Source organism: Pseudoflavonifractor sp. HCP28S3_F10, from assembly GCF_052065415.1.
Lineage (GTDB): Bacteria > Bacillota > Clostridia > Oscillospirales > Oscillospiraceae > Pseudoflavonifractor_A.
This window is the reverse complement of record NZ_JBQHUB010000023.1, coordinates 1-42,011: the sequence shown is the minus strand read 5'-3', so window position 1 is coordinate 42,011 and position 42,011 is coordinate 1. Positions and strand designations below refer to the sequence as shown.

Annotated in this window: 36 protein-coding genes and 2 pseudogenes; 17 read left to right on the top strand and 21 right to left on the bottom strand. The window is 59.3% G+C overall.

The window, feature by feature from the left end; all coding sequences use genetic code 11:
- Positions 1 to 177: 177 nt before the first annotated feature.
- Positions 178 to 1,623, bottom strand: a complete 1,446-nt coding sequence (locus tag ACTNBZ_RS10285) for an AAA family ATPase (protein ID WP_441209650.1) — start codon at positions 1,621 to 1,623, stop codon at positions 178 to 180.
- Between the two features lie 205 nt (positions 1,624 to 1,828).
- Here ACTNBZ_RS10285 and ACTNBZ_RS10280 point away from each other — a divergent pair, with 205 nt between their 5' ends.
- Complete coding sequence (locus ACTNBZ_RS10280) at positions 1,829 to 2,188, top strand: nucleotidyltransferase domain-containing protein (protein WP_441209648.1); 360 nt, start codon at positions 1,829 to 1,831, stop codon at positions 2,186 to 2,188.
- 626 nt (positions 2,189 to 2,814) lie between these two features.
- On the opposite strand, the gene ACTNBZ_RS10275 is transcribed toward ACTNBZ_RS10280, so the two are convergent.
- The 11 genes from ACTNBZ_RS10275 to ACTNBZ_RS10225 form a co-directional block, all read right to left on the bottom strand.
- Positions 2,815 to 3,537, bottom strand: a complete 723-nt coding sequence (locus tag ACTNBZ_RS10275; RefSeq protein WP_441209647.1) for an L-2-amino-thiazoline-4-carboxylic acid hydrolase — start codon at positions 3,535 to 3,537, stop codon at positions 2,815 to 2,817.
- Positions 3,534 to 4,583: a BMP family protein gene (locus tag ACTNBZ_RS10270; protein WP_441209645.1), complete on the bottom strand. Its 1,050-nt coding sequence runs from the start codon at positions 4,581 to 4,583 to the stop codon at positions 3,534 to 3,536. The genes ACTNBZ_RS10275 and ACTNBZ_RS10270 overlap by 4 nt, the downstream gene beginning before the upstream one ends.
- Positions 4,584 to 4,658: 75 nt before the next feature.
- Entirely contained in the window at positions 4,659 to 6,350 is a 1,692-nt protein-coding gene (locus ACTNBZ_RS10265; RefSeq protein WP_441209643.1) for an FAD-binding protein, read from the bottom strand.
- 12 nt (positions 6,351 to 6,362) lie between these two features.
- Complete coding sequence (locus ACTNBZ_RS10260; RefSeq protein WP_441209641.1) at positions 6,363 to 6,701, bottom strand: 2Fe-2S iron-sulfur cluster-binding protein; 339 nt, start codon at positions 6,699 to 6,701, stop codon at positions 6,363 to 6,365.
- Complete coding sequence (locus tag ACTNBZ_RS10255; RefSeq protein WP_441209639.1) at positions 6,701 to 7,924, bottom strand: amidohydrolase; 1,224 nt, start codon at positions 7,922 to 7,924, stop codon at positions 6,701 to 6,703. Before ACTNBZ_RS10255 ends, ACTNBZ_RS10260 begins: the two co-directional genes overlap by 1 nt.
- 54 nt (positions 7,925 to 7,978) lie before the next feature.
- Positions 7,979 to 8,908 (bottom strand): ABC transporter permease, encoded by a 930-nt coding sequence (locus ACTNBZ_RS10250; protein WP_441209637.1) that lies wholly within the window; start codon positions 8,906 to 8,908, stop codon positions 7,979 to 7,981.
- Complete coding sequence (locus ACTNBZ_RS10245) at positions 8,902 to 9,966, bottom strand: ABC transporter permease (RefSeq protein ID WP_441209635.1); 1,065 nt, start codon at positions 9,964 to 9,966, stop codon at positions 8,902 to 8,904. Before ACTNBZ_RS10245 ends, ACTNBZ_RS10250 begins: the two co-directional genes overlap by 7 nt.
- A complete protein-coding gene (locus tag ACTNBZ_RS10240; protein WP_441209633.1) occupies positions 9,963 to 11,507 on the bottom strand; it encodes an ABC transporter ATP-binding protein in 1,545 nt (514 codons plus the stop codon). Before ACTNBZ_RS10240 ends, ACTNBZ_RS10245 begins: the two co-directional genes overlap by 4 nt.
- Positions 11,508 to 11,597: 90 nt before the next feature.
- Positions 11,598 to 12,335: a GntR family transcriptional regulator gene (locus tag ACTNBZ_RS10235; RefSeq protein WP_441209631.1), complete on the bottom strand. Its 738-nt coding sequence runs from the start codon at positions 12,333 to 12,335 to the stop codon at positions 11,598 to 11,600.
- A 782-nt stretch (positions 12,336 to 13,117) separates the two neighbouring features.
- Positions 13,118 to 13,681 (bottom strand): hypothetical protein, encoded by a 564-nt coding sequence (locus ACTNBZ_RS10230; protein WP_441209629.1) that lies wholly within the window; start codon positions 13,679 to 13,681, stop codon positions 13,118 to 13,120.
- Positions 13,672 to 14,085, bottom strand: coding sequence for a hypothetical protein (locus ACTNBZ_RS10225; RefSeq protein WP_441209627.1), 414 nt, complete (start codon positions 14,083 to 14,085; stop codon positions 13,672 to 13,674). Before ACTNBZ_RS10225 ends, ACTNBZ_RS10230 begins: the two co-directional genes overlap by 10 nt.
- Before the next feature lie 51 nt (positions 14,086 to 14,136).
- Between ACTNBZ_RS10225 and ACTNBZ_RS10220 the strand changes: the two genes are divergently transcribed.
- The 4 genes from ACTNBZ_RS10220 (at position 14,137) to ACTNBZ_RS10205 (ending at position 18,245) form a co-directional block, all read left to right on the top strand.
- A complete protein-coding gene (locus ACTNBZ_RS10220; protein WP_441209625.1) occupies positions 14,137 to 15,012 on the top strand; it encodes a transposase in 876 nt (291 codons plus the stop codon).
- A gap of 156 nt (positions 15,013 to 15,168) precedes the next feature.
- Positions 15,169 to 15,561, top strand: a complete 393-nt coding sequence (locus ACTNBZ_RS10215) for a transposase (RefSeq protein WP_441209623.1) — start codon at positions 15,169 to 15,171, stop codon at positions 15,559 to 15,561.
- The gene (locus tag ACTNBZ_RS10210) at positions 15,446 to 15,802 is read left to right on the top strand and encodes an IS30 family transposase (protein ID WP_441209621.1); all 357 of its coding nucleotides are present in this window, start codon (positions 15,446 to 15,448) and stop codon (positions 15,800 to 15,802) included. The genes ACTNBZ_RS10215 and ACTNBZ_RS10210 overlap by 116 nt, the downstream gene beginning before the upstream one ends.
- A 1,747-nt stretch (positions 15,803 to 17,549) precedes the next feature.
- Positions 17,550 to 18,245, top strand: a complete 696-nt coding sequence (locus tag ACTNBZ_RS10205) for a helix-turn-helix domain-containing protein (protein WP_441209619.1) — start codon at positions 17,550 to 17,552, stop codon at positions 18,243 to 18,245.
- Between the two features lie 86 nt (positions 18,246 to 18,331).
- Here the strand turns inward: ACTNBZ_RS10205 and ACTNBZ_RS10200 are convergent, their stop codons facing one another.
- Positions 18,332 to 19,330, bottom strand: a complete 999-nt coding sequence (locus tag ACTNBZ_RS10200) for a HAMP domain-containing sensor histidine kinase (protein WP_441209617.1) — start codon at positions 19,328 to 19,330, stop codon at positions 18,332 to 18,334.
- Positions 19,331 to 19,374: 44 nt separating this feature from the next.
- Between ACTNBZ_RS10200 and ACTNBZ_RS10195 the strand changes: the two are divergent.
- The 3 genes and pseudogenes from ACTNBZ_RS10195 to hydA all read left to right on the top strand — a co-directional run bounded on the left by ACTNBZ_RS10195 (position 19,375) and on the right by hydA (position 24,201).
- A pseudogene (locus ACTNBZ_RS10195) lies at positions 19,375 to 21,953 on the top strand (efflux RND transporter permease subunit).
- Between the two features lie 14 nt (positions 21,954 to 21,967).
- Positions 21,968 to 22,795 carry a beta-eliminating lyase-related protein gene (locus ACTNBZ_RS10190; protein WP_441209615.1) on the top strand — a complete coding sequence of 276 codons (828 nt, stop codon included), beginning with the start codon at positions 21,968 to 21,970 and terminating at the stop codon, positions 22,793 to 22,795.
- 14 nt (positions 22,796 to 22,809) lie between these two features.
- Positions 22,810 to 24,201 (top strand): dihydropyrimidinase, encoded by a 1,392-nt coding sequence (hydA, locus tag ACTNBZ_RS10185; protein WP_441209613.1) that lies wholly within the window; start codon positions 22,810 to 22,812, stop codon positions 24,199 to 24,201.
- Positions 24,202 to 24,351: 150 nt separating this feature from the next.
- Here the strand turns inward: hydA and ACTNBZ_RS10180 are convergent, their stop codons facing one another.
- From ACTNBZ_RS10180 to ACTNBZ_RS10165, 4 genes are all read right to left on the bottom strand, one after another.
- Positions 24,352 to 24,792: an Hsp20/alpha crystallin family protein gene (locus tag ACTNBZ_RS10180; protein ID WP_441209611.1), complete on the bottom strand. Its 441-nt coding sequence runs from the start codon at positions 24,790 to 24,792 to the stop codon at positions 24,352 to 24,354.
- 276 nt (positions 24,793 to 25,068) lie between these two features.
- Positions 25,069 to 25,398, bottom strand: a complete 330-nt coding sequence (locus ACTNBZ_RS10175) for a VOC family protein (RefSeq protein WP_441209609.1) — start codon at positions 25,396 to 25,398, stop codon at positions 25,069 to 25,071.
- Positions 25,399 to 25,527: 129 nt separating this feature from the next.
- Complete coding sequence (locus ACTNBZ_RS10170) at positions 25,528 to 26,811, bottom strand: Nramp family divalent metal transporter (RefSeq protein ID WP_441209607.1); 1,284 nt, start codon at positions 26,809 to 26,811, stop codon at positions 25,528 to 25,530.
- A 116-nt stretch (positions 26,812 to 26,927) separates the two neighbouring features.
- Positions 26,928 to 27,899: a dihydrodipicolinate synthase family protein gene (locus ACTNBZ_RS10165; protein WP_441209606.1), complete on the bottom strand. Its 972-nt coding sequence runs from the start codon at positions 27,897 to 27,899 to the stop codon at positions 26,928 to 26,930.
- Between the two features lie 390 nt (positions 27,900 to 28,289).
- On the opposite strand from ACTNBZ_RS10165, the gene ACTNBZ_RS10160 reads away from it, so the two are divergent.
- The 6 genes from ACTNBZ_RS10160 (at position 28,290) to ACTNBZ_RS10135 (ending at position 34,690) form a co-directional block, all read left to right on the top strand.
- On the top strand, positions 28,290 to 29,288 hold the full coding sequence (locus ACTNBZ_RS10160) for a LacI family DNA-binding transcriptional regulator (RefSeq protein ID WP_441209604.1): 999 nt from the start codon (positions 28,290 to 28,292) through the stop codon (positions 29,286 to 29,288).
- A 202-nt stretch (positions 29,289 to 29,490) separates the two neighbouring features.
- Positions 29,491 to 29,757 carry a 30S ribosomal protein S15 gene (rpsO, locus tag ACTNBZ_RS10155; RefSeq protein WP_441209602.1) on the top strand — a complete coding sequence of 89 codons (267 nt, stop codon included), beginning with the start codon at positions 29,491 to 29,493 and terminating at the stop codon, positions 29,755 to 29,757.
- A 189-nt stretch (positions 29,758 to 29,946) separates the two neighbouring features.
- The gene (locus ACTNBZ_RS10150; protein ID WP_441209600.1) at positions 29,947 to 32,097 is read left to right on the top strand and encodes a polyribonucleotide nucleotidyltransferase; all 2,151 of its coding nucleotides are present in this window, start codon (positions 29,947 to 29,949) and stop codon (positions 32,095 to 32,097) included.
- Positions 32,098 to 32,407: 310 nt separating this feature from the next.
- Positions 32,408 to 32,569 carry a helix-turn-helix domain-containing protein gene (locus ACTNBZ_RS10145; RefSeq protein ID WP_441209654.1) on the top strand — a complete coding sequence of 54 codons (162 nt, stop codon included), beginning with the start codon at positions 32,408 to 32,410 and terminating at the stop codon, positions 32,567 to 32,569.
- A 416-nt stretch (positions 32,570 to 32,985) separates the two neighbouring features.
- On the top strand, positions 32,986 to 34,197 hold the full coding sequence (locus tag ACTNBZ_RS10140; protein WP_441209599.1) for an NADP-dependent isocitrate dehydrogenase: 1,212 nt from the start codon (positions 32,986 to 32,988) through the stop codon (positions 34,195 to 34,197).
- Positions 34,198 to 34,231: 34 nt separating this feature from the next.
- Complete coding sequence (locus ACTNBZ_RS10135) at positions 34,232 to 34,690, top strand: DIP1984 family protein (RefSeq protein ID WP_441209597.1); 459 nt, start codon at positions 34,232 to 34,234, stop codon at positions 34,688 to 34,690.
- 230 nt (positions 34,691 to 34,920) lie between these two features.
- On the opposite strand, the gene ACTNBZ_RS10130 is transcribed toward ACTNBZ_RS10135, so the two are convergent.
- On the bottom strand, positions 34,921 to 35,664 hold the full coding sequence (locus tag ACTNBZ_RS10130) for a ferritin family protein (protein ID WP_441209595.1): 744 nt from the start codon (positions 35,662 to 35,664) through the stop codon (positions 34,921 to 34,923).
- A gap of 208 nt (positions 35,665 to 35,872) precedes the next feature.
- Here ACTNBZ_RS10130 and ACTNBZ_RS10125 point away from each other — a divergent pair, with 208 nt between their 5' ends.
- From ACTNBZ_RS10125 to ACTNBZ_RS10115, 3 genes are read left to right on the top strand one after another with little or no spacing between them, the layout of a single operon-like run.
- Positions 35,873 to 36,610: an ABC transporter ATP-binding protein gene (locus tag ACTNBZ_RS10125; RefSeq protein ID WP_441209593.1), complete on the top strand. Its 738-nt coding sequence runs from the start codon at positions 35,873 to 35,875 to the stop codon at positions 36,608 to 36,610.
- A 4-nt stretch (positions 36,611 to 36,614) separates the two neighbouring features.
- Positions 36,615 to 37,535 (top strand): SufB/SufD family protein, encoded by a 921-nt coding sequence (locus tag ACTNBZ_RS10120; RefSeq protein ID WP_441209652.1) that lies wholly within the window; start codon positions 36,615 to 36,617, stop codon positions 37,533 to 37,535.
- The gene (locus ACTNBZ_RS10115) at positions 37,519 to 37,968 is read left to right on the top strand and encodes a PaaI family thioesterase (protein WP_441209591.1); all 450 of its coding nucleotides are present in this window, start codon (positions 37,519 to 37,521) and stop codon (positions 37,966 to 37,968) included. Before ACTNBZ_RS10120 ends, ACTNBZ_RS10115 begins: the two co-directional genes overlap by 17 nt.
- 52 nt (positions 37,969 to 38,020) lie before the next feature.
- On the opposite strand, the gene ACTNBZ_RS10110 is transcribed toward ACTNBZ_RS10115, so the two are convergent.
- The 3 genes and pseudogenes from ACTNBZ_RS10110 to ACTNBZ_RS10100 all read right to left on the bottom strand — a co-directional run.
- The gene (locus ACTNBZ_RS10110; protein ID WP_441209589.1) at positions 38,021 to 38,431 is read right to left on the bottom strand and encodes a hypothetical protein; all 411 of its coding nucleotides are present in this window, start codon (positions 38,429 to 38,431) and stop codon (positions 38,021 to 38,023) included.
- A gap of 132 nt (positions 38,432 to 38,563) precedes the next feature.
- On the bottom strand, positions 38,564 to 41,560 hold the full coding sequence (gene ygfK, locus ACTNBZ_RS10105) for a putative selenate reductase subunit YgfK (RefSeq protein WP_441209587.1): 2,997 nt from the start codon (positions 41,558 to 41,560) through the stop codon (positions 38,564 to 38,566).
- Between the two features lie 262 nt (positions 41,561 to 41,822).
- Positions 41,823 to 42,011 (bottom strand): annotated as a pseudogene (locus ACTNBZ_RS10100) (hypothetical protein); the annotation flags it as partial.

The following is a 42,011-nucleotide window of genomic DNA, read 5'->3' as shown; positions in this document are numbered from 1 at the left end:
TATAAAGGCTCTGATTTAGCCGGACTCCTTCACCGTGACGGTGGACTTGTTTATCCGTGAAGATGGACCGGAAACTCCGTGCAAGTGGACTTTATAACCCGAAATTTACAGTTCAAAACCGTAGAAAGGCTGGTTTCATCTGTTGGCCCCTCTACGATAAAGAGCATAACCTTCTTTTTAGCCATTGGACACCTCCGAGGATGCGTCCCCCGACAAAGAAAGGCTCTCCATACGCTTGCCGACTACTCTCATTGCGTGCGCGATTTCGGACACATTGGTTTCTTCGTAGAGAGATGCATCATCATCGCTTCCAAGGATGACTTCACGTAGGTACATGGAGCGCAGATTATTTGTTGCCCGCACGCTTTTGATGCGAGTATATCGAGCGCTTGGGTTCGTCGTTGTAAAGACGATAGAATTGCTTTCCAATGTTTCCAGCGGATAGAGATTATGCGAGGTGAAAATCAACTGCCCCTTGCCGGATTTTTGCATGATTCGCAGCAATTCTCCCAGCAGATACTCGTAGATACCGGAGTCCAGCTCGTCAATCGCGAGTGTGATGGACGGGCTATTATATGCAGCAATCAACAAATGCAGAACGGAGATGATTTTTTTAATGCCCTCAGATTCATATTTTAAAGGTAGGAGATGCAGTTTACCATTGGCGCAGGAAAGCTCCCTTGCCAACTGGATTTTTGTGCCTTGCTCGCCATTTTCCATCAACTCCGTACCGAGTTCCACAAGTGACAGTTGTGCACCGGGAACAATTTCGCAGAGAACAGTGCTGATAGTTGCTATGACCTGTTGTATGATTTCCAAAAAGCGGTTTGGGATTGTAACTGGCTGATCAATCGGCAGTGCAAACGTACCGCCAGCCGTTTCTGTCCTGAAATTAACAGGAATTGCTGCATCCAGCGAGATCAGCCCGTTATTTCGGTTCAAGATGACAAAGAATGATGTGTTTGCAAAGTTGGACAGTTCGAACAGCGGTTCAACTTTATCGTCATGTTCCTGCGCTACATCATGAAGCATTTTCAGGAACTCTGGGGAGAAAAGAAAGGACCGATGCTCCTTTTGGCACAGTAATTTTATAACACGAAGCTCGTTCATTTTTGCATTTTGCTTCGAACCGAATAACGATTCCAGCCTAACTTGTGGTGAGAACACAGCGTCCTCTGACTGGTGCGTACACTCGAAGATTGGTTTCATCCAAGCTGTTTTTGCTGAATCAGTTCTGGTTGTGGCGCACTTGACGGTTTCATCAATGGCATCTTTACTCAAAACAGCAGAATAGATGAGACGCCGCTTATATACTACATTGCCCTCATTCAGCTTGAGGATGCTGAACTCAAATTGCAGTTCGGCTTTCTCTTGTCCGTAGGAAATGCAGTCTGACAGTTCTGCCCCGACCTTTTGCCCGGACAGCAGCGTTTTCAGGATTTCCAGTGCATCAATAAATGTTGTTTTGCCGGAGCCGTTCTGACCATAAATGCCGAGGACATCAGCTTTCGGCGCAAAAATATCCTCGCTATAATTGCATGGAAAACGAATTTCGCCGGATTCAACATTTCTAAAATTCCGAATGCCTGCCCGTTGGATTCGGATAACAGGAGTTTCATTCACAGATACCACCTCAGTACTCAGTATAACCGCCTTTTCAGAAAATAGCAATACAAAACAATAAAATCGAATAAATAATTCGATTATTGAAAATTCAATGGGCAATATATAAAATTCAAACCAGCAAGCCGGGCTTTGTAGCAGATTTGCATTCCAGCGCACTTTGGGGTATACTGCAAATAAGAAGTTCAGAAGGGGAGGTGTCAATATGTGTACGCGCAATCAGGCGTTTGAGATTTTGAAGATCGTCTATCACGCCTGTGATCCAATTCTAGGGCACAGCATCCACGATGCAATTTTGTACGGATCCTATGCCCGCGGCGATTTTACCGCGGAGTCGGATATTGACATTCTTCTGACCGCAGATTTGACGCAGGAACAGATCGCGTCGCAGCGGCGTGCGGTTTCTGGAGTAGCAAGCACACTCAGCCTTGACCACGACATCACGGTTTCTGTCCACGTTGTGCCACTGGCACAGTTCCGGCGGTATGCGGATTTCCTGCCGTTCTATCAGAACGTGCTGAAGGAGGGGATTCGCTATGCTGGACGTGGGGTGATTTTCGTCTGACCCAAACCGTGACCCAGACTGGGCAAAAACGCGATGGACGCAATAGAAAGAATCCCGAAAATACAGAACTTTTTCATCTAAAATATGTGCATATTATAATTAAAATACAGAAAAATATGAACGGATATCTCTTGCATGGTATGGGGTGGACCTTTTGTAAGGTCCTTATTCTGCAGTCTGACCATATTTCCAAATTTTAAAAAAATACAAGGAGGGCACAAGAATAATTATTCTTGTGCCCTCCCTTTGTAATCGTACCGCTATTTCCTGGTGTTGGGAAGAGTCTGTACTCTTGCCTGTAACCAGTGATATAGTACCAAGAGTTACGATAAAATTTTAGAAGTACATTGACCCTTACCATGGCGGGATCACCTGACACACCCTAACACGAAATAAACTTTTCTTTAGCGAAAAGCGAGTGATCGCAATACTTACAGAGATTAGGTGTCAGTTGATAAGCCTTGCCTGGCAGAATTTGAGTCCCTTCGGGCGTATAAAAAAGAGGCTAAAATCGTGAGGAATCACGGTTTTAGCCTCTTTGACGCGATCCGAAATTAGGACAAATCAATTTTTGCACTCAGCGCGGGACAATTAGTCTTTGCTGGCGATCAGTTTAAGCCGCCTCCTCAATAATCACCGATGGACTCAAAATTCATATCGGTGAGAGAGAGGAACGCACAGGGATTCTTGTGCTGAGTGTGTTGGGCAAAGCAGGTGCAGGAGCGCTCTAAAATCTGATCGGCTAGCTCCCCTCCCACAAGTTCCTGAAGCGTATCGGAAAACACCCGGTAGACATGGGCCAGATGATAGTCCCAGGGCAGCCGCGCGCGCCGATCCAAATCCAGTCCCTCCGCCGAGACGCCCTCGGTTTGGGCGGCCCCCCGGAACCAGATGTCACAGTGGGGCGCGCCGTCGGTGAGATTGGCCTTTGAGTCGATGACCACCGACTCATCAAAGCCCCGGCCCAGGGCGGGGTCGATGTTGCGGCAGTAGACGGAGGTGTACCGGGAGAGGCCGTACCGCTCCCAGGTCTCCGCCCAGGGGCACTTGAAGGCGCAGTCCTGCATATCGCCCTGGTCATTCCAGCCCTTTGTGCTGCAAAACTGGCCGGGCCGGAGCTGATACTCCCGGTAGAGCAGATAGGTCGCCATGCAGATGGGCAGACCGTCCTTTTCCGCTCTCAGCCGCATGCGCTTTCCACGCTGGGTGCCGTAGCGGATTACCGCCTCCTTCAGGAGGGGGGCCGCCGACTCGCCCAGGGTGTCGCAGACGGTTTTCGCGATAACGCCAAAGAGCAGCGCGTGATCTTCCGCGGTATAGGCGGGCGATTCCTCACAGATATGGCTCATCGGGCGGCCAGTTCTTCTTCCGTCCGGCAGACCACGATAGAGCCATCCGTGATCCCCTGCTTCGCCGCTTCGTAGGCCTGGGTCACATCATCGGAGAACTCCATGTACGGGCTGAGCACGCAGGCGATGGCGCCGTCAGCGACGCCCATGGAGTAGGAGCCGCTCTCAAAGGTGCCGTTCATAACGTCCTTGAGGACCGCGGTGACGCCAGGAGAGTAGTCGTTGGGCTGCGCGGCCACCATGAGCTCCGGGAAATCGTCAAAGCGGCTGGAGTTGGCGGAGATCATCATTACCTTGCCCAGATTCTCCATGCCGGCGGCGTAGCAGCCCTCGCCAGCCTTGTTCGCGTTGACCAGAATGATGTCCACGCCGTTGTTGATAAGGGCCAGCGTGCTCTCCTTGGCCTTGCTGACGTCGGTGCCGGAGCCCACAAAGGTCAGAACAACTTCAACAGAGGGGTCGGTGTCCTGGGCGCCCTGCTGGAAGCCGATCATGGATTCCTTGATGTTGGGCAGCTCCTGGGGACCCATATAGGCGACCTTACCGGTGGTGGTGGTCTTGGCGGCAATGACGCCGGCCAGATAGGCGCCCTCATAGGCCCGGTTGGACATGGCGGTGATGTTTTCGGTATTGATGCGGCCGCTGGTCACCAAATAGTGGGTGTCGGGATACTGGCCGGCGACCCGCTCACAGGCGTCCTGGTAGTCGTTGCTGTGGGCGAAAATCAGGTCATAGCCCCGGGCGGAGTAGTCCTCCACGGCCTCCAGAACATCGGCCGGGGAGTTGGTCTCCACATAGCTGAACTCCGCGCCGCAGGTCTCGGCGGCGGCCTTGGCGGCATTGTAGCCCATGGTTCCCCAGGCGCCGTCATTGATCGAGCCGGGGATCAGCGCCGCGATTTTGTAGACCTTGTCCCCGTCACCGCCGCTGGGGGCGCTGGAGCCGGCAGGGGCGCCTCCGCCCGTTGAGCCGCAGGCGGCCAGGCCAGAGATCAGGAGCGCCGCGCCAAGCAGTACAGACAGTCTTTTTTTCCATGTCGCCTTCATAGTAGTCTCTCCTTTTCATAGTAATGCAGAATGATTTCTGTAGTGGCTGAAGAGCGTGCTGGTATGCCGCGAGCGTTAGTCCTCCTCCTTTTCCATACAGATTGGGCAGGTGGAAAAGACAGGCTTTCCCTCCTGCTGCTGCACACAGGTATGCTTCAGCCAGTTCTCATCGTCCCGTGCGGGATACTCTTCCCGGAAATGGTGCCCGCGCGATTCGGTGCGGGTCATGGCGCTGCCGGCCACAAGCCGGGCGGTCTCGATGAGAGAGCGCAGCTCCAGAAGATCCATCAGCGGCTGCTGGAAGCCGGCGCCGGTCCGGATCCGGTAGCCGTCCAGCTCGGCCTCCATGCGGTCCAGCTCCTCCATGAACGCGGCCAGCTTTTCCCCGGAGCGGACCACACCGAGGGCGTCCTGGGCCAGATGCTGCAGGTGGGATTTGAGCTGCCAGGGGTTGGAGGGCTTCCGGCCGTCATCGAAGAGGGTGAGGACCCGCTCCGACTCCCGCTGCAGAGAGGCGGGATCCAGCGGGACGCCCCGGTGACCGGCGGCCCAGGCGTGGGCGGAGCAGCCGGCGAGGTATCCGAACACCTGGGTGCCGCCCAGGGCGCTGCCGCTGAGGCGGTTGGCGCCCTCATAGTTGCCGGCGGCCTCCGGCGTGCAGAACAGACCGTCCACATTGGTCCGGCAGGCGGCGTCAATCCGGACACCGCCCAGCTGATAGTGGGCGCCCGGCGCGACCTCGATTTTGTCGTTGACCGGATCGAGCCCCTGCTTGCGCAGGTAGCCGTACTGCTGGTTGTCCAGGTACTGGGCCACAAATTCCTTTCCCTTGGGAGAGTCGCCCACATACCAGAACAACCCGCCGTGAGGACCGCCGCGGCCCTCCATAATGGCCTGGTTCATCAGCCGCATAGCCGCGTCCCGCACCGGGATGGGATTTTTGGGGAGGACGGCGGCACCGCTGCTGTCCAGAATATCTCCGTCCAGGCGGTCAGTGGCGAGGAACTCGTAGTGGACAAAGGCGCCCCGGGCCGCTGGCGGCCAGACAATCACAGAGGGGTAGAAGAGAATCATCTCCATGTCCACGAACCGGGCCCCCGCCCGGTAGGCCAGGGCCAGACCGTCGCCGGTGGAGTCCGCCGGGCAGTCGGTGACGGCCCAGAGCTGCTGGCAGCCGCCGGTGGCGATGATGACGGCGGGGGCCTCCAGAAGGGTGAGCTCCCCGGTCTTCAGATTCCACCCCAGGGCGCCGCCGATACCGCCGTCCCGGGAGGCAATCAGCCCGGTGACCAGAAAATCGTCCAGCACCGAAATGTTGGGGTGCTTCAGACAGCTGTTCTTCAGCGGGCCCAGCATACCGATGCCGCCGCCGTGAAAGCCGATGTTTCTGGGGTAGGTGTGGCCGGGGAAACGGCTGAGGATGTACGCGCCCTGATCATCCTTCCGGAAGCGGACGCCATAGCGCTCCATGTCGTGAACCCGCTGGCAGGAGTCCCGGGCCAGGGCCCAGGCCAGGTTCCTGTCGGCCAGCTGGTAGCCGTAGGCGATGGTGTCCTGGTAGTACTGCTCCGGGCTGTCCTCCGGGTGGAAGGGCGCCTGGGTGCCGCCGCCGGCGGTGAGTGTAATTCCCGAACGGCCGGCGGGCCCTTTGTTAGTAATCAAGACAGAGGAGCCCGCCTCGGCCGCGGCCAGGGCGGCCCGGGTTCCGGAGGCCCCCATTCCGATTACGAGTACGTCGGCTGAACGGGTTGTGCTGATTGCCTGCATTGCGCTGCCTCCTTATTCGTCAGATGTGAGGGGCTGATTAAAGTCAACCACCAGATCCTGCAGAATCTTGTACCTGCTGTGAGGGCGGAGATATACGGTCTCACCCGGATTGACCAGTACGGTGCAGCCCTTCACATCCTGGCCGTTCACATTCATAAAGCAGGAGCCGCAGGTTCCGTGAAAGCACATGGAGGTTCGGCAGGCCAGGGTGGGATCCTTCTGGTGGAGCTGCGCGACCAGACTCATGACAGAAATGGGGTGGGCGCTGTCTATTCTGTAGGGCTGCAGGGAACGGGTTCGGCTGCGGTAGACATAGGCGGTAATGGTGTGGGCGTTTTCCGGAGTGTGCATCAGGCTTTCCCTCCTAACAGGTTGAGAATGGTACGGGCCACCGCTCTGGCGGGCAGCACATAAGCAGAGACCGGGGAGGCGACGGCAAAGTCGGCGCTGTGCAGGTTTCCGGTAAAACCGCTGACAGAGAAGTGGAGTGTGGGGACAATCTGGGATACATTGCCGAGATCGGTGCAGTAGACGCCGTGGGGGCTGCGGACGGCGGGGACGCCGAGCGCTTCCGCAGCGGCCTCCAGGTGGGCGGCCAGCTCCTCATCCCCCCGGAAGGGCTCATAGCCCATAGAGGCCTCCACCTCGGCATAACCGCCCACCATGGCCGCCGCGTGCCGGGCGATCTCCTGCGTGCGGTCAGACAGATGATCCAGCATTTCGTGGGTTTTGGCCCGGAGCTGGACAGACAGCTCGGCCTTTTCGGGTACGGTGCTCAGGCTGACGCCGCCGTCGGTAAGGATGTAGGACATACGGATGCCCTCTCCGTCGGGGAAGGTCTCCCGCATGGCCTGCAGGCCGTTGATGCACAGCATGGCGGCGTTCAGGGCGTTGATGCCGTCGTAGGGACACTCGGCGGTGTGGGCGGCCTTGCCGCGGAAGGTGCATTGGATGCTGACAAAGCCGTTGCAGGAGGTCTGGATGTAAAACTGATCGGGGACAGGGGGGCCCTCCGTGTAGGCGTGGGTGGAGATAACCGCGTCAATCCCCTGAAAATAGGACTGGCGGATGAGCTCTTTTTTGCCGCTGGGGTAGACAATGCCCTGCTCGGCCCGGAGCTTGTTCACAAATTCCTGGGGCAGCATCTCCTCCGCGGGGACGGCCATAAAGACCAGCTCTCCCGGCAGCTGAGCCCGGATTTCCGGGGTGGAAAAGGCGTCTGCCGCCGCCAGCAGCATGGTCCCCTGCATGTGGTGTCCACATACATGGGCCATACCGGTCTTGCTGTCGGCCAGCGGATGCTGCGGGCAGTAGACCGCGTCCAGCTCGGCCAGCACGGCGACGGTGGGACCGGGGCGGCCACCTTTTAACCTGCCGATGCAGCCGGAGATGGGCAGCGGCTCCAGAGAGGTGAGATGCATCTGCTCCAGTGTCTTCATGACAAACGCGGTGGATTGGCGCTCACAGAAGCCCTGCTCCGGTAAGCATTGCAGGGTGGTTCCCCACTGGATATAACGCTCTCCCCGGGCCTGCAGAAGGGCGTCGACGGATTCTTTTACCGCAGTGATAGGCATAGGCCATGTTCACTCCTTTGTGACAGAATGGCGTGCGGAGTATGGGGGAGCGGGTTATTTCTTGGCAAAGTATTTTCCGTGTCCCTCGGGGGCGTTTCCACGGCCGGAAAGACACATGACCACAAGGGTAAAGACGTAGGGAAGCATCAGCAGGAACTGATTGGGCACTTCCACGCCCATTGCCTGCAGGCTGAGCTGTAGGGCGTCGGCAAAGCCGTAGAGCAGGCAGCCCAGCATGGCGCCCACCGGGGTGTATTTCCCCAGAATGATGATGGCGAAGGCGGCGTAACCCTTCTCAGCCGACATCTTTTCCACAAAGACGTTGGAAGAGGCGATAGACAGGTAGGCGCCTGCCAGGCCTGCGATGGCGCCGGTGAGCAGTGCGGCGATGTGCCGGTACCGGCGGACGGGAAGGCCGGCGGTGTCGGCGGCGTTGGCATTCTCACCGACGGAGCGCCACTCCAGACCGATCATGGTCCGCTTGAAAAAGAAGAACTGGGCGGCGACAAGGAGGAAGGCCAGATAGACCAGGAGATTTTGCTGAAACAGGATGGGGCCGAGGAAGGGGATATCCGACAAAAACGGGATGCGGAGATCGGGCAGCGCCGTAATGCTGACCACATCGGTGCTCACGCCGAAGAGGGCCCGGTTAAAGAAGCTGGAAAAGCCTGTGGCGAAGAGAACCAGCGCGGTTGCGACCAGGGCGGCCCGCGCGCCGATACCCACCACCAGATAGCTGTAGATCGCGCAGATTACAACTCCGGCCGCCATGGCGAGCAGCATTCCCAGCAGCAGGCTCCCGCTGAAAAAAGCGCCTACAAAGCCGGCAAACGCGCCCATCAGTAAAACCGCCTCCAGTTCGATGCTGCTGACGCCGGCCATGTCAGAGAAAAGGCCTCCCACGGCCGCCAGAATGAACGGGGCGGCCAGCCGGATGGTAGACTGCAGAATAGAGCCGATATTACTGCCGATGAGTTCTAGCATTTGCTGCCCCTCCTTTTCAGATACTTGGAGAACTGAGGCTGTAAAGCGGTGTACGTTACGACAAACAACAGCACAAGGGCCTGAAGCAACGAGGACAGGGAGGACGGAACGCCGATGGTGCGGGCCATCTGATTGCAGCCCGTGTTCAGCGCGCCGAACAGAAGGGAGCTGAGAATGATGGCGAGGGGGTTCAGTCCGGCCAGAAGGGCCACGGCAATGGCGTTGTACCCATAGCCGGGGGAGATGCTCACATAGAGTTTCCAGCTCAGACCCAGGACCTCGATTCCGCCGGCCAGACCGGCGATGGCGCCGCTGATGGCCAGGGTGGAGACGCAGATGAATTTGGGATTGACGCCGGCGTACTCCGCCGCAAGGGCGCTCTGTCCGGCCATTTTAATTTTGAAGCCGTAGGTCGTCTTTTCCAGCATTATGTAGGCCAGGACGGCCACCGCCAGGGCGATCAGAATTCCGGCGTGCAGCTTGGTGTTGCCCCAGATATAGGGCAGCCGGGCGGATACCGCAATCTCCTGCGACTCTGAGTAGACCTTGTTGGGCTCCTGAATGGGGCCGTTTACCAGATAGCCCACCAGCAATACCATGATGGAGGAGATCATAACCGAGGTGACCACCTCGGACGCGCCCCGCTTGGCTTTCAGATAGCCGGGGATCGCGCCGCAGACGCCGCCGAAAAGGGTGGCGGCGGACAGCAGCAAGGGGATCATAATCCAGGAGGGGAGACCGGACTCGTGGAGGACGCCTTCCAGAAGGGTGGCGCCCAGCGCTCCAGCAAAGAACTGGCCCTCCGCGCCGATATTAAAGGACGAGCCTTTAAAGGCGATGGCGACGCCGACGCCGATCAGCATCAGCGGAGTGGCCTTCATCAGCATCTGGGAGACGGCCCGCTGGGAACCGAATGTGCCCTCCAGAATGGCGGCGCCAGCCTGCAGGACGTCATAGCCGGCCAGAGCCAGGAAGAGGGAGCTGACAAGGAAAGCGGACACAAGGGCGAGAATGGGAACCATTACCGCTGGGAGTATGCGTTTTACTGCAGCTTTCATGATCTGACTCCCCTCACAGGTGACAGGGCGCTGAAATCTCTTGATACACCGGTCATCATGGCGCCCAGATCATCCTGGGTGACCTGATCGGCATAGACACAGCCTGTCATTTCACCATTGAACATTACAACAATCCGATCGCTCAGAGCCATAATCTCATCCAATTCGGCCGATACCAGCAGGATGCCCTTCCCCTTTTCCCGCTCCTTCAGAATACACTGGTGAATATACTCTGTAGCGCCGATATCGACGCCGCGGGTCGGCTTGACAGCCACCAGAAGCTCGGGGTCGAGGAAGATCTCCCTGGCCACAACCACCTTCTGCTGGTTGCCGCCGGACAGGGAGGCGGCCTTTGCCCGCTCATTGGGGGTGCTGATCTGGTAATCCCGAATCAGCTCCCGGGCAAAGGCGGAGGCCTGCTTCTGGTTCAGGAAGCCCCGCCTGGAAAAGGGGGGACGGGCATGGTTGACCAGAATGCTGTTGCCCACCAGATCCATGGAGAGGATCAGGCCTCTGGCGTGGCGGTCTTCGGGGATATGGGAGAGCTTGTGCTCCCGGATCTGACGGGGAGACTGGTTGGTGATTTCCTCTTCGTTGAGGTACACATGTCCGGACTGGGCCTTCCGAAGACCTGTAATGGCCTCGACCAGTTCGTTCTGACCGTTGCCGTCCACGCCGGCGATGCCCAGCACCTCGTGGTTATAGACCTGGAAGGAAACATCCCGGAGCTGTTTGCCGTGCTCTCCCCGGACGCAGAGGTTCTCCAGCTTCAAAACGGGATACCGCTTGAGCGTCTCATCCGGCTGATCCTTGACCATGGGGCACAAGGCCCGGCCGATCATCATGCGGATGAGCTCTTCCTTTGTGGTCTCCGCTGTTTTACGCGCCCCCACGACCTGGCCCTGGCGAAGCACGAGCACCCGATCGCTGATCTCCATCACTTCGTCCAGCTTATGGCTGATAAAGATGACCGACTTTCCCTGGGCGGTGAGCTTGCGGATGGTCTGGAAAAGCTCCCGAATCTCCATAGGAGTCAACACCGCAGTAGGTTCGTCCAAAACCAGCGTCTGTGCGCCCTTGAAGAGAGCTTTCATGATCTCGACCCGCTGCTGAAGGCCGATAGGCAGATCGCCCACCAAGGTGTCCGGATCCATGGAGAAGCCATAATCGTCAAAGACCTGCTTGATGCGCGCGCTCTGCTCTTTGGCGTCAAACAGCTCGGTGGCTTTCTCCCGCAGGCCGAGCATCATGTTCTGTGTCACAGTAAAGTGATTTACCAGCATAAAGTGCTGATGGACCATGCCAATTCCGAGGCGGATCGCTTCCTTTGGGGATGTAATCTTTACCGGCCTGCCGTCCACTTCAATGGAGCCGCTGTCCATGGTCTCCAGGCCGTAGATCATTCGCATCATGGTTGTCTTTCCGGCACCATTTTCCCCCAAAATGGCTAGGACTTCCCCGTCCTCAAGGCGAAAGCTGATATCCTTGTTGGCCTGAACCATGCCAAAGCGTTTTGAGACATTCTTTATCTCTAAACTCATTGCACCTTCCTCCTTAGACTCAAGACTCATGAGGTCTTTACGTTTCGGACAACTGAGACTGCGACGGTGGTTGCAATCGGACGGGCTTTATCAGGGGCGGCTGAGAATCCTCACGCGCATGAACTCGGGATTGATCTTATCGGAGCTGTAAGCCAGAGGCTTATTCTGCAGGGAGTAAGACACTCCGTTTTGGAACATAAAGGCACTGTTTAAAGGAATGCCAAGCTGCTGGGCGTCAACAGCATTGGAGACAGCGGGAATGAACTCAGAATCGCCGTAAGCAATTTCTTCCTGGATACAAAGCCGGATAATATCAAAGACGTTAAACAGGCTCTCCGACTCCTTCGGAAAGGTGTGAAACAGTTTCAGGGGCAGCCAGTTCTGGCCATAGACCGCCGGCCTTTCATTTACATAGATCGTTCTGCTGTAGAAGAATGTAAGATCATCCTTTTCGAGCTGGAGCTTTACGCGGACCTCTTCCGGTGGGAGCCGTGTTTCACAGTGGGGGACGCCTACAGTAGGCGCATATCCTTGAGCCTGCAGGATGGATAAGTATCCCGGCATACGGCCCAGATACTGGTCGCGCTCCAAAAGCATGGTTTTATGATAGTAATTGCCGGAACCATGCCGTTTGGTTACAATGCCTTCCTCCCGCAGCAGAAGGAGAGCCTCCCGGACCACGGCAACGCTGACGCCGAACTGTTTGGCCAGTTCGCTTTCGGGGGGGAGTTTATTGTTTGCCCCATCTGAATTCTGAATCAGTTCTATGAGCGCCTGCTTTACCTGCTCGCTTAAAACCGTGTGCGAAAGCGACTTTTCTCTGCTCATTTCTTCCCTCCATAGCAGACTTCTATTGAGTCATAAACGAAGATCTCATTCAATGACTTATAAATTGATAAAGTCATTGAATCTCTTTTTTGAAGATTATATCTTATGAAACCCGAAAAAGCAAGTGTTTTTTGCAAAATATTTAAAAGGGAATGGAGAAAGAGGGTTAGAATTAACGTTTTTGACGAAACAAAAGAGCCTCAAGCCCAAAAAGATACGGCAGCCACCGGGTAATCTTCAATGCCCATACCGCTGTGCCGTAGCCTCTGCCGCTTTGCTCTCCGGGACGGTCTTTCACTCTTAAAGTTCCCCTGGCTGGAAATCGGCCCCAGTATTTTGCGGAATACGGCCAACTTCAGCCTTACCTCCCCGACTACTCAGGAGAGCCAGCAGATTCACCATGGGATCGCAGGCTCTAATCTCCAGCTCACCCATAGCTTGGTAATCAAAGTCACTGGGATTAATGTGCAGCTGCCGGAGGGTACGACAAAATTACGACAGCAGCCCATCTATAACTACCTCTGGATTATCGAATTTAAAACAGAGCAGGCCTTGAAAATACTGGGTTTTCAAGGCTGACTTTGGTCTGCGAGTGCGTTTCACACGCAGGAGGTCACTGGTTCGAGTCCAGTAGTCTCCACCAAGAAAACCATCTGGGCTGCAAGGACCGGAGGGTTTTTCTTTTTTGACTGAGCGGCATAAAAAAGAAACATACGACAAAAATACGACACGACACAGATACAGCGGAGGAACGCCATGCTCCTCCGCTGAATTTTTATCGGTCAGGTGCCGGTGAGGACATTTTTAAGCGTGTCCACGGTGGTGTGATCGTAGACCGGTGCAAGCATTTGCGTGCCGCTGTGCCCCAGCAGCTTCCCTACCATGTAAGGCGATATACCCTGGGCGAGCCACAGAGTGGTCCGGGTGTAACGAAGCTCACGGGGGCAACTTGGGGATGTCGGGATACTTGGCCGCCATGTCTTCCATGAAAGCATCGTAGATGCGGTGACCCCAGTTGTGAGGTCGGTAGGGCAATCCTTCCAGGCTGTGGAAAATGTACTCAGTTTTAACGACCGTACCTTTAGCGACGCTGCACCTGGAGGTATGGTGATCTCCTTGGGCTTTTCCCGCAGACGATGGCGAAGATCTCCGTCCACAATAAGAATAGACCGTCGACGGTATTTGTTTTTCAGACCCTGGATGTCGAGAATCCAGGCCTGATCATCCGGATTGCGGTATGCCGTGAGACCCTGGCGGATATGCAGGACTCCGGTGTCGGCATCAAAGTCCTCCCAGCGAAGGCCCAGCAGCTCACTGCTGCTGATTCCAAGCTCCATCAGCAGCATAATTGCCAGACCGTTGGATGTGTTTTGGCAAAGGCATACACGGTGTCATATTCCGCCTGGGGATAGGCCCGCTTCACGGTCTTCGGTGCATACTTTTTTGCGGCGTTGTTGATATACCTTTGAATGTGGATGGGGAGGATGGTGTCCAGCAGCATAGAGCCAAACACAGGGATCTGGTGCAGCTTGGTGGGAGCCAGATAGGTACCATTGTAGGTATTACTCTTCACATAGGGCTTTTTGTAGAGCTCCAGACACTGGATAGCCCAATCCTGGAATAGAACAAGGGGACGTTCGGGGGTACCGCCGCAGAGCTGCTCCAATTCGTATTTGGCTTTGTATTTCTCGGCCTTTCGTGTGGCATCTGCTTTGCTTTTGGTACTGTAGAATGATGGACCTGTTGACAAAGTAGCCTATAAACCCTTTCTATGGTAAAATAACTATAGGGATGTGGCGTGATGGGACGTCAAAGCAGACAAATGGCAATGATTTTCGTGGATATAGAGTCACTGATTCCAGAAAACCACCTGCTGCGAAAAATAGACCAACTGGTATCCTTTGACTTCATCTATAAACTTCTTGCACCATACTATCCGGCGACTGGCCGCCCATCTGTGGATCCCGTCAGTATGTTCAAAATGCTCTTGATCGGATACCTGTATGGTATTAAATCAGAGCGACGGCTGGTAGAGGAAGTTCGGCTCAACATCGCCTACCGATGGTTCTGTGGATTCGAACTGGATGACGCCATCCCGGATCACTCCACATTCAGCAAAACCAGGACACGCAAATGGCAGCAGAGCAACTTTTTTCAGAAAGCCTTTTATGAAATCGTGAAACAGTGCATAGCTGGCGGCCTTATAGATGGAAAGGCCATGGCTGCGGACGGAAGCTACATTCCAGCCAATGTATCAAGAGAAAGCTGGATCGATGTAGAAATAGAAATTGAGCAAAGTATGCAAAGCTATCTCGATTCCTTGGATGAAGAGCTTTCCAACCAGCCGGGGTTCAAAAAGCCGCCAACAAGAATTGCAAAGAAGCGTCGCACCACCAGCCAGACAGATCCAGACAGCGGCTATATCAATCACGGCAGCAAACGCGGCATTGGGTATCTGACGGAAGCTGCTGTGGACTGCAAACAGGGTATTTTAACAGGTGTTGATGTATATCCTGCCAACGAGAAAGAAAGTATTCTGGTCTTGCGGCATTTGGAACGGCAAATAGATCTTGGTGTCCCAATGAAACGACTTGCTCTGGATCGTGGATATAAGACTGGTGCTGTCCACCGGGGGCTGGAGCTTCTAGGCATTACTGGATACATCCCCGCGATCTAATTCTCCAATGCACCTGAGAAATATGGATTCTCCTACAACCCACAGACGGACGCGTTCATCTGTCCGGAAGGAGTCTCTCTTACATACCACAGGCTAAATTGTAATCAATCGACCGGCAAATATCTGCGGTGCTATTAAGTCGAAGGCGACGCTTGTATGCACTGTTCCAAACGGCCGAACTGTTTTGACAAGGCTGGAGTTCGGCGCAGGGTGCTGGCCAGCAGCTGCTATCCAGCATTTTTCAGAGGACATCAGCGCGTGGGAACTCCTGAATTCCTACCCATGATGCGGCTGCGTAAAATCTGGGCAGAGGGCAGGTTCTCCGTCTTGAAACGGGAACACTGCATTTCAAAAATTCGAAAAAGGGGCATTCTTGCAGCAACGGAAGAATGTCTCCTTGCTGCCATGGCCCTAAACCTTAAGAGAATGGTAAATGCCATCTTTTTCCATCTCCAACTCCAATATTCTGCCAGAAAACCTGTGGGTTTCGGCAGAATTTTTGCTTTTGTCAACAGGTCCAGCCAAGTTCGCAAACTGGCGCAGAATTGAGGAGAGACTACACTGTGACGTGTATTTTGCCGATCCATATCGTGCATGGCAAAAAGGCACAAACGAGAATCTGAACGGCATGCTTCGGGAGTTTTATCCAAAGGGAAGAAATCTTTCTCGCGCAGCTCCTGCTGCACTAAAGCGAAACCTGGCGTTGATCAACGCCAGGCCTCACAAAGTTTTAAACTTTCATTCTGCTCAGGAACTGTGGGACTTTGAACTCAATTCCTGTTGCACTTAGTTTGACTATTCACTGATGGCGCTAAACTGGGGATCCGTATAACCCGGAGGCCGTAAGTTCAAATCTTATTCCCGCAACGGACCTGTTGCAGAATAGAAAAATATTGCGGCGGGTGCTTTGCATCCAAATGTTTTGGTCAATCATCAATCGTGCGGAAAAACTTCTAAGGCCAGAAAACTTCCAACAAATCTTCCAACAAACTCCCTAAAATACCTCAAACCGAGCGGGTATGAGGTAACACAAAAAGGGAAGCGCCCACCTTGCAAAGCCTTGCAGGACAGGCACTTCCCGGTACAATATAGTATGAATGGGTATTCCGCAAAACTGCCGAGGGCTTTTTGGTAAGGATGAGGTCCCCAGTTCAAATCTGGGTAGCAGCTCCAGTCAACCCCTTGAGCCGCGAGGCTTGAGGGGTTTATTATTTTTCGGCAGATGTGATGGAAAAGCGGCTTTTCCGTCACTTTTTTCATCCCGGAGAATTGCACGCAGTCCCAGGTGAGGCCCAGGATTTTCCCGATCCGCATGGAACGGCCCAGGGCCAGGAGCTTTGGGCGATGCGCAGGGTGGCCTCCTTATAGGTGGGATAGCGCTCATAACTGTTTGGGATAACCGGGACAGCAGTAATGGATCTCATATTGCTGCCCCTTTTTTCTTGGCTTCCTATGTACTCTTTTCACGGGCCCAGAGCCGCGCGACCTCCTTTCCTCCGCTGTGAACGGAAGTACCCATTTACAGTGGGGAGTTCGGTAGCTGCCCTAGCGGTTGTACCGGGCCAGCTTGTCGAGCTGATCGACGAGGGCGTTGCAGACCCTCGGGTTGAGTGTATGATTTGCCATATAAGAATCTTCTTTCAACGTGGAAGCGTTCAGACGGCATAGTATGCTCACTGGAAAAACCGTCTGTTTCCGGAAAATTTCCGCCGGCACCACGCTTCCGGGAGGTTTTGCGTTTCTGCGAAGCCTTGGGATCAGAGGGCTTTTGAAACGTTGCCCTCGGCCCATCGAATATCTGTCTCTCTTTGGAATCGTCCGGTCAGTATAGATGCAGTATGGGGTGGCGAGACACCCTGTTCCATGGGCGGCTGCGGACACTAGCGCTGAACCCGGCTGCAACTGCTGTTGCGCATGTTCTTTGACCTCACGGAGAAGGTCGGTACGGGGAAAACAACAGTCTGTGCCGGGGAGGCCGTCCAGCTCTTGGCAAGGGAGCTGGGGGCGCGGAGGGACCTCCCGTCCTGCCGGGGAGGGGAGGGGCCGGGTGTCGGGACCGGCCTGGTGGAGCAGCGCTCTATGCTGGGGGAGACAGGTCCCAGGCCGTTACGCTATGCGCTGAACGAGGTTTTCATTTTTGGGTATAAAAAGGCCCGAGGGCGATACGATCCGCTCTCAGGCCATTTTTCATGTGTTCGGCGGGGATGTTATCCCTAAACCGAGGATTCTCCGATTTTTGAGGTATTTGCAGTTCGGGGCACTATGACAAGGCTCGCCGCCGATGACGAAGGTGCGGCGGATCTTCTCGCCTCGCTCTGGCTGTCGGTCTGGTAGTGAAGAAGCATCTGCCGCTCCAGCTTCAGGAACAGCACGTTCTGCCGACCCTGGGACAGGATATTGATCTCCCGGCGGCGGGTCTATCCAAAGGGGAGCGTCAACGCCTAGGGAGCCATGCCCCTGCCCATCGACATCGAGTGCCAGGAGGATATGGCCATCCCCCTGTGGGACGGGGCGGCCCGTTCAACACGAATTCCCATGTGACCAAGACCGGCTTCTCCAAAAATCGGGTGTCCGGCTGGCAGGGCTTTGAGGCCCCCGGCCCCGCCTACTGGTGTCAGTATGGCTACGCCATCTGCAAGGTTGACGTCCGTGGGATCGCCCATTCCGACGGCGATATGGTATTCATGGGCCGTCAGGAGGGCATGGACGTCTATGAAACCATTGTCAACCGGGGTCTGGTACAGAAATACCGTCTCAGCAACCCTATCGCGCTGGGGCGCTTGGCGGAGTTTTTGATGGATAACACCGGCAACCCGACCTCCGCCAACAACATCAGCGACCCAAAACATTTCAGAGAGAGTATGGGCCACTCTTGCAGATCAACGACCCTCAGCACCCAGCACCAGAATAATTCAAATGCGATCCAAAGGGCGCGGGTCAGTAAAGGTTTGACACAAAAAAACCTCGCGGGCCTCTGCGGCTGCCCGGATGATACCGTCCGGGCCCGGGAAAGCGGGGCACGGACGGCATCCGTTGAAACCCTTAGTATCCTGCCTGAATGCCTGGAGGCCCCCTGGTTCACCGGCGTGTACCTGCGGGAGCAGACCGCTGCGCCATCAGGATTCATAAGCAACCCCCGAGATCTTATAGCAGTCCCGCACTGCGATCAGCACATCGTTGCCGCCCTTATTTTCCGGGGTGTGGCACTGATCCCCTGTCTGTCAACTTTTTGATAAAACCGCTCGCCCTGTCACCTTGCGCTTCTACGATAGGCAGCGTATCGGATCCTGGTTTTTTCACGCGCTTTTGGGCGGGGAGATCAGGGGCAGGAGGGACCTTTCTCAGCCCCCTCGGGAAGACGCACGGTGAACGTGCTGCCCTGGTCCGCCACGCTGTGGACTTCAATGCTGCCGCCGCACAATTCCACAATGCGATGGACAATAGCGAGCCCCAGGCCCAGCCCCTGGCCTTTTTTTCCGGCGGGCCCCTGGTAGTATTTGTCGAACACGTGCCTCTGGGTCTCTTCGTCCATGCCGATGCCGGTGTCCGACACCCGGACGGCGATCTCCCCGGCCGAGACGGTCAGGGTTACCGTGATCTCACCCCCTTCGGGGGTGTACTTGATGGCGTTGTTCAGCAGAGTGAGCCACACATGGCGCATGACCTCCTGGTTGCCCACGAAGGAGGCCTCCTCCAGCTCGGCGGAGAAGGCGATATGTTTTCTCTCCCACTGGCCGGACAGGAGGATGGCACACTGCTTGATCTGCTCGTCCAGGGCGTAGGGGGCCTGGTCCGGGATGACCTGCTGGGCCTCCAGGTGGGTGAGGAGGAGGGCACTGTCGGCCAGGCTGGCCAGCCGGGTGGACTCGTTCAGGATAATCTGGGTGTACTGCCGCCGGTCCTCCTCAGTGAGGTCCGGCTCCTGCAAAAGTTCGGCGAAGCCTTGGACGGCGGTGATAGGTGTCTTGAACTCGTGGGAGGAATTGTTGATAAAATCCTCCCGGAGGGTCTGGATGCTCTGGAGTTCCTTCCCCATCTTGTTGAAGTCCTCGTACGTGGAGGACATAGGGCCGGCCTTGGACGGGTCCAGACGGACGGAGAAATCCCCGTCGGCTATCGCCTCCAGGCCCCGGGTAAGGCGGGATAGATTCTGGTTGAGCCGATAGTTGACGGCGCCCGCCGCCACTCCCACCACCCCGGCGGTGACAAGGAACGTCAGGATAAAGAGGGGCTTCTCCAGGGCCAGATCGCTGCCCATCTTGAGGTAGATGAGCTGCACAATGGTGATGGTGATAACGGCGGAGAGGGCGATCAGCACCGTGCCCACCACCAGCGACCGTACCAGGCTTCGTTTCCTCTATCATGAAACTGAGCACCAACAGCATGTCCATGTCCACCATGATGCTCACCGTCTCCGCACCCGGGGACTTCGACATCAGCAACTACCTGGACGAGGACGTGGTGCCCGCGCTGGAGTCCCTCTCGGGCGTGGCCCAGGTGTCGGTGACCGGCAGCCAGGAGGACTACATCCGCATCGTGGTGGATGAGGCCGCCATGAAGCAGTACGGCCTCAGCATCTCCGGTCTGGGCTCGGCCATCGCCGGCGCCGACTTCGATATGCCGGTGGGCAGTGTCTCCCAGGGCAGCCAAGATGTCTCCCTGGGCGTCTACGGCAGCGTCACCACCGAGCTGGAGAGCCTGCGCTCCCTGCCCATCCAGACCCCCTACGGACATACCGTGAAGATGTCCGATGTGTGTACCTTCCTGGACTTTTACCAAGAGGACGCCGGCAGCATCACCCGGTATAACGGCCAGGGGACCGTGATGCTCAGCGTCACCAAGCAGGACAGCGCCGCCACCATGGATGTCTGCAGCCGCGTCCTGTCCACCCTGGAAGAGTACAGCGTGGACGGGGTGAGCTTTACCACCATCTACAGCGAGGGCGAGAACGTCCGGGATACCATGGGCAACGTGCTTCAGACCCTCATCATCGGCGTCATCTGCACCATGGTGGTCATCTTCCTCTTCTTCGGCAACGTCCGGGCCAGCCTGATCGTGGGCATGAGCATGCCTCTGTCCATCCTGCTGGCCATGATCTGCATGAGTTACGCCGGGTTCAACCTGGATCTGATGACGGGCGCCGGCCTTATCATCGCCATAGGCATGATTGTGGATAACTCCATCGTGGTCATGGAGGCCTGTATGCGCTACCGCTCCGAGGGACTCACTCCCAAGGAGGCCGCCGTCCAGGGCACTCCACCATGATCATGTCCATCCTGGGCGGCACGCTGACCACCGTGGTGGTCTATGTGCCCCTGGCCATGCTGAAGGGCCTCATCGGACAGCTGGCCGGCCCCCTGTGCTGGACCATCATGTTCTGCCTCATCTGCTCCTTCCTCTCCGCCGTGGTGGTGGTCCCCCTGGCCTATATGTGGCTCAAGCCCGTGGCCAGGGAGGACATTCCCATCAACCGGTTCATGCGCCGCCTGCAAAAGGGCTACCGCAGCGTCATGCCCAAGCTGCTGCGCCACCCCGGCCGGGTGGTGATGGTGGGCGTGCTCTGCTTCGCCCTGGCCATCGGGATGCTGACCCAAATGGACATCATCATGATGCCCAACAACTACGATGGCAGCATCTCTATCTCGGTCTCCTTCCGCTCGGGCACCAAGCTGGAGGTCATGGATGAAAATATCCAGGAGATCGAGCAGGCTCTTTTGGAGGATGAGAAGTTTGAGAAGGTCATCACCCAGATTTCCAACGGCAGCAGCTTGAGCCTGTCCGGTTCGGGCAGCTCGGCCTCCTTTACCGCCTACGCCGTGGAGAACTGTGACCGCACCAGCGAGAGCGCGGTGGAGGAGTATGTCACCCGCTTCGGAACCACCCCCGGCATGGAAATCTCAGTGAGCCCCACCAGCGGCTCGGGCGCTAGCATCAGCACCTCTATGAGCGGCAACAGCAAGGAGATCGAAGTCCAGGGCGACGACCTGGACGACCTGAAAGTGGCCGCCAGCCAAATCGAGGAGGTCATGCGCCAGACCCCCGGCGTCATCGACGTGGCGAACGACTTCTCTCAGAGCCGGGTCAAGGGCAAGATCGTCATCAACTCTCAGAAGGCCATCGCCGCCGGCTCCTCCGAGCAGGCTATCGCCGGGCAGGTCTACTACGCCCTCAACGGCATGACCGCCACCGAGCTGGAGTATGGCGACAGCGAGTACGATGTGATCATCGAGTACCCCGAGGGCAAGTATGACACCATCACCGATCTGCTGGACTTCCCCCTGATGACCTCCTCGGGCCGTCAGCTCTCCCTGCGTGACCTGGCCGATGTGGAGTATGTCACCACCCTGCCCTCCATCCTGCGGGAGGACGGGCACTATATCGCCTCCGTCACCGCCACCACCACCAGCACGGGCTCCAAGAGCGCCGGGGACGCCATCGATGCCGCCGTAGCCCAGCTGGAGCTGCCCGAGGGCGTCTCCCTGGCCACCGGCGTCATGGACGAGAGCACCCAGGAGACCACCGACGACCTCATCGGGGCAATCGCAACCGCCATTTTCCTGGTGTTCCTGGTCATGGCCATCCAGTTCGGCGCCCCGCGTCTGTCCATCATGGTGATGATGTGTATCCCTCTGAGCCTCATTGGCTCTTTCGGGTTCCTGTTCCTCCTGGGCCGCGACCTCTCTATGATTGGCCTGATGGGCGTGCTGATGCTGGTAGGTATTTCGGTGAACAACGGCATTTACCTCATCGACGCCATTGACCAGCTGCGGCAGACCATGCCGCTGAAGGACGCCCTGGTGCAGGCGGGCGCCACCCGTCTGCGGCCCATCCTGATGACCACCCTGACCACCATCGCCTCCATGGTGCCCATGATCTTCTCCAGCGACAGAGGCATGAGCATGACCAAGGATATGGCTTCCGCAGCGCCAGCTTTCCAGTGAGCCGGAAGCTGTGCATGCCGGCGGTGGAGGCGGAGATCGAGAAGTGGAATCCCTCCATCGTCATCGGCGTGGGCCTGGCTGACAACCGCGCCATGGCCTGTATGGAGCGGGTGGCGCTCAATGTGGCCGACTTCCCCATCCCCGACAATGAGGATTACATGGCCCTCAATGAGACGCTGGACGAAGAGGGACCCGCGGCCTATTTCAGCACGCTGCCCATCCGTGCCTGTGTCAAGGCCCTGCGCGAGTCGGGGATCCCCTCCAGAGTGTCCAACACGGCGGGCAACTTCGCCCACCGGCACAGCCTGCCCGTCTACATGGACGGCGCCCGGGTGCTCAACGCCGCCGTGGCCCTGGATATGGACCCCGCGGTCCTCTGTGAGAAGGTGGACGTGGTCTCCCTGTGCCTGAGCAAGGGCCTGGCCTGCCCCATCGGCTCCATCCTGATGGGCCCCAAAGACGTGATCGCCAGGGCCCGGGTCATGCGGCAGATGCTGGGCGGCGGCTGGCGCCAGGGCGGCGTCGTGGCGGCGGCCGGCATCGTGGGACTGAACAACTACAAGCGCCTGGCCGAGGACCATGCTCACGCCCAGGCTCTGGCCGCCGGCCTGAAGGAGCTGGGCCTGGGCATCGACATGGCCCAGGTGCAGACCAACGTGGTGCGCATCGACACCGCGCCTGTGGGGCTGACAGCCAAACAGTTTGTGGAGAAGCTGGACGGCTTCGGCGTCAAGGCCAAGCCCGTGGGCCCCGCCTACGTGCGCATGATCTGCCACAATGACCTGAAGGACGAGATGATCCCTGTGGTGCTCAAGGCCGTTCAGGACTGCCTGAACGCGTAAAAGAGGTGAGCGCTGTGTTTGACTGCATCATCAAAAACGGAACGGTAGTCACCAGCGAGGGGACCTGCCCTTACGATGTGGCGGTCTCGGGCGAAAAGATCGCCGCGGTGGGCCTGCGCGGCACTTTGGGCGAGGCCAGACAAACCGTGGACGCCGCCGGCAAGCTGGTGATGCCGGGAATGATCGACCCCCATGTCCATATCCACCATCCCTTCCAGGGCAAATACGCCGGGGACGACTTCTATACCGCCACCCGTTCGGCGGCCTTCGGCGGCGTGACCACCGTGTGCGACTTCGGCATCCAGTGGGACAAGGAGCGCTGCATCCGGGATACCTGCGCCGCGCGCAAGGAGCAGTTTTCTGAGGGCGCGGTGACCGACTACGCCATCCACGCCTGCCCCACCCGGGTGGACGGGGAGACCCTGGAGCAGCTGGAGGAGATGATCGGAGACGACACTCCCTCCGTCAAGCTGTACATGACCTATTCCCGCCAGAACCGGATGGCCAGCGACGCTGCTTTGCTGGAGGCGCTGGCCATCACCGCCCGGAAGGGGGGCATTGTGGGCGTCCACGCGGAGAACGACGCCATGTGCTGCTATTTTTCCGACCGTTTCAAGGCGGAGGGCCGCACCTCCCCCGCGGACTTCCCCCGCTGCAAGTACAATTTGGTGGAGGCCGAGGCCGTCAACCGGGCCATCTATCTGGCCAAGGCCACCGGCGGCAATCTCTACATCTTCCACCTGTCCTGCAAGGAGAGCCTGGAGCTGCTGCGCAAGGCCAGGGCGGAGGGCGTCCACGTCTGCGCCGAGACCTGCATCCACTACCTGACCATGACCGATGAGAAGTACAGCCGCCCCGACGGCGCCAACTTCATCTGCAGCCCCCCGCTGCGCTCCGCCGAGGACCAGGAGGCCCTGTGGGAGGGCGTCCGGGAGGGGCTCATCAGTGTGGTCAGCTCGGACCACTGCGGCTTCACCCTGGCCAACAAGGCTGTGGGAGAGAACGACTTTACCCGCACCCCCAACGGCCTGCCCGGCATGGAGACCCGGCTGGCGGCCATGTATACATACGGTGTACGCAGCGGCCGCATCAGCCTGCCCAGACTGGTGGAGCTGCTCTCCGCCAACCCGGCCAGGATTTTTGGCATGTGGCCCCGGAAGGGCGCCATAGCCGCGGGCAGCGACGCCGACCTGGTCATCTTCGATCCGGAGGCCTCCTGTGTGGTATCTCCCGAGACCCTGCACAGCCCGGTGGACTGGAATCCCTACGGCGGCGAGCGGCTGTACGGCCGCGCGGACCAGGTGCTGCGGCGGGGCGAGCTCATCGTGGACGGCGGGGAATTCCTGGCCCGGCCCGGCTCCGGCCGCCTGGCGGAGCGCCGCGCCGCGGATATGATCCGCTTATAAGTTGTATCTTGTGTAAAAAGAAACGGACCCCGGCCGCCGTTTGGCGGCCGGGGTCCGTTCGCTGCCCGGGCTGTTTTGAAAGGCGGCCATGGCCCCGGCGCGGCACCCCGTTATGGACGGGAGATCCCGCCGGGCGCCGTCGTTGTGCCGTTACTCAATGGCGATCGCAGAGGATCTGGGCAGCTCCTTCCTGTCCTGCTTGGGGAGGGAAATACGCAGGATGCCGTCCTCAAACCGGGCGGACACGTCCTTGGGCTCCACGCCCTCACCCACGTAAAAGCTGCGGCTGCAGGCACCGGTATACCGCTCCTGACGGATGTATTTGCCCTCTTCGGTCTTTTCATCCTTGCTGAGACCCTTGGCGGCGCTGATGGACAGATAACCGTCCTTCAGGTCCAGCGTGATCTCATCCTTCTTGAAGCCGGGCAGATCCACGTCCAGCTCATAGCTGTCCCCAGTCTCACGGACGTCGGTCTTCATCAGATTCTTGCCCCGTTTACCATAAAGGGGATCCCGGCCAGCCAGGGACGGGAAAAAGCCGTTATCAAAGAAATCGTCGAACAGGTTTTCACCAAAAATACTGGGCATCATAAGTCATTCCTCCAATCAGATTCCGAATCAAAATGCCCTGTGCGGGGAGCTTTTTGGCCCCTCTCATTTGGAACGATCATGTTATACTCCAATGGATTAGCACTGTCAATAGGAGAGTGCTAATGTTAACATAAGAACTACAATTCGTTCACAGAATATGCGATTTTGTGCCGGAGGAGCCTGCTGGATGCCCCGGCGGGCGGGCAATGACGGAAAAAAGCAGACGTCCGCATCAGCGGACGTCTGCTTCTGCCTGACAGGGAGCAGAGGCACGCCCTAGGCAAGCTCCATCAGCTCCAGGGGGAACCCGTTGGGCAGGACGAACCAGTTGGCGCCGTTGGGCAGAGGGGTGCAGCCCCGGGCGAGTGCGGCCTTTACCGTGTCCTCCACGTCCTCCACGGCAATGGAGACGTGGTCGCAGGGGCCGGCCTGTCCGCTGCCGGCGGCGCACTCGTTGAGCTGGATGCCCTGATGGAACCATACCTTCCGGTGGGGTGCCTTTCCCGCGGTCTTGCGGACCTCCATGCCGAACACCGTCTCAAAAAAGGAGACATACCAGTCCAGCGGGTCCGCGTTCAGAGCGGCGTGGTGGATCTGAGCACGCATAAACACAAGTCCTTTCCGAATCAAAGATAAAGGAAGCTCCGCCCACCGTTCCCCGGGATACGATGGGCGGAGCGTTTCAGCGCGTCAGACAGCCCCGGCTGGAGCCGTCCGGTCAAGAGAAGGGGAGCATTAAAAACCCAGGGAGGCGATGAGCTTGGGAATGGAAGTGCGCAGGGCGGTGAAGGTCATGATGAGCACGAATACGTAGCTCACAGTCATGCACACCCGCAGGGCGGTGGGCTTCTTGTAGCCCTCGTTGATGTCCTTGCGCCACAGGAGCAGCAGGATGAACAATCCGCCCACAGGAGTGGCGATGGAGGTGGCCACATTGGCCATCAGGATGAGCTGGGTGGGGGAGCCGCCGTAGCTGTAGCACACGATCATGGAGAAGATCAGGCAGATCAGGCAGCCGTAGCGGATGAATTTGGTCTCCAGACCCACGTCCCGGTCAAAGCCGGCGCCCAGCAGCACCATGCCGCGCTGAGTGTTGGCCAGCAGGGAGGAGAAGCCCGCGCCCACCAGGGCCAGGCCCATGATGTACTTGGCGGCGGGACCCATGATGGGCACCAGCATCTCAGCCAGCTGGGCGGGCGCCTTGATGGCCAGTCCCTGGGGATGGAGCACGATGGCGCCCACCAGAATGATGGCGCCCGAGATGAGCACCACACTGATGACGTGGACCAGAGCATCGGTAAACATGACGCCGTTGAACAGGTCCTCTTTCTTCCACTTCTTCTCCTTGCCCAGGTAGGTGGCGTAGATGCCGGAGGTAACAGCGGCGTTGGTGGAGATGAAGGCCAGAGCGGTGGCCAGGCTGCCCTCAGGCACCCGGAAGCCCACCATGCCTTTGCCCAGCCCGCCCCAGTCGGGGCCGCCCACACCCACAAGGGTGGCATAGAAGGACACGATCATCACCAGAATACACAGCGTGATGATGCGTTCCACCTTGGAATAGACATTCTTGGCAAAATAGCAGTACAGGACGATGGCGATCATGATGACCGAACCCAGTTTCCAGTTGATGCCGAAGATCAGGTTCATGCCGGCGCCGGTGCCCGAGATGTTGCCCATGGTAAAGAACAGGCAGGCCAGGAACACAGCCACGCCCACCACGCCGGAGGCGATGGGGCCGTAGTACTTCTTGATGGCGTGGATGGTGGGCAGCCCGGTGACGATGGCCAGCCGGTTGGTGGTCATCATAAAGGTAATGCCCATGAAGATGATGGGGATGATGAGCCAGATCAGGGCGTAGCCGTAGTTGGCGCCCAGCATGGCGGAGGTGGTGACGGCGCCGGGGCCGATGACGATGCCGGTGGCGATGAGGCCGGGGCCGATGCGCTTGACAAGATCCTTCAGGGGAAGCCGCTTGACATCCGAACCGAAGAGGGCCTCCTGGCTGTTTTTGTCGCTCATGAGTGTCTCCTTTCCCCGCACTCTGCGGTGGGGTGTTTATCAGGGAGTGTGAGCCGGTTTAAAAAAGGGGGCGCTGCGCTGGCGCAGCGCCCCCTGAAAGAGCGTCGGGCAGTTGCTTACTTGAACTGCTCCATGTCCACCTTGGGCAGCTGGCTGCGCTCCAGGCCCAGGGCCACCCAGGCCTTCTCCTCCTGGTTCAGGGGCAGGACGGGCTTGCGCATCAGGGCGTTGGAGAAGATGCCGCGCTGATACAGGGCCTCCTTCAGGCGGGCGTGGGCCTCACCGGAGGGCTGGCCGCCGCCGTAGATGGCCTGGGAGATGTGGTAGATCCGGTCGGACCAGTCCTGAGCTTCCTTCAGGGTGTGCTTGTCGGGGTTGGCAAAGACCTCGCGGGCGGGGCAGATCAGCTCGGGCACGCAGCCGGCAAAGCCGATGAGAGCGCCGTCCATGCCGGGGAACCAGCTCACGCACAGAGTCTCGTCATGGCAGGTGATGAGGGAGATGTCGGGGCACTCCTGCCGCAGCAGGCGCACGTCGTGCTCGTAGATGGAGGTGACGCGGGTGCCCATCTTGATGCACTTGACATGGTCGATCTCCTTGCACATCTTGATCAGAGTCTCCACGGGGTAGAAGGCCTTGGAGGTGGCGGGATACAGATGGATGATGATGTCGATGTCGGCGCCCTCAGCCACGTCCTTCACGTACTGGAAGGGGGCGTCGGGGTTCATGCCGAAGCGCAGCCACATGTGGGGGGGCATCAGCAGGATGCCGTCAGCGCCGGCCTCCTTGGCCTCGGCGGCCATCTCGATGGACTCCTGGGTGTTCTCGCAGTTGACGCCGGAGATGATGGTCATCACATCGCCGCACTCCTCGGCGCAGATCTGGGTCACGCGCTTGCGCTCGGCACGGGTCAGGCCGGTGATCTCGCCGGTGTGGCCGTTGCACACCAGACCCTCGATCCCCTTGCCGTAGAAGCTCTTGATCCAGCGCAGATAGGTGCGGAACTCGGCCTCGTTGATGGAGTAGTCGTCGTTCAGGGGGACGGAAACAGCGGGGAAGATGGTCTTGAAATTCTTAACCTTAGCCATAATTAAAACTCCTTTACAGGTGAATGTTTGAGAGGGTGATCATGTCCGCGTCCGGGCGCCGCCGGGGCATCGCGCGCCTGCCTTCCGGGTGGCCTTTCTGCAATCGTTTGTTTGCTGTGACTATGTTATACCACAGGAAAAAACACCGGTCAACCAAATTGGAGGACCCTGCAATGTTTTGCATATGGCCTGCAATGTATTGCATAAAGCGGTAAAATGTGCAATGGAGCACCTTAAAAACTGTGCATAATAACGAAATAAAGGCGCGGGTATATATAGAAAAACACAGTTGTCCTCCTGTAGAGGAAGTGCTATAATATTGGAAAACAAACGTTTGCACAGCCACTGGCGGCATATGGAAACAAACGATTGCAGAGAGGAGCGGGGATTATGGCTACTTTAAAGGATGTGGCACGGCTGGCCTGCGTGGATGTGAGCACCGTGTCCCGGGCGCTGAACAACACCTCCTATGTCCATCCGGATACCAAGGCGCGGGTCTATGCCGCAGCCAAGGAACTGGGATATCACCCCAACGTGATGGCTCAGGCCCTGCGGCAGGGAAAACGGCACACCATCGGCGTGGTGGTGCCGCGGCTCCATCTGGCTATCTTTTCGGAGATCCTCCAGGGGATAGAGGAGGAGGCCCGGAACCTGGGCTATGCCATGCTTATCTGCGTGACCGAGGACGACCCGAAGGTGGAGAAGGAGTGCCTCAACCGCCTGCGCAACGGGTTCGTGGACGGGATCATCATTGCGGCCACCGGCAAAAACGGACGGCTCCTGCGGGATATCCAGGCCGGGGGGATCGCGGTGGTACAGCTCATCCGGCGCCAGGAGCCGCGGATGAGCAGCATCGTGGCCGATTACGAGGCCCTGGGCTATGACGGGGTGAAGTACCTGTATAACAAGGGCTGCCGGGAGATGGGCATCATCACCGGAGGGCTCCACCTGGGGTCCTACAAGGGCCGCTACGACGGCTACCGCAGGGCCATCCGGGAGCTGGGACTGGAGGAGAACGTCAGCCAGTGCGATGTCTGGCCGGCGAACAGCTTTGAGTACGGCTACGAGTGCGCCAGAGCGCTGCTGGACGACAACGGCGCCCTGGACGGCATCATCGTGTCGGTGGACATCCAGGGCCTGGGGGCCATCCGGGCCCTGAGCGAGCGGGGGATCCGCATCCCGGAGCAGGTGCGGGTCATCTGCCTGACCGGCCACTCGGTGGGGGCTATGCTGGAGACCTCCATGACCTCCCTGGAGCTGCCCGCCCATGAGATGGGCATCAAGGCGGCCCGGATGGTGATCGAGGAGATCGAGGCCCCGTCCGGCCAAAAGCCGGCGCCCCAGCACCTGACTCTGGCCGCCACCCTTGCCGAACGGGAGAGTACCTGAGGGGGGAAGAGAAAAAGTCCCGAAAAAGGCCGGTTGGACGTGATTTTTTCCTTTACAGCCTGGATAAACTATGATATAGTAAAACAGCACGTGAGTGCACAGCCCGTGACCTGGTTCAGGGAGATCCGCCCGCCTCCGCGCGGGGTTTCACCCGCCCTCTACTCAGTCACCGGGCAGATATGAATGAAAGGTGGAGTTTTCCATGATCCGTAAGGACGAAAAGACGGCCGTTATCGAGGCCAACCGCACCCATGAGACCGACACCGGTTCTCCCGAGGTCCAGATCGCGATCCTCACCGCCCGTATCAACGAGCTGACCGAGCACCTGCGTGTGCACATCCACGACAACCACAGCCGCCGCGGCCTGTACAAGATGATCGGCCGCCGCCGCAAGCTGCTGGACTACCTGGCCAAGAAGGACATCGAGCGTTACCGCGCCATCATCGCCAAGCTGGGCATCCGCAAGTAATATTGTTGAATAGGGTGGTGTGGGTTTCCGCACCACCCTTTCTTCCGATCTGACAAAGTACCATCAACGCATACCGGAGTCAGAATGCTTTTTTAGCAGTTGAATGCATGCCCGGCGGCCGGGCCGGACCTGGATTCAAGTGCTAAAAAGCGGCCGGGCTCCGGGTGACGACAAAAAGGAGGACAAAACATGTCAACCGTCATCAAGCACAGAGAGTTCCCCGGCTACAAGACCTATTCCATGGACCTGGCGGGCCGCCCCCTGGTCATCGAGATCGGCAAGGTGGCCGAGCTGGCCAACGCCGCCTGTATGGTGAAGTACGGCGAGACCACCGTCATGGTGGCCGTCACCGCCTCCGCCCGTCCCCGGGACGGCGTGGATTTCTTCCCCCTGAGCGTGGACTTTGAGGAGAAGCTGTACGCCGTGGGCCGCATCCCCGGCTCCTTCATGCGCCGCGAGGGCCGTCCCTCCCTGCCCGCCGTGCTGGCCAGCCGCCTCATCGACCGGCCCATCCGTCCCCTGTTCCCCTACGACTTCCGCAACGATGTGTGCGTGACCTGCACCGTCATGAGCGTGGATTACGACTGCTCCCCCGAGGTGGCCGCCATGATCGGCACCTCCGTGTGCCTCTCCTATTCCGACATTCCCTGGGCCGGCCCCATCGGCTGCCTGGAGGTGGGCTACTGCGACGGCCAGATCGTCTTTAACCCCAACCAGGAGCAGCGCAAGACCAGCCAGATGGACGTGACTGTGGCCGCCACTGAGGGCAAGGTGGTCATGATCGAGGCCGGCGCCAAGGAGATTCCCGACGAGATCATGTACGAGGGCATCGTCTCCGCCCATGAGGAGATCAAGAAGCAGGTGGCCCTCATCAATCAGATCGTGGCCGAGATCGGCAAGCCCAAGATGGAGTACGAGCACGCCGACTTCGACCAGGAGCTCTTCGACAAGATCGTGGAGGCCACCATGGACGAGGCCAAGGCGGCCATGGATACCGACGACAAGAACGTCCGCGAGACCCGCTGGAACGCCCTTATTGACCACTGGCATGAGCTCTTCCTGGCCGACTATCCCGAGATGGACAAGTACCTGGAGGAGATCACCTACAAGTTCCAGAAGAAGATCGTCAAGGCCTGGCTGCTGGAGGGCCACCGTGTGGATGGCCGCGCCAAGAACGAGATCCGTCCCCTTGCCGCCGAGGTGGGTGTGCTGCCCCGGGTCCACGGCTCCGGCCTCTTCACCCGCGGCCAGACCCAGGTCCTGTCCGTGGCTACCCTGAACACCCTCTCCGCCGCCCAGAAGCTGGATACCATCTGGGAGGAGACCGAGAAGCGGTATATGCACCACTACAACTTCCCCTCCTACTCCGTGGGCGAGGCCCGGGGCTCCCGGTCCACCAACCGCCGGGAGTACGGCCACGGCGCTCTGGCCGAGCGGGCCCTGGAGCCCGTGATCCCCAGCGTGGAGGAGTTCCCCTATGCCATCCGCGTGGTGTCTGAGGTCCTCTCTTCCAACGGCTCCACCTCCCAGGGCTCCATCTGCGGCTCCACCCTGGCGCTGATGGACGCCGGCGTGCCCATCAAGGCCCCGGTGGCCGGCATCTCCTGCGGCCTGATCCAGGATGATGACGGCGGCTTCACCACCTTCATCGACATCCAGGGCGTGGAGGACTTCCACGGCGAGATGGACTTCAAGGTGGCCGGCACCAAGAAGGGCATCACCGCCATCCAGATGGACCTGAAGAACGACGGCCTGTCCCACGCCATCATCAAGGAGGCGCTGGAGATCACCCGTGACGCCCGCTTTGCCATCCTGGACGAGATCATGCTGCCCTGCATCGCCGAGCCCCGGCCCGAGGTGGCTCCCACCGCCCCCAAGATGGTGAAGATGAAGATCGACGTGGACAAGATCCGCGAGGTCATCGGCTCCGGCGGCAAGGTCATCCAGAAGATCTGTGCCGACACCGGCGCCAAGATCGACATCGAGGACGACGGCACCATCTATATCGCCGGCGAGAACGCCGAGAGCTGCGACGCCGCCAAGAAGATCATCGAGACCATCGTCTTTGTGCCCGAGGTGGGCCAGCTGTACTACGGCAAGGTGGTCCGCATCCTGCAGTTCGGCGCCTTCGTGGAGCTGGCTCCCGGCAAGGACGGCATGGTCCACATCTCCAAGCTGGCCGACCGCCGGGTGGAGAAGGTGGAGGATGTGGTCAACATCGGCGACATGATCTGGGTCAAGGTCACCGACATCGACGAGAAGGGCCGCGTGAACCTCTCCTACAAGGATGCCCTCAAGGAGATCAAGGCCAAGAAGGCCGCCGGCGAGAGCGTGAAGTAATCCACCACGCCGGTTTACAATGTGGAAAACGTCCCGCCCCGGATATCCGGGGCGGGACGTTTGGCGTATAGCGGCCGCAGTGCAGCGAGGCAGGTTCGGAAAAGTGGCCTCCATCGGATAGCGGGACAGGGTCCCCTGTAAAAATGCCTGAGCGAATTCCATTCAAAGCACCTCTAAAGAATGGTTTAGAACAAAACGTTCAAAAATATAGATAGAACAATTTGTTCTATCTATAATGGTCATGGTGAGTTGAATTGAAATATGAGCGTATACGGGCCTTAAGAGAAGATCATGATCTGACACAGAAAAACTGGGAGAGGTCCTCAGCATTCACCAGCGGACCTATGCCTACTATGAAAGCGGGCAGCGCATGGTGCCGCCGGAGGTGCTGTGCGGACTGGCGGACTTTTACGGCGTGAGCGTGGATTACCTGCTGGGACGCACCCGGCGGACGCAGCCCTATCCGGATTGAGCAGATCTGCATGAAAAATGTGGGTCTGCTTTTTGATTTTGCCGCTTTTCCACTGTAACAGAGTAAATCTGAAGATTGCAAAACAGGCCGGCTCCCATTATAATAATGTCTACTGAATAAACCACTTTGCGGTTTATTCGCGCGGCGGCGGCCGCGCAATTCCATAAAAACGGCTCAAAGGAGCCGTTTTTATGAAATTCAGCCATTGTTACAATGCGTATTTCCACTGGAGCACCGCGGCGCTCCAGTGGAAGGTGCAAGGTTTTTGGACAATTTAGTCCAAAAACCTTGCACTTGAACAAAGCTAATGAGCCTTGAAAGCCTTGGCTTTCAAGGCTTGCGGCTTTGTTCAGTACGCATTATAATAGACAGGAAACGAACAAGACGGCGGGAGACCGCCTTTGGAGGTGCTTTCCATGGCAAAGATCGAAATGAGAACTCCCCTGGTGGAGATGGACGGCGACGAGATGACCCGCATCCTGTGGAAGGATATCAAGGACATCCTGCTCACCCCCTACGTTGACCTCAAGACCGAGTACTATGACCTGGGCCTGCCCGAGCGGGACCGGACCGGCGACCAGGTGACGGTGGACGCCGCCGAGGCCACCAGGAAGTACGGCGTGGCGGTGAAATGCGCCACCATCACCCCCAACGCTCAGCGGATGGAGGAGTACAAGCTCCATGAGATGTGGAAGTCCCCCAACGGCACCATCCGGGCTATCCTGGACGGCACGGTGTTCCGCGCTCCCATCATGGTGAAGGGCATCTCCCCGGTGGTGAAGAACTGGAAAAAACCCATCACCATCGCCCGTCACGCCTACGGCGACGTGTACAAGGCCACCGAGTACCGGGTCCCCGGCCCCGGCCGGGCCGAGCTGGTGTTCCATGGCGAGGACGGCGCCGAGCTGTGCCAGACCATCTATGACTTTGAGTGCGCCGGCGTGCTCCAGGGCCAGTACAACAAGGACAGCTCCATCTACTCCTTCGCCCGCTCCTGCTTCCAGTATGCGCTGGATACCCGGCAGGATCTGTGGTTCTCCACCAAGGACACCATCTCCAAAAAGTACGACCACACCTTCAAGGACATCTTCCAGGACGTGTATGACAACGAGTACAGGGAGCGGTTCGAGGCCATCGGCCTGACCTATTTCTACACCCTCATCGACGATGCGGTGGCCCGGGTCATCCGGTCGGAGGGCGGCTACATCTGGGCCTGCAAGAACTACGACGGCGACGTGATGAGCGACATGGTCTCCACTGCCTTCGGCTCTCTGGCTATGATGACCTCCGTGCTGGTCTCCCCCGACGGAAAGTACGAGTACGAGGCCGCTCACGGCACCGTCACCCGCCACTACTACAAGTACCTCAAGGGCGAGAGCACTTCCACCAACCCGGTGGCCACCATCTTCGCCTGGAGCGGCGCACTGCGCAAGCGGGGCGAGCTGGACTGCCTGGCCGACCTGCGGAACTTTGCCGACAAGCTGGAGGCGGCCACCATCGCCGTCATCGAGGGCGGCACCATGACCAAGGACCTGGCCGGCCTGTGGGAGGGGGAGACTCCCGCCAACGCCGTGGACAGCCGGGAGTTCCTGAAGGCCATCGCCGCCGAGCTGGACAAGCGGCTGTAACGGCCCGGCGGACCGGACAGAGAGGAGGCAGACAATGAAGCTGGCAGAGGCACTGCTGCTGCGCACGGAGCAGCAGCAGAAACTGGAGCTGCTGGAGGGGCGCATCCGCGCCAACCTGAAGGTGCAGGAGGGGGACACGCCCCATGAGGACCCGGAGGCTCTGCTCCGGGAGGCCATGGAGGTCAACGAGTCCCTCTGTGCCCTGGTGCAGCGGATCAACCGGACCAATCACATCCTGCAGCTGGAGGACGGGACTACCCTGGCGGACGCCCTGGCCCGGCGGGAGATGCTGCGCAAAAAGCGGCTGCTGCTCTCCAACCTGGCCGGAGAGGCCCAGCAGCGGGATTACCGCCTGACCCACAGCGAGGTGAAGATGCGCCTGACGCTGGATCTGGCGGCCCTTCAAAAAGAGATCGACGCCCTTTCCAGGCAGTTCCGGGAGCTGGATACCAGGATCCAGGGAGTGAACTGGACCTGCGACCTGGCGGAATAAAACAGCCAGAAGGTAGCTCCGGCGGCGGGAGCGGACGCGCCCCTTTTTATGGAGGGCGGAGGGCAGCCCGGCAGTTCGAACCTGCGATGACAGAGAAAGCCCGAGACCCTTACATGTGACCGCTGACCCATGACAAATCACTACCATGCGTCGGCCTGCGCCGGAGCGAGGGCGGGAATGGGGAATATCTGAACGGAAAAGGCGCAGCCCGGATAGGGCTGCGCCTTTTGTCACATCTCCTCCAGCAGCTCCCGCAGAAGCTGGGCATGGCGGGCCTCGTCGGCGGCCAGCTCGGTGTAGAGGGCGGTCAGAGCGGGGTCGGAGCTCTCAGTGGCGGCGGCCAGATAGGCGGCCGCGCCCTGCTGCTCTCCGGCAAAGCGCTGCCGCAGGGCGGCGGGCCATGCGCCCTGGGGGGGCGCCGTCATATGCTCCACCGGCCAGTACCGTATCCCGGAAATGAGAAAATAGGCGGCGGAGAGCCGTTTTCCGTGGCGGCGTTCGTCGGCTGCGATGGAGGCCAGAACGCGGTTGCCGCCGGCGGGGCAGCGGCGTGAGAGGGCCATGTAAGTACGCCAGTCGGAGAGCTCGTGGTCGATGAATTCCTGAAGCGCACTGCCGTACATGGCGGAGGAGCGGCCCAGGCAGGGCACGTCGTGCTCGTCTGGACGGACCGGGGAGACATGGCGGGGCGCCGGCGCGGGAGAAAAAGCCCGCGGCGGTTCGGGCAGGGGACAGGAGAGGGGCGTCGGGACCTCTTCAGCCGGGACGGGCAGCATTTCTTCAGCGGGCTCTGCTCCGGCCGCAGGTTCCGCCGGAGCGGAGCCCGGCGCCTCCTGCTGCTGTCCGGTGGGGAGCGGCTCTACCATAATAGGACAGTCGGGCCGGTCCTGGGGCATGACCCGGCGCCAGACCTGGGAAAAAACCTCCGGATCCACATTGCCGGAGCCGGAAGGAGCGGATGGCATCTGCGTCATAAGGGTACCTCCTGATTTCATCAGACTTCAGTTCATCCTATGCGCATAGAAGAAAAATGCCCCGAAAGTATCCTGTTTTCCCGGAATGGGCGGGAATACTTGTACAAACCATAAAACAGTGATATAATATTTGCCAACTGTATGAACGGGGCGTCTCCGCCGCGGCGGGAGCTCCGGGAAATCAACGCACACGAAGGAGCATCAGCATATGCTGGAGATCAAAGGCCTGAAATACCAGGTGCCGGACGAGTCCGGGGATGAGCTTGGTATTCTCAACGACGTATCCCTCAAGGTCGAGGACAATAAACTGGTGGTCATCACAGGCCCCAACGGCGGCGGCAAGACCACTCTGGCCAAGGCCATCATGGGTCTGGTCACCCCCACCGCCGGTTCCATCCTGTGGAACGGGCAGGATATCACGGGAATGAACATCACCGAGCGGGCCCGGCTGGGCATCAGCTACGGCTTTCAGCAGCCGCCCCGGTTCAAGGGCCTGCGGGTGAAGGACCTGCTCTGCCTGGCCTCCGGTCGGGAGAAGCTGGAGACCGAGGAGGCCTGCCAATATCTGACCAAGGTGGGCCTGTGTGCCTACGACTATATCGACCGGGAGGTAGATGCCTCCCTCTCCGGCGGCGAGGTCAAGCGCATCGAGATCGCCACCATTCTGGCCCGGAAGAGCGGCCTGATGATCTTTGACGAGCCGGAGGCCGGCATCGACCTGTGGTCCTTTGCCAAGCTCACTGAGACCTTCCAGGCCATCCACGCCAAAAGCGAGGCCACCCTTCTCATCATCTCCCACCAGGAGCGGATCATCAACCTGGCGGACGAGATCGTTCTGGTGGAGAACGGCCGGGTGGCCCAGCACGGCCCCAAGGACGAGATCTTCCCCACGATCCTGGCGCGGACCGCGGCGGGATGCAGCTATCTGGGCGGGGAGGTAAAATAACATGATGGACAAGACAGACTGGAAGCTCCTCAAGGAGATTGCGGACCTGGAAAAGGTCCCCCAGGGGGCCTATAACATCCGCCTCAACGGCCAGATGGACTCCCGTTCCACCACGGCCAACATCGACATCACCACCAAGACCGATGGAAAGTCCGGCATCGACATCCGGGTCAAGCCGGGCACCAAGAAGGAGTCGGTCCATATCCCGGTCATCATCCATGCCACCGGGTTTTCCGAGCTGGTGTACAACGACTTCTTCATCGGCGAGGACTGCGACATCGACATTGTGGCCGGCTGCGGCATCCACAACACCGGCTGCGAGACTGCCCAGCACGACGGCCTGCACACCTTCTATATCGGCAAAAACTCCAGGGTGCGCTATGTGGAGCGCCACTACGGCGAGGGCGAGGGTACCGGTGAGCGGATCTTCAACCCCCAGACCGTGGTCTACCTGGAGGAGGGGGCCTCCATCCAGATGGAGACCACCCAGATCCGGGGCGTGGACTCCACCAAGCGGGACACCAAGATCGTGGTAGGCAAAAACGGCGAGGCGGTCATCACCGAAAAGCTGCTGACCCACGGGAAGCAGACCGCCGAGTCCGACATGGAGATCATTCTGGACGGCGAGGGGGCCAGCGGCCGGGTCATCTCCCGCTCTGTGGCCCAGGACGAGTCCAGGCAGGTGTTTTATCCCAAGATGACGGGCAACGCCAGGTGCTTCGGCCATGTGCAGTGCGACTCCATCATCATGGGCAAGGCCCGCATCTCCTCCATCCCGGCCATCGTGGCCAACGATGTGGACGCCCAGCTGGTCCACGAGGCGGCCATCGGCCGCATCGCCGGCGACCAGCTCCTGAAGCTGATGACGCTGGGCCTTACCGAGCAGGAGGCCGAGGAGAAGATCCTGGATGGATTCCTGCAGTGACCTGACGGCGTGGGCCGCTCGCAACCGGTTCGCCGCGTATAACGGCATCCGGGTCACCCGGGTGGGGCCCGACGGGGCCGAGGGGGAGCTCACCGTGACCGAAGAGAGCCTGAATCCCATGGGACTGGTCCACGGGGGCTGCCTGGCTGCCCTGGCGGATACCGTGTGCGGGACGGCAGTGGCCGCCCGGGGCCGGGTGGGCGTTACCATGGACTGCCGGATGGACTATCTCCGGCCTGCCTCCGGCAAAACGATCAAATGCGCGGCAGTACCCCGAAAGGTGGGCAGGACGGTGGCGGTCTACAGCGCCGAGCTCACCGACGACGGGGGAAAGACAGTGGCCATCGGCACCTTCAGCTTCTATCTGACCGGTCAGACCCTCCCCCGCTTTGAGGGACGGATGGACCGCACCGCCCGGGGCGAAAAGTGTTGAATCGAGATCAAAGAGCGGCGTCCTTTTGGACGCCGCTCTTTTCACGCCTGTTTCAGTCCTCAATGTCGGCGGCACCGATCTGGCGGCTGTTCAGAGCAAAGAGCCGCACCAGGGCGGCCAGCAGCACCAGCAGGGCGGCCAGCGCCTCCTGGTCCAGCGCCCGGAGAAGGCACGGGTCGTCATCCGGGGCAGCCGCCAGCCGCGCCTGAAGAGCCAGAACGAAGAAAAACCCCAGGCTCCCCAGCGTCAGGGCCCCGACCAGCCAGCGCAGGGGCAGCAGGTCGGGGGGAGAGGCCTCCCGTCCGGCCCGCGCCTCCAGCAGGGCGTGCCGCTGGGCCCAGAGCACCCGAAGGGAGAAGAGAACGGCGCACAGGATCAGAGCCAGGAAGAAAATGGACTGCTGCACGGCGGTGAGGGCGTTCCCTCTGGTATCCTCCGCCGGCTGCGAGACGGCAGTATCCATCATTTCACCCCCTGGATATCCTATGCGCCGGCAGGAAGAGCGTGCGGAGAAAAAGACCGGAGCCCCCGTCCGGAAGGCGTCCGAACGGGGGCTCCGGCCAGAAAAACAGGCAGGAAAGGGTATCGGTATCGCTTACTTCAGCAGATAGCTGTAGTTGGCGTAAACCGCGCAGATGAGCTTGCGGAGGTCCTCATACAGGCCGCAGGAGGGATCAGAGACGTCATAATCCTTCACCTGACCGGCCAGGCGGACCCGGGTCAGGCTGTCGTGAAGCTGGAGGAAGCCCTCGTTTTCGCTGTTGTTGAAATCCTCCACGCTCCAGAAGAGGGTGAACTTATCCTTGTACGGGCGGCTGTCGTAGGGACAGAAGGTGGCGCAGTTGCCGCACTCGTTGCACATGCCGTCCACGTGGACGATCTGACGCATCCGCTTGCCGGGGACCCACACCGCCACATTGGCACGGTTGGGGCAGACCTCGGTACAGGTCTCGCAGACGGTGGCGCAGCCCAGACAGCGGGAGTCCTCGCAGGAGGAGCAGTCCTCACAGAGCACGCCCCGCTTGCCCAGCGGCTTCTGATAGTCGGCGTTGACGTTCTTCTCCACATACTTCTCGGTGTCGAAAGCCTGGATGGCCCTGGCGGCCTTGGCGGCGCCGGCGATGGCCTCCACCACGGTGCCGGGCCCCTTCTGGCCGTCGCCGATGACAAAGACGTTCTGCACGCTGGACTCCAGAGTCTCCGCGTTGACCACGGCCCTGCCCCGGTTATCCACAGACAGACCGTTGGCGGTGTAGAGGGCGGTGTCCACCTTCTCGCCCACGGCGGTGATGACGGTGCAGGCGGGGACCTCCACCACCCGGCCGGTGTCCACGGGAGAGCGGCGGCCGCTGGCGTCGGGAGCGCCCAGCTCCATCCCGTGGCAGGTGAGGACGCCGTCCTTCACGCCCACGGGGGAGAGCAGCTCACGGAACTCCACGCCGTCGGCCAGAGCCAGCTCCAGCTCCTCCTGGTCGGCGGGCATATAGCGCCTGGTGCGGCGGTAGACCAGAGAGACCTTTTTCACGCCGGGGATGCGCTTGGCGGCCCGGGCGGCGTCCATAGCGGTGTTGCCGCCGCCGATGACCACCACGTTTTCGCCCAGACTGAGGGACTCGGGGGCCTTCTTGGCCTGCTCCAGGAACTCGATGACGTTCATCTCCTCGCCGTACTCCAGACCGGCGCTGCCCTTGCTCCAGGCGCCGGTGGCGAAGATGACGTGGGTATAGCCCTGATCGAAGAGCTCCTGGGCGCTCTTGATCTCGCTGTTGAGCACCACCTTGGCGCCCATGGCCTCCATGAGCTTCACGTCGTTGTCGATGGCGGCGTGGGAAATGCGGAACTCGGGGATGACATGGCGCACGATGCCGCCCAGGGAATCCTTGCGCTCAAAGACGGTCACGTCCACACCGGAGCGGCCCAGGAAGTAGGCTGCGGACATGCCGGCGGGGCCGCCGCCGATGACGGCCACCTTCTTGCCGGAGACGGGGGCGCCGGGCTTCAGCCTGGGCAGCAGGGCGTCAAAGCCGCCCTCGGCCGCCTTGAGCTTCTGGCCGCGGATGTAGACGCTCTCCTCATAGGCGTTGCGCATGCACTTGTCCTGGCAGCGGTGGGAGCAGATGGTGCCGGTGATGAAGGGCAGGGCGTTGCGGTGGGTGATGACCTCCAGGGCCTCCTCATACTTGCCCGCATTGACCAGCATCAGATAGGCCGGGATATCCTGATGGATGGGACAGCCCTGACGGCAGGGGGCGGTGAAGCAGTCGATGAGGGGGACCTTCTCCTCCAGCTTGCGGCTGGGGATGGGCTTCATGGGCTTCTGATAGTGGCAGTCGGCAAAGAGCCGGGCCAGCAGGGCATCCACTTTGGCCACGTCCACCCCGGCAAAGGCACCGCTCTCGGTCACGTCGAACTGGCCGGCGATCTGGGCCAGACGGTTGTAGCCGCCGGACTTGAGCATGGTGGTGGCCATGGTGACAGGCCAGATGCCGCAGTCCACCAGGTCCTTGATATTGTGGTAGTCGGCGCCGCCGGAGTAGGAGATGCGCAGCTTTCCGTCAAAGGCGTGGGAGAGCTTGCTCGCCAGAGACAATGTCAGGGGGTACAGGGAGCGGCCCGACATGTACATCTCCTCGCTGGGCAGCTCGCCGGCGGCCACGTCCACAGGGAAGGTGTTGGTCAGCTTGACGCCGAACTCCAGGCCCTTCCGGGCGCACAGCTCCATCAGGCGGCCCAGCATGGGCAGGGCGTCCTCCATCTGCAGGTCCTCGCGGAAGTGGTGGTCGTCAAACTGGATGTAATCAAAGCCCAGGGCATCCAGCGTCTTGCGGGCGAAGTCGTAGCCCAGCAGGGTGGGGTTGCACTTGATGAAGGTGTTGAAGCCCTTGTTCTGAATCAGATGGTTGGCGATGCGCTCGATCTCGTCAGGGGGGCAGCCGTGCAGGGTGGAGATGGTCACCGACTCGCTGACCTTGGGGGAGATGGCCTTCACATAGTCCGCGTCCATGTTCTGGAACCGGTCCAGGTTGGCCAGCGTCCAGTCCATGCACTCCTGCCACACGGGGGTGCCCCGGGCATCCCGCATCTCATTAAGGTATTTGTCGATCTTCCCGGACTGGATACCGGCCAGATCATAGCCCACGCTCATGTTGAACACGAAGCCGTCCGGGTCGCCCAGGCCGAACTCCCGGGCCAGGAGTTTCATGGCGAACCAGGCCTTCACATACTCGGCATAGGCCTGGGGGACGTAGAGCTCGGTGGACCACTCGCAGTTGTAGCACTCGTCCGCGGCGGTGATGCAGGGCTTGGCCACGCACTTGGACAGTTCATCGCCGTCCATGATCTGCACGGTCTTGACCTCGAAGAACCGGCTGCCGCCGGCGTAGGCGGCGATCAGGTTCTGGGCCAGCTGGGTGTGGGGGCCGGCGGCGGGGCCGAAGGGGGACTCGATCTTCTCCCGGAAAATAGGACGGCCGTGGCCGCTCTCATGGCGGACAATCTGGGATACGCCGAAAATGGTGCCCTGGTTCTCATGCTCGGTGAGGATCCAGTTCATCAGATTTCCGAAGGGAATGGGACGCATGATATCGCTCATAAGTAAGACCTCCCGGTTTTGTTTCATCATTTCTCCAAACGGATATGTTCGCTTTACCTGTAAGGGAGGCGGGGCGCATGGATTATCGCAGCCGCTTGCCCGGGTGGGACCTCCCTGGGGGATTCCAAAGGGGGGTATCCCCCCTTTGGCCCTTTTGTCCAGCCCTTTTCGGGAAAAGGGCTGGCGCCGTCCGCGGAGGACGCCCGCGCGGCGAGCGCACACCCCGACGGGAAACAAAATCTAATAAGTGCAGTGGTTGAGTTCACCCCAGAGCTTCTTGGACTGCTCCATGCACCAGGCGTTGATGCGCCTTCCCCGGCCGGCGTGGCCGTGCGGGGGCCCCATATGCTTTGATCTGCGCGGGGCAAATGAATTGCCCCGGCATCAAGGTTTTGCCGTTGGCAAAACACTTGGAGAGGACCGCATCAACGCTGCTTTGCGCATTTAATAA

What these genes read in the sequence shown, in the direction of transcription:
- ACTNBZ_RS10280 (WP_441209648.1), top strand. Translation starts at nt 1,829, where the DNA reads ATGTGTACGCGCAATCAGGCGTTTGAGATTTTGAAGATCGTCTATCAC.
- ACTNBZ_RS10180 (WP_441209611.1), bottom strand. Translation starts at nt 24,792, where the DNA reads ATGATGCCCAGTATTTTTGGTGAAAACCTGTTCGACGATTTCTTTGAT.
- ACTNBZ_RS10265 (WP_441209643.1), bottom strand. Translation starts at nt 6,350, where the DNA reads ATGCAGGCAATCAGCACAACCCGTTCAGCCGACGTACTCGTAATCGGA.
- ACTNBZ_RS10255 (WP_441209639.1), bottom strand. Translation starts at nt 7,924, where the DNA reads ATGCCTATCACTGCGGTAAAAGAATCCGTCGACGCCCTTCTGCAGGCC.
- ACTNBZ_RS10240 (WP_441209633.1), bottom strand. Translation starts at nt 11,507, where the DNA reads ATGAGTTTAGAGATAAAGAATGTCTCAAAACGCTTTGGCATGGTTCAG.
- ACTNBZ_RS10120 (WP_441209652.1), top strand. Translation starts at nt 36,615, where the DNA reads ATGGACAAGACAGACTGGAAGCTCCTCAAGGAGATTGCGGACCTGGAA.
- ACTNBZ_RS10215 (WP_441209623.1), top strand. Translation starts at nt 15,169, where the DNA reads ATGCACTGTTCCAAACGGCCGAACTGTTTTGACAAGGCTGGAGTTCGG.
- ACTNBZ_RS10170 (WP_441209607.1), bottom strand. Translation starts at nt 26,811, where the DNA reads ATGAGCGACAAAAACAGCCAGGAGGCCCTCTTCGGTTCGGATGTCAAG.
- ACTNBZ_RS10245 (WP_441209635.1), bottom strand. Translation starts at nt 9,966, where the DNA reads ATGAAAGCTGCAGTAAAACGCATACTCCCAGCGGTAATGGTTCCCATT.
- ACTNBZ_RS10235 (WP_441209631.1), bottom strand. Translation starts at nt 12,335, where the DNA reads ATGAGCAGAGAAAAGTCGCTTTCGCACACGGTTTTAAGCGAGCAGGTA.
- ACTNBZ_RS10130 (WP_441209595.1), bottom strand. Translation starts at nt 35,664, where the DNA reads ATGACGCAGATGCCATCCGCTCCTTCCGGCTCCGGCAATGTGGATCCG.
- rpsO (WP_441209602.1), top strand. Translation starts at nt 29,491, where the DNA reads ATGATCCGTAAGGACGAAAAGACGGCCGTTATCGAGGCCAACCGCACC.
- ACTNBZ_RS10125 (WP_441209593.1), top strand. Translation starts at nt 35,873, where the DNA reads ATGCTGGAGATCAAAGGCCTGAAATACCAGGTGCCGGACGAGTCCGGG.
- ACTNBZ_RS10270 (WP_441209645.1), bottom strand. Translation starts at nt 4,583, where the DNA reads ATGAAGGCGACATGGAAAAAAAGACTGTCTGTACTGCTTGGCGCGGCG.
- ACTNBZ_RS10260 (WP_441209641.1), bottom strand. Translation starts at nt 6,701, where the DNA reads ATGCACACTCCGGAAAACGCCCACACCATTACCGCCTATGTCTACCGC.
- ACTNBZ_RS10250 (WP_441209637.1), bottom strand. Translation starts at nt 8,908, where the DNA reads ATGCTAGAACTCATCGGCAGTAATATCGGCTCTATTCTGCAGTCTACC.
- ACTNBZ_RS10165 (WP_441209606.1), bottom strand. Translation starts at nt 27,899, where the DNA reads ATGGCTAAGGTTAAGAATTTCAAGACCATCTTCCCCGCTGTTTCCGTC.
- ACTNBZ_RS10175 (WP_441209609.1), bottom strand. Translation starts at nt 25,398, where the DNA reads ATGCGTGCTCAGATCCACCACGCCGCTCTGAACGCGGACCCGCTGGAC.
- ACTNBZ_RS10115 (WP_441209591.1), top strand. Translation starts at nt 37,519, where the DNA reads ATGGATTCCTGCAGTGACCTGACGGCGTGGGCCGCTCGCAACCGGTTC.
- ACTNBZ_RS10140 (WP_441209599.1), top strand. Translation starts at nt 32,986, where the DNA reads ATGGCAAAGATCGAAATGAGAACTCCCCTGGTGGAGATGGACGGCGAC.
- ACTNBZ_RS10160 (WP_441209604.1), top strand. Translation starts at nt 28,290, where the DNA reads ATGGCTACTTTAAAGGATGTGGCACGGCTGGCCTGCGTGGATGTGAGC.
- ACTNBZ_RS10230 (WP_441209629.1), bottom strand. Translation starts at nt 13,681, where the DNA reads ATGCTGCTGATGGAGCTTGGAATCAGCAGCAGTGAGCTGCTGGGCCTT.
- ACTNBZ_RS10110 (WP_441209589.1), bottom strand. Translation starts at nt 38,431, where the DNA reads ATGGATACTGCCGTCTCGCAGCCGGCGGAGGATACCAGAGGGAACGCC.
- ACTNBZ_RS10150 (WP_441209600.1), top strand. Translation starts at nt 29,947, where the DNA reads ATGTCAACCGTCATCAAGCACAGAGAGTTCCCCGGCTACAAGACCTAT.
- ACTNBZ_RS10275 (WP_441209647.1), bottom strand. Translation starts at nt 3,537, where the DNA reads ATGAGCCATATCTGTGAGGAATCGCCCGCCTATACCGCGGAAGATCAC.
- ACTNBZ_RS10190 (WP_441209615.1), top strand. Translation starts at nt 21,968, where the DNA reads ATGCCGGCGGTGGAGGCGGAGATCGAGAAGTGGAATCCCTCCATCGTC.
- ACTNBZ_RS10135 (WP_441209597.1), top strand. Translation starts at nt 34,232, where the DNA reads ATGAAGCTGGCAGAGGCACTGCTGCTGCGCACGGAGCAGCAGCAGAAA.
- ACTNBZ_RS10210 (WP_441209621.1), top strand. Translation starts at nt 15,446, where the DNA reads ATGCCATCTTTTTCCATCTCCAACTCCAATATTCTGCCAGAAAACCTG.
- ACTNBZ_RS10220 (WP_441209625.1), top strand. Translation starts at nt 14,137, where the DNA reads ATGGGACGTCAAAGCAGACAAATGGCAATGATTTTCGTGGATATAGAG.
- ygfK (WP_441209587.1), bottom strand. Translation starts at nt 41,560, where the DNA reads ATGAGCGATATCATGCGTCCCATTCCCTTCGGAAATCTGATGAACTGG.